Origin of the sequence: Clostridium acetobutylicum ATCC 824, from assembly GCF_000008765.1 — a bacterium.
Classification (GTDB): Bacteria; Bacillota; Clostridia; order Clostridiales; family Clostridiaceae; genus Clostridium_S; species Clostridium_S acetobutylicum.
Genome location: NC_003030.1, coordinates 2,303,332 through 2,361,002, shown reverse-complemented (window position 1 = coordinate 2,361,002; position 57,671 = coordinate 2,303,332). Strand labels below are relative to the sequence as shown.

Below are 57,671 nucleotides of genomic sequence, written 5' to 3'. Positions count from 1 at the left end.
TGTGCAGGGAATTGTAGATTTGTTTTTTAAGGAAAATGATGAAATAGTGCTTTTAGATTATAAAAATGACTATATAAATGATGAAAATTTAAATGAAACAGTTAAAAAATATACTTATCAAATTAATTATTATAAAAGAGCTCTTGAAATTGTAACAGGATTAAAGGTAAAAGAAAAATATCTTTATTTGTTTTATACAGGAGATACTATTAAAATAGAGTAAGGATGTTTTTTATATGGTTATATAGAAATGGAGGAATATTTTTGGAATTAAAGACTATTAGTGAATTGGAAGCAGGAAATAGAATAGATGGCTTCTTTATAATTAAATCAGCAGAAAAAAGAATTTCTTCTAACAATAAGAAGTATCTTGATTTTACTTTTGGTGATAAAACTGGAGACATAAATGGAAAACTTTGGGATGCATCAGATGAAGATGAGGATGCGTTTGTTGATAACATGCTTGTAAAGGTACGTGGAACAGTAATTGAGTGGCAAAATAACCTTCAATTAAAAATAGACAAAATACGAAAGACAGTAGATTCAGATAATGTTAAAGTAGCTGACTTCGTTCCGTCTGCTCCATATCTTCCAGATGATATGTATTCAACTATACTAGAGTATGTAGAGAAGATAAAAAATGCGGATATAAAAAATATTTTATATGATGTTTTGGAAAGCGCAGGAGAGGAAATAATGTATTGGCCTGCAGCTAAGAAAAATCATCATTCTGTTCGTTCAGGACTGTTATATCACACCTTTACTATGCTGAAGGTAGGAGAAAAAATAAGTGAGATATACACATTTTTAAATACAGATTTAATATATGCAGGGGTAATACTTCATGATATGGCAAAGCTAGAAGAAATGGTATCCTCAGAACTTGGAATAGTTACTGATTACAGTGTGGAGGGTCAGCTTTTAGGACATATAATATTGGGTGTTGAGAAGGTAAGAAATTCAGCTAAAAAGGTTGGGGCAGATAAAGAAATATCTATGATGCTTGAGCATATGGTATTATCACACCATTATGAAGCTGAATATGGCAGCCCTAAAAAACCAATGTTTCCAGAAGCAGAGGTATTGCATCATTTAGATGATATGGATGCAGCCATGTTTGATATGAAAAAGGCTCTTGAAACAACTGCTCCAGGAGAGATGTCTGATGCAATATGGTCTCTTGATAGAAGAAGAATATATAAATCAAAATTTGATAAAGATGTTATTGAATAAAAATAAGGAAGCTAAAGCTTCCTTATTTTTATTTTGACTTAACTTTCTCAATTGCATTAATAACTTCATTAACTATACATTTTGCATCATCTACTGAAAGAGATGAATATAGTGGAAGAGTTAGTTCGTTTGCATATTGATTATAGGCATTAGGATAATCTTTTATAGAATATCCAAGAGTCTTGTAATAAGTGAACATTGGTAGAGGAGTAAAGTGTACATTTGTAGGTATACCAATTTCTGCAAGTATATTTATTACTTCATTACGCTGCAATTCAGTAAAATCTTTTATTCTTAATGGATATAAGTGATAGGAGGTTTCTTTTTCAGTATCTTTAGTAAAAGGTATAATAGCCCAAGATTTATCCTTCAATGCAGCAGTGTAGATTTCTGTAAGGTATGCTCTTTTCTTTAACATATCCTCATAACGTGTAAGCTGAACTAGACCAATGGCTGCATGGATATCTGTCATATTACATTTTAGGCCATCAGTTAAAATATCATACTGCCAGCCACCAGCTTTTGATTTTGTGAGGGCATCTTTGGTTTGACCATTTAAAGCTGTGTATTTGAATTCTTTATATAAATCTTCTTTACCATTAAAGTGGTTATTGTTAAAGGTTATAGCTCCACCTTCAGCTGTAGTAAGATTTTTCACTGCGTGAAATGAAAACACATGAAAATCAGCCTGGCATCCAACTTTTCTTCCTTTGTAGGTAGCTCCGAAGGCATGTGAAGAATCGGATATAAGTATGATATCTTCTCTATGTATTTCTTTTAAAAGATTTCTAATAGCATCGTAATCTAGTGGTATTCCTGCAATATCAACAGTTACTATTGCTTTTGTTTTTTCGGTTATAGCATCCTTTATTTTATTTATATCTATTAAAAAAGAATCTTTTTCAAGATCTACAAATATTGGTTTTATTCCTCTATGACATATGGTGTTTGAAGTAGATGCGTAGGTATAAGTTGTTGTTATTATTTCATCAGGAGGAGCGAAATTTAAAACTTTCATTATTAAATCAAGCGCTGAGGTCGCACTTGAAACAGCAACTGCTTTTTCACATTCGCAATATTCTGCTACCTTTTTTTCAAATTCAAAAACCTTAGGTCCTGAGGTAATCCATCCAGATTTTAAAACTTCAATAACATTTTCAATTTCTTTTTCAGTAAGATCTGGTGGTGAGAAGGGTATGTTATATTTTTTCATTGTGATTACCGCCTTTCAAGTAATAAACTGTATAGTAATAAAGTCGTTATAAATTTGTGTTAATTTATAGAAATAAGGAAATTTACACTATAAATATTATTATAGAGCGTAAATTTTGTATTTACAACCTTTAGATAATGTAGTATATTATTAGATAGTAAATATTAATAGATAATTACTATCAAGGAGGGGAAGTTTATATATGGATATAAAAGAAACTATTTTAAAAATATTATCAGATTCAATTGAACCACTTAAAACTAAAGAAGTTGCAGAAAGAGCAGAAGTAGATTCTAAGGAAGTTGACAAGGCTATAAAAGCATTAAAGGCAGAAGGTAAGGTAGTATCACCTAAAAGATGCTATTATTCTGTGGAAAAATAGATTATCTATACATAAAAGTATACAGAAAAAATTTTTTTCTGGATACTTTATTGTTATTATTTTTCATATATAGTAGTTATCTAAATTTAAAAGGACATTTTATATACCGTGTAAACCTTTTAAATCTTGGTAAACATTTATTTACGTCGATTATAGTAGGTACAAAATTCCCAGATGAATTCTTAACAAATTGATTAACTTGTACATCTGTGCCGTTAGTCAATTGAACAAATTGAAATTTATACTCTTTTCCATCCGTGCCGGTTACGTAAATGTTTTTTGTATAACCATCTTTTTCTGTTGAATGTCTTTCTTTTATTAGATGGCACCAAGAACCATAGGTTGTATCCACATAGAGTTCAGCATTATGAGACCAACCGTGATAAGGTGCACATAAGAAGTCTTCTCCTCGTATATCTATATCTGAAATTTTGTAATTTTCACCGTCTAAAGTCAAATCTATGAAACCGTAGTAGTAAGCAAAGCTTGTATTTCCATTTACTGAAGGTTCTATTGTCTCTACTTCAAAAAAGTATCTATAGTTGCTAGAAGAGTTAGTGTTGTAAAGTTTATTAAGCTTTATAAGATTTATATGACCAATATCATTAAAATAGCGTATATAACTTTTATAATTAACTCTTTTTTTAAAATCCTCTGTAAGAAAGTTGTAGGATATGGGATATGGAGCTAGGCTGTTTCCTATGCTTCCACAGCCGCCTTTAGATATCATAGAAGCTTCTCTTAGAATACTAAAGTAATTTATTAAGGTATTCTCTGGAGAGGTAAAAAAAGAGCTTGGTAAATTTATTTTATTATAATCTTCGTTCCAATATTTATCAAAAAAAGTGTAATCAAAATCTTTTATATTTATGGCAGTTAATTTAGAAGGTCTAAAGTATTGTTCATTAAATTGAAAAATATCTAAATCATCCATTGACATAAACCTCATAATTATTACTTTATAGTAATATTATATTTAAAGTATTTCTAATTGTTAATATAAAAGATACAACTCTATAGTTATCTATATAATCTTACCATCCTTTAAGTTTACAATTTTATTTCCATAATGTGATGATTCAAGGGAATGAGTAACCTGCACTATTGTTTTTCTTAAGTCTTTATTTATGTCATTAAAAAGTTTCATTATTTGCATTCCTGATTTTGAATCTAAATTCCCTATAGGCTCGTCAGCAAGTATTATATCAGGATCAAATATAAGAGCTCTTGCAATAGAAACTCTTTGTTGTTGTCCACCAGAAAGTTCCCTTGGAGTGAATTTTCTTTTAGTTGTCATACCTATTATTTCAAGTAGTTCATCTAATTTTTTTTTGTATTTGTTTGGATTCTTCCCATCCAAAAGTAGAGGAAGAAGTATGTTATCCTCTACATTCAAATTTGGAATAAGATTATAAAATTGAAATACGAAGCCAAGTCGTTGTCTTCTTAGTGCACTCTTTTCTTTTTCTTTCATTTTAGAATATTCTCTTCCTAAGATAAATACACTCCCGGAAGTAGCACTGTCAAGCCCACCCAAAATATATAATAGGGTAGATTTTCCGCAGCCTGAAGGACCCATTACAGAAACAAAAGCTCCTTCTTCAATATTTAAATTTATATTTTTTAAAACATCTACTTTGTCATTACTTATATTAAAGGATTTATACATACTTTTAACTTCAATTAAATTTTTCATTACAGTCACCTCAAATTATTCATATTTTAATTCATGTACAAGATTCAATTTTTTACTTCTCAATAAAGTTTTAAGAGAAGCTATAAACATAATAATAGATACAGATAAAGCTGCCCAAGGCATAAAACTAAAAGGGTAGGTGATATTTATATTTAGTACTAGGTACTTGAATATATCGCTAAGTAAAGTTAGTGTCCATATTGAAGATAGGAAAGTTATAAAAAAAGCTATAAGGCCTTCTGTAAAGCTTTCAAATAATATCATGAGATTTTTACCAGTGGAACTAAGGCCTATTGATATTAAGGAGGCTATTTCCTTTTTCCTTTGCACAAAACTTATTGATATATTGCTTAGTATGCCTAATAAAGCAATTAACATAGAAGTAAATGAAAAGATATTAAAGAGACTTATAAATTCTTTTGAAGAAGCTGCATCTTTATTTACATTATCTTGTTTTGTGGAGACAGATACAGGAAAGCCCTTGAATTTTTTTATAAGATCTTTCTTTATACTACTTGTATTTGAACTTGTACTTATAAAAAATTCATTTGAATATCTTACATTAAAGTGCTTTAAGGCCGCTTTAAAGGATATCAAGTTTATGTTTCCCATGTTCATAAAACCAGCATTAACAACAGAAAGTATTTTGAAATCTTCTTTTTCACTATTAGAGGAATATAAGCTAATTGTATCTCCTTTTTTTAAGTTATATCTTCTTGAATTTTTCTCAGAAATGATAATACCATCTTCATTATTATTTAATTGATCAAGTTGTTTATTTTTATTAGTATAGACTAAATAATTGTCGTAGCTTTTAAAATTATTTGGATCTACGCATAGTAGATCTATTTTCTTAGAAAAATCGTTGTTTAAGTTTGTATTGATATATTTACGTCTTATTACATTGGTTTTCTTGTCATAATTGTTTATAATTTCGCTGCATTTTTTTAGTACATCCACATTTTGAGAATTTATATCTATAGAAACATCAAAGTTTAAATTTTTATAGACTTCTGTCAGGGTATCTTTTAAAGAATTAGTCATAGACATAACCATCATAATTGTCATAAGCGATATAGAGATAAGTCTTATATTATTTAAAAGTACCTTTGAAGTTCTTATATTATTTAATGCAAGCATAGGAAGTACATTTATATTTTTACTTAGTTTAATAAATGGGAATGTAACAAGAATGGTTATGCCTGGTATTATTAAAATTATACCTAAGAAGCACATAAAAAAAGCAGGAAGAGACATTATATAAGGGCGCAAGCTTCCTAAATTTTCTCCAGTAAAATGAGACGCTATAGATAGAAATATAAGAAAAGTTCCTACAATGAAACTCTTTTTATATGACACTTTAGTGCTTACAAAATTATTTAAGATAATTTCTTTTACCGGAAATTTTCTTATAGCAAGTATAGGAATTAATGATGAAATCACTGAAATTGTCACAGAAAAAATAAACCCGTACAGTAAATATATATAGTTTAAATTAAATTTAGCAGCAATACCTTGATTTTTTAGTGGATTACTTAAAGCTACAGTTAAATATAAAATAGCATATCCTAGAATATTTCCAATTAAACCTCCTAAAAATCCATATATAAAACTTTCTTTAAAGAAGGTAATTATTATGCTGAGTTTAGTTGCTCCTTGGCTTAAAAGAGTGCCTATAAGAGGTATTCTTTCCAGTACTATCAATTTAAATGAACTATATATTATAAGGGTACTCATAATTAAAACTATACACAGCATAAATAGAAGACAAGTTTTTATAGTATTTAATTGAGATTCAAGATTACTATCATCTAGTAATACTCTTGCGCTTAAATTTGGGTTAGTAGTATTAAATTTTTTAATCCATTTATTTATATTTGATTTATCAATAGAGGTATATAGATTTGTATATCCTACATTTTTACCATAAATAGAGCATGTGGTTTCGGTAGGAGTTACTAAAGTGAACTTTTCCTTTGAATCGCTTAAAAATAAGCTATTATTTGAAGCTATTGCTGAAATAATATATTCATTTTCCTTGCCAAGAGTGTTTAAGGTTATTTTGCTTCCTAATTTAAGATTTAGTTTATTACTTATGCTCTCAGATATAATTAGCTTATTCCCAGTAAAGGGTTCTAGATTTTTTGATTTTAGAAGTCTTATATTTTTAAATTTCTTAAAATCATTAAGGGAAGTACCAAGCATATTAAATTGCTCATTATCATTATTTTTCAAATAGCCACTTACCTCACAGGTTTTAAAGTTATTTTTTATATTTGAGCAATGAACATTAGAGAGAGTAAAAAATGGAGTTTGAGCCTTTTCATTTGAATTTATTACTATATTGAAATCTTCGTAAGACCCTTTTAAAAGATTCCTATAGTTAGTTGTTATGGAATCAGAGATGCCAAGAGAAGCAACTAAAAGAGTAGTACTTATAAGTATAGAAAATATAATGAGAAAAGCTCTTGATTTTTTTTCTAAAATAGATTTTGTAATAAATTTAGTTAATATATTCATAAAATCACCTCGAATTAAAACTTATATTTATAATGTATAATTTAATTAAAGTGATTTGAAGATGAGTTAAGTAACAAGTGATATAAAAAAATAGGTATATATATTACTTTAGTAACACATATACCTATTTTTATGGAATTAAGTTTCATCATTTATAAAAATGGCTAAAAGTTGTGTCCTTCTCTGAAGTTTTAGTTTCTTAAGTATTTTAGATATATAATTTTTTACAGTGCCTTCTGAAATAAATAGAGTTTCAGATATTTCTTTATTGCTTTTTCCTGATGTCACTAATTTAGTTATTTCCATTTCTCTTTCAGTAAGGACACTTAAAATTTCCTTATTAGTACTATTGATATTATTTGATAAATTTAATGCATTTACAAGCTTCGGTGTTACCACTGGATCAAACATCATTTTATTATTATAAGCTTCCTTGACACTTTTAAGTATATAATCTATTTCACTGTCTTTTAGAAGGTAACCGCTAATTCCACTTTTAATTCCATTAAATATATATTCATCTTCATCGAAGGTTGTAAGAATTATTATATTGATTTTGGGATATTGTTTTTTTACTAAGTTGGTTGTTTTTATTCCATCCATTTTTGGCATTCTAACATCCATAAGTATGATATCAACAATATGTTCCCTAAGCTTATTAATGACATCATAGCCATCTTCAGCTTCACAAATTACTTCTATTTCATCATCAAGACTTAATATTTTTTTTAAGCCTTCTCTAACAATCACTTGATCGTCGGCTATCATAACTCTAATCATTTAAAATCCTCCTGGTATTTCAGTTTCTATAGTGAAACCTTTTCTAGCCTTGCTTTCAAAAGCTACTTTTCCATTTAAAGCTTCAATTCTTTTTTTTATTCCATTAAGTCCAGCTGAAGGCTTTATGTTTTGGCAGCCTACTCCATTATCCTGTATAATTAATTTTATATATGAGTTTACTAAAGTTAAGGTGACATTAATTTCAGTTGGATTACCATGTTTTAAACTATTGGTTATACCTTCTTTTATTGTCTTTATAAGAGTATTCTTTATTGTGGTAGTTGATTTTTCTATATCACTAGCGCAGTCAAAATTTATTTTTACTATATCAAGTCTATTAAATTTCTTTATTATATCATAAACTTCCTTTTTTAAATCACAGCATTCATCTAGTTTTTTTAAATTATAAACTGTAGAACGTAGAGTTTGTACACTTTCCTTTATAACTTTGTCCATATTGTCTAATTCTTCGTTAATATTTGATCTGTTTTTAATACCCTTTAGATACTTGATATTCATTGAAAGTGCCATTAGAGAGTGACCTATAGAATCATGTAATTCTTGAGAAATTCTGTTCCTTTCTTCTGATAATAAAAATTCTCTCTCATTAAAAGAATATTCTATTAAATTAGAGTTTAGTATTTTAAGCTTGTCTCGTTCATCTTTAAACTTGTGGATAAAAATAAAGACAAATAGAATAGCCATATATATTATAATTGAATATGCTATTGAACTGAGTATTTCATGTAAATCATAATTTTTAAAAATTAAGTTTTTTAAAGTTACCATCATAAAAGCTGAGGAATGAATAGCTACAAGGAGCTTTTTCTTGAAGTCAGCTTTAATTTCAAATATGTCGTCTAAAATAATAAAATAATATATATTATCACAGTGACCAAATAACCAAATAAAAGCATAAACAATGGTTGATATAATTATAAAGAGAAAAGGATATTTCTGTTTTTTATTTAAAAATATAAAGCTGTATATGATTAAAATAACGTCGAGAAAGATCAATAAAACATAATTAATGAAACAGTTTTTAGAATTCATGTAAATGGTAAATATAGTATAAATTAAAAAAATGTATCTTATTTTAGATTTGAAAAAATCAAATAAAGAAAGAAAATTTTCCATAGTTAAGTTATCCCTTCTAAAGGTATTGGATTTATTATGTATAATTACCAAGTATATTTTACAATATGTTAAAAGCTTTTACAACGAATGCTTTCTGAAAAATTTTACATGATTTTTAGTGCTATTATATACATTTTAAATAAATCTATAAAATATTATCTTAGAAAAGCCGTTAGGTTAAGTTAAGATATGCATAAGAATATAGAAAGATAAGAAAATTGGAGATTTAACAATTTAATGAAATTGGTTGCATTAAAAACATATTAAATATGGAATTTGATACAATAAATATAAAAAAGGTGATTTACATTTATAGAAATTAAAGGTATAATTAAGGTAAAGTCAAGGTTACTTATAGAAAAGATGTAAAAAAATACATGAAAGTTTGACTTAAATTATACTAGGAGGTGAAAAAATTAAAAAAAATTCATACCTAAAAGAAAGACTAAAAAGTTTTATTCGACACATTCGTGAAATCGATTGCAAGAACTTTATAAAAATTATATATATATACTACCACATAGGTTTGAGAAGTTTAAAAGGGGGAAAATTAAATGTATAGTGGTAAGAAAAAAGTTTGGAAAAAGACCCTATATTATTTTGTTGCAGCAGCGTTAACATTAAATACTGTGCCTGAAATTATAAGACCTGTGAGTGCAAAAGCAGCGCCTAATATGAAAACGATATCTAAAATTAAAACAGTCAAAGAAAATGCTAGAGTATCAAATTTATCTGCAAAATTAAATGGTGATACTCTACAAATTGTAAACGGTTTAGATGAGACGGATATTAAAATATGTGAACCTCAAGTTTTAAAAGTTGATTATAAACCATCGGGTCAATCTAGTTCTGATACTTTGGTAGTTGATCCAAATAAAATTTGGAATACTGGAAATATAATATCTAGTGATTTAAATTCAGATCCAATGGTAATTACAACTCAAAAAATGACAATTAAAATAAGTAAGTCTGATTTAACAATGAGTGTATATGATTCTACTGGTAAACAAATAGTTAAGCAGCAATCTATTGCTAGTAAAAGCGTAAGTTTTACTCATAATTCAGGAGATAGATTTTATGGAATAAACGGATATAATTTCAAAGAAGATTCAAATAAAGGAATGCTTAGAAATGGTACAGAATCTGTTTATGCTGGATATCAAGGACACTGCGGTTCACCATTTGTATGGAGTAATGATGGTTATGGATTACTTGTGGATTCAGATGGAGGAAGTTTTACAATTGGAGATACATCACTTCAATATAGTGGTATTTCCAAAACAGATACAGACTATTATTTAATGCTTGGAAGTCCTAAGGAAGTTATTTCTGAGGAATCAGATGTATCAGGTAAAGCACCAATGTTTCCTAAATGGGCAACCGGTTTTACAAACACTCAATGGGGTTGGAATAATTCACTATCCGGAACAGGAAATGATGAAGATAAACTTAAAAGTGTGCTAAATACCTATCGTTCTAAGCAAATACCTATTGATAACTTCTGTCTTGATTTTGAATGGAAAAAATGGGGGCAAGATAACTATGGTGAATTTAAATGGAATACAGATAACTTTCCTGATGCCCAAAATGGTCAGTTAAAGGCTTATATGGATTCTAAAGGACTTAAGATGACAGGTATAATGAAACCAAGAATTCTTGCAGATTCAGAGCAGGCTAGATATGTAACATCAAAAGGCTGGTGGCTTCCAGGAGACAGTGCAGCTTCGGATTACTGCTCTGGTAAAATGATGGAAAACGTTAATTTTGCAATTTCAGATGTTAGAAAATGGTGGTGGAATAACATTCAAGATGCTTTTGATAAAGGTATTGTAGGTTTTTGGAATGATGAATGTGATGAAAATGTTAATTTTGGAAACTTTGGCAATATGAATATGGAAAGAGCTATATATGATGGACAAAGGGCTTATAAAAATCAAAGAGTGTGGTCACTTAATAGAAACTACTATGCTGGAGCACAAAGATATTGTTATGGAATGTGGTCTGGTGATATATCTACTGGTTTTGATAGTATGGCAAATCAACGTGAAAGAATGCTTTCAGCAGTTAATTTAGGAGAAGCTAAATGGGGAATGGATACAGGTGGCTTCAATGATGGAGATCCGACACCTGAAAATTATGCAAGATGGATGGAATTCAGTGCATTTACACCTATATTTAGAGTTCATGGACAAGATAATAGGGTGCGTTATCCATGGGCATTTGGTTCAACTGCAGAGGCCGCTGCAAAGAAAGCTATGCAGTTAAGATACACTTTAATACCATATATATATTCATATGATAGAAGTGCATCACAATCTGGATTAGGACTTGTAAGATCACTTATGATGGAATACCCTAATGATTCTAATGCAGCAAATGATAAGGAAGCTTGGATGTTTGGAGATTATATGCTTGTATCACCTGTAGTAAATCAAGGTCAAACTTCAAAAAGTATATACTTGCCAGAGGGAAATTGGATAGACTATACAACAGGAAGAGAATATACAGGTGGACAAACTATAAACTATGCTGTAGATTCAACTAATTGGAGTGATATACCTCTATTTATAAAGAGCGGAGCAATTATTCCTACACAAGATTTTGAAAACTATGTAGGTGAAAAGAAAATAACTGACGTTTATGTAGATGCTTTTCCAAGTGATAAAGCTACAACCTTTGACTACTATGATGATGATGGAACTAGTTATGATTATGAAAATGGCTCTTATTTTGATCAAAAGATGACCCTTCAAACTTCTACTGATTCAAAATCTGTACAATTTAACATAGATAAAAATACGGGAAGCTATACTCCTGATTTAAAAGACTATATAGTTAAAATGCATGTAAAGGGTAATGGAGCTGTTACTGCTAACGGACAGGCATTAACGCAATATTCAAGCTATGATGCATTAAAGAGTGCTTCAGGAGAAGGATATGCATCAGGAACTGACACCTATGGAAATGTTGTATATATAAAGGTTTCATCAGGAGATGCAAAAAATATAAATGTATCTTGTAATCCTTTACCTGTAACAATTACAGCAGCTGCAAATCCTAAAGGAGGAACTTATTATGGACCTCAAACAGTGTCACTTACAGCTTCAAAATCAGATGCAACAATATACTATACACTAGATGGTACAACACCAACTGTTAATAGTACAAAATATATAGCACCAATTACACTTAACCCAAGTTCAAGTAAGCAACAGCTTAATTTTTTAGCTGTAGATGCTTCTGGTAATCAATCTCAAATTTATACAGAAGTATATAATGTGCTTAAAGTAGGAGATGGAATAAAGGTTCACTTTAAAGATCCAAATGGTTGGTCAGCACCTAATATATATTACTATGACCCTGCAGGAAAGTTAACAGGACCAGGTTGGCCAGGAGTAAAAATGAATAGTGATGGTAATGGATGGTATTCATATACTATTCAGAACTGGACGAGTGCAAAGGTACTATTTGATGACGGAACTAATCAAATCCCAGGTGTAAATCAGCCAGGAATTGATGTTACAGGGGAAGAGTGGTATGAGAATGGTAAATTGTATCAAGCTAATCCAGATATCAGTGCAAGTGCTAGTGTTAAAGGTGGAACCTATAAGAATGCACAGACGGTAACTCTTACAGCATCAAATTCAGATGCAACAATATACTATACCTTAGATGGCACAACACCAACTGTTAATAGCGCAAAATATACAGCACCAATCACAATAAATTCAACTACTACACTTAAATTTATTGCAGTAGGATCACAAGGAAATCAATCTGATGTATATACAGAGGTATATAATATAAATACAGTTGGAAACATCATAACAGTACACTTCAAAAATCCAAGCGGTTGGGGAGCACCATATGTATACTACTATACTAGTTCTGGACAAACAGGACCAGGTTGGCCAGGAGTAAAAATGAATAGTGATGGCAATGGATGGTACTCATATACTATTAATGGGTTAAGTAGTGCAAAAGTACTATTTAATGATAAAATCAACCAAACCCCAGGAAGGAATCAACCAGGTTACGATGTTACAGGAGAAGAATGGTATGAAAATGGTACATGGTATAAAAGTAATCCTGATGTAGAATCAATAGCTAAAGCAGCTTTAAAGATTAATTCTAAAACTGTTAATTATAATGTTAATTCATTATGCGATGCTGCTACAATAAATTTACTTCCTCCTTGCCTTAGATAAAATTATAAATATAAAGTAACTTAGAATATTAAAATATCAAACATACACCCAAAATATGTTAATGTGAGAATCGGTCTTATGTAATGTAAGGCCGATTTTTTATATTGCAGTAATCACATAAGTTTCACATAAAATTTTGATATTTGTACAGTAAATTTAAGTTATAATCCTTACATAAAGTAACTAAGGCAATTATTATTTAAGAGTACAACTATAGAGGAGTGAGTATTAAATGAAGAAGGTTAAGATTACTAAAGAAGGAATAGCATTATGTATAATTGTACTAATATCTGCAGTACTAAATTTCTTTAATTTAAGCATAGAAGGGTATGGAAACGCATATTATGCATCTGCTGTAAAAAGCATGACTATGAGTTTGAAAAATTTCTTCTTTGTGTCTTTTGATCCAGCAGGATTCGTAACAATTGACAAACCACCAGTAGGTTTCTGGCTTCAAGCAATATCTGCCAAAATATTTGGATTTAGTGGAGTAAGCATATTATTACCTTCAGCAGCGGCAGGGGTAATTTCTGTAATATTAATATATAAAATTGTTAAAAGGCAATTTGGAAGTATATCAGCATTATTATCAGCATTGTTTCTCTCAATAACACCAATTTTTGTGGCAGTAAGCAGAAATAATACCATAGATAATATACTTATAATGTTTTTGTTATTAGCCTTGTGGGCACTTACAATTGCAGCTGAAAAAGGGAAAATTAAATATTTAATTATAAGTTTGGCGCTTGTTGGTGTTGGTTTTAATGTAAAAATGGTTGAGGCATATTTGGTTATCCCAGCTATATATATAACATATCTTCTTACAACAGCTGTGTCAATCAAGAAAAGATTGATACATTTAGTTTGTGGAACTCTTGTATTAGTAGTTGTTTCTTTGTCCTGGGCATTTATTGTTGATTTAGTTCCAGCTTCAAGCAGACCATATGTTGATAGTAGTACCAATAACACAGTAATGGAGCTGATACTTGGGCATAATGGTACAGAAAGGCTGTCATTTGGTTCTCAAGGTAGCAATGGTGGTCCAGGTGTGGGAAGACATATGTCAGGTACTAGCAGTAAGAATGGTAATATGCCAGGTGTCCCAAGTAGTAAGAATGGCAATAGGTCAGGAAATCCGCCAAGTGCTTCAAATACTGGTATGCATGGTGGTCCTATTAATCAAGGAGGACCAGGTGGCAATATGCAAGGTGGTTTTAATGGACAAAGCAGTAATTCTTCAAAATTTCAAACAGCAATGTTTGGTGGAACTGTTACTGCTGGATTAACAAGACTATTCTTAGGTAATACACTTGCAGATCAAGTAGTATGGTTTATACCTCTTGCTATATTTGGATTTATAGCATCTGTTTTAAAAGAAAAATTAAGGTTAAGTCTTGATAATAAGAAAAAACAAGCTATAGTAATGTGGTTTATGTGGTTTTTACCTGAGTTTATATATTTTAGCTTTAATACAGGTACATGGCACCCCTATTATTTGACAATGTTTGCGCCTCCAACAGCAGCTTTAGCGGGAATAGGAATTACTTCTTTATGGGAGATTTATAAGGAAGGTGGTTTTAAGGCATACCTATTACCGGCAGCATTACTTATAAGTGGAGCGTCTCAGATTATTATGCTTTCTTACTTCATGACTTCATTAGACATTGCAAAAGTATTAATGATCTTAGTGATTATATTAAATATTCTTCCAGCAGTAGCACTTGTTATATTTAATATAACGGGTAAGACAATAGGAGATTTAAAGAATATTAAGAGAAATGCAGTATCCTTAGCTCTAGTTGGAATAATAATAACACCACTTGTAGGGTCAGGAGCAGTACTTATAAATAAAGTTAATAATTCAATGCCAGTGGCAGGTTTAGAGCTTCTGTCAAGTAATAGCAAATCTAAAATTGGAGGAGGAATGGGCGTTATGCCTGATAAGGAAAATTCTTCTAATTTAAAACTTATTAATTTCTTAAAAGAGAATAAAACTACAAGTCAAAAGTATTTATTGGTAGTTGAAAATTCCAACTCTGCATCTGAGATAATAGTTAGCACAGGAGAGTCGGTAATGTCTCTGGGTGGATTCCTTGGAAGTGATAAAATCCTTACACTAGCTCAATTTAAGGGAATGGTTAAAAAGGGAGAAATAAGATATGTAATGACCGGTGGAATGGGAGGAAACTCCAGTAGTGAAATAATGAATTGGGTTAAGAGTGTAGGTAAGAAAGTTTCTACAAGAGAATATAGTAATCAAAGTACTAAATCTAGTACAGCTAATAAAACTTTAGATAACAATACGAGTAAGTCAGATTCTAAAAATAGGAGTTTTGGTATGGGAATGAATCAAGAACAATTATATGATTTAAAAGCTTATACAGATAGTTCTAAAGATAAGTAAAATTTTATTAAGAGGTGGTAATATATGAGCATAAGAAAAGCTGTGATTCCAGCAGCAGGTTTAGGAACAAGGTTCCTTCCAGCTACAAAAGCTCAGCCAAAGGAAATGTTACCTATAGTTGATAAACCTACAATACAGTATATAGTTGAAGAGGCAGCTTTATCAGGAATTGAAGAAATACTTATAATAATTGGAAGAAATAAAAAATCAATAGAAGATCATTTTGACAAATCGGCAGAGCTTGAAGAAGAACTAAAAAATAACCATAAGGAAGAACTTCTTCGGATGGTTAGGCAGGTAAGTAATATGGTTAACATATACTATGTGCGCCAAAAGGAGCCTATGGGATTAGGACATGCTATTAGTTTGGCAAAAAGTTTTGCAGGAAATGAAGCTTTTGCAGTTATGCTTGGGGACGATATAGTGGACAGTAAAGTCCCCTGTTTAAAGCAGCTTATGGACTGCTATGATAGATATAATACGTCTATATTAGGAGTTCAGGAAGTAAGAAAGAAGGATGTTTGTAAATATGGAATTGTGGATGGAATAAACATAGAAAATAAAATATGCAAGGTCAAAAATTTAGTTGAAAAGCCTAGTATAGAAATGGCACCTTCTAATATAGCTATTCTTGGAAGGTATATTATAACGCCAACTATATTTCCTATACTGGAAAATACAAAACCTGGAAAAGGTGGAGAAGTTCAGCTTACAGATGCATTAGAAGAATTGCTAAAGAGAGAAGCAATATATTCATATTGTTTTGATGGCAAAAGATATGATATTGGAGATAAACTTGGATTTATAGAGGCAAATATAGATTTTGCACTTAAAAATGATAAACTAAACAGTGAACTTAAGGAATATCTACTCAACATAAACAAATAGTATTTTAATAACCCCGTATATTATCATATATAAATATACGGGGACTATTTATATCATTTTTATTTTATATTCTTTAAGCCAAAAATTTACCTGAAGAAGATAGGCTATTAATTGAGGTCCCTTCATGAGTTGACCAAACCAAGGTGTTTTGTAAGAAGAGCCGCCAGTTTCAATGAGCTCATTTACAGTTTTTAAATCTATTATATCTAAAATAGGAGATGTCTTATCCTCTACCACTTTTTTTAACCATTTTTGAACCAAAGCTGTGTATCTAGGATCAAAAGTCTTTGGATAAGGACTCTTCTTTCTTTCTATAACGTCTTGAGGTAGAACGCCCTCAAAAGCTTTTCTTAGAATTCCCTTTTCTCTTCCGTTTAAAAATTTAATTTCTGGAGGTATATTAAAAGCGTATTCAACTAGCCTATAATCAGCAAAAGGAACTCTAACTTCAAGACTATTTGCCATGCTCATCCTATCTTTTCTAGTAAGAAGGGTTATCATAAACCACTTTATATTTAAATAGAAGAGTTCACGCATTCTTTTGGCATAAGGACTATCCTCATCAGAAACAGGAACATTATTTAAGTTTTCTTTATATCTTGCATCTACATATTCTTGAAGATTTATAGACTTTAAATCATCGGATAAAAGGCTTATTCTCTCATTTACAAATCTAGACCATGGAAAAGTGTTAGCATATATCATTTCTTTTCTCATGAACCAAGGATAACCTCCAAATATTTCATCTGCACATTCACCTGATAGCGCAAAGCTGGTGATAACAATCAAACTTACACGTAGTTACATAAGGATAGATATATTTATCTCAAAATTTCAAAAATACATAGTGCCAAGATAATACCGTGTAAATAAACAGGTATATTTCTGTAACAAAACATACTTTAGATTAATATAATATAATAAGCAATTATCTGGAGTTTTAGATGAGATTAAAAAAAGTAAAATATAGAAATAAAGAGGCCCTTATAATTTATTTAACTCAAGCTGAAGTTGAGGATAATATTATAAAGGAAAAAATAATAGAATATAAGGAAGGCTATTCAAGTGTTGCAGTGTTTGTAAGTGGACGCAAGAATATAGAAAAAGTTATAAAGGATATGGTTCAAGAAAGTCTGTGAGGCAAATCTCAAGTTTGTGTTTTAAGGTAGGGTAATATTATGAATGTAGTAGGTTATGTAAGGTTAAGTAGGGATGAAGATAAGGAAAACTATAGTTCAATAATTACTCAAAAAAACATTATTGAAGAGTACTCAAAAAATAAAAATTGGACGGTTAATAGGATATATGTGGATGATAATTGTTCAGGATATACTTTTGAAAGACCTGAATTTTTGAAAATGATGTATGAAATAAAGGAAAGAAAAATTGATGTAATTGTAGCTAAAGATTTATCACGTATTGGAAGAAACAATGGCAAGGTTCTAGTATTTATAGATAAACTAAAAGAAAAAGGCATTAGGCTCATATTAGTAGAAGAAGCAACAGGAGGATTAGATTTACTAGAGGACAATTACGATATACTTGGGATAAAAACTTGGTACAATGAGATGTATGTTAAGGATATTTCTAGAAAAATAAGAGCAAGTATGCATTTAAAACAAAAGAAGGGTAAGTTAATAATTGGGAATATATATGGTTATAAGAAGATTAAAGTCGAAGATGAAGTTACCCTTATAGTAGATGAAGAAATAAGACCTATAATACAGCTTATTTTTAAATATTACATAAAGGGATTTGGGTATAAAAAAATATGTGATTTGTTAAATGGAAATGGATATTCAACTCCAAGTGAATGTATGCAAAAAAAGCATGCAAACAATGGGAGAGTATTTAAAAATAATGTGGCTCATAGATGGCAAGCGTATATGATAAATAGGATAATTAAAAACGATATTTATATAGGAATACTTAGGACAAAGAAAAGGCAAGTTAAAATGATTAAAGGAAAGGAGGAGAAGGTACCTAAGGAAGAACAATATGTTTTTGAAAATCATCATGAAGCAATAATAACAAAAGAGGAATTCGCATTAGCTCAGGAAATAAATCTAAGAAGGAATAGAATAAAGTTTAGCGGGAAAGCAAAATACAACTATATATTTAGGGGATTTATGCAGTGCGGAGAATGTGGATATGCTGTTGTTGGATGTAATTTAAAAGCATATCCTAAAATTGAAAGAGGTTATAATTGCAGAATGTATAGGAGATATGGAAATAAAATATGCAGCAATCATTCTGTAAGTGAACATGAAGTTTTATTCTTTTTTAAAGAGTTTTTAAGAGATATTAGAAGAAAATACAAGGAGTATATCCTGAAGATTAATATTGATAAAAAGGAAGACTTTATGAGGAGTAGTTTATCAAAAATGCAAAAGCAGCTTTATATTGAGAAAGAAGAACTTAGATTTATTTTATGTAAAAAAATAAAGGATATATCAAGGGAGGATAATAAACAATATAAAAAAATAATAGAAGAAGCTTATGTCAGGATGGAAAAAGAAAAAAAGAAAAATATTCTAAAATTAACACAGGAAATTGAAAAATTCAATGTAGAAAATAATTTGAAGTGTGATAATAGTTTAAAGAACGCTCTACAGGTTTTTGATAATATAATTGAGTCTGAAAATCTAAAACGTGAGGACGTTGAAAGAGTACTTGATAAAATTATAGTATATAAAAATAAGCACTTGGAATTTAGACTTAAGGTAAACATTGACAGCATTATAAAGTGATTTCACTTAGGTGTTTCTTAATAGTTTACAATATTTCTGCATTGCAAGAACAGTTATAATAATTTATAATTTTATTTTAGTATTATATAGAGTGAAATAAGTAGAAATTTCACAAATAGCAATAGATTAAACAATACGTAAGGTGTAACTTCTATTGCAAAATTATTTGTATTGAGGAGTTTTATATGAGGAAGTTAAGTAAGAAGGTTTTTTTGATTTTTGCTGTAACAACAATTTTTATTCTTGGAAATTCAGCTTGGGATAGGACCATAGCATCTGAAGAGGATAATTCTATGATTGATGGAAAACCTAAAGAGTATTATATAAGTGAAAAAAACTATAAAAGAGAAATAAAGCAAGTTGAAAATTATCTTAGTGCTAGGCGAGAATCAGGGCATTTTATTGGAAAGGAAAATATAGATATTTACTACGAAAAATATGTTATACCAAATTCAAAGAATTCAATTGTAATATCCCATGGGTTTAGGGAGAGTATGGTAAAGTATAATGAAACAATATATTATTTTTTGAAAAATGGATATTCCGTATATGGATTGGAACATAGAGGCCATGCAAGATCAGGTAGATTAGGAAAAGATTCAACACAAACAAGTGTAGATAATTTTGATTATTATGTAGATGATTTTAAAAAATATGTTGATACTATAGTAGAACCGGATAATAGAGGGAAAAATTTATTCTTATATGCACATTCTATGGGAGGAGCAATTGGAGGCTTATTTCTAGAAAGGTATCCTAAATATTTCAAAGCCGCAGTTTTAAGTTCTCCAATGTTTGAGGTAGATACGGGAAGATACCCTGAATTTTTGTCAAGAGCTGTTGCAAGTGTATTTAACTTTGTGAATTTAGGAGATACATATGCTCCTGGTCACCATGAGTATTCTTGTGAATCGGATTTTGAAAATTCCTGCACAACAAGTAATATTAGATATGATTATTATTTAGATAAAACTAACAAGAGTAGAAAAATTGAAAATGGTGGAGCTTCGTTTAAGTGGGTAAAGGAATCTTTAAAGGCAACAGATGAGGTTACAGACGGAAAAAATGCATCAAAAGTAACTATTCCAGTGTTGTTATTTCAAGCCGAAAATGATGATATAGTAAGGCCAGGAGGACAAGATAAGTTTGCAAAAGAAGCTAAGAAGTGTAAACTAATAGTGATTAAGAATTCAAAGCATGAAATATATAGAGAAAAGGATAGTATAATGGTTCCATATTTCAATAAGGTATTTACTTTTCTTAATAACAATAAGTAGGAGAGGATTTTTATGATTATTTCTGAAAGTGAAAAAGAAAATTACTATACAAAAATTTTTAGTAGTAATGCAGTTATTTTTTCAGATGTTACAAAAGAAAAAGGAGGAAATGGGGAAAGTTTTGGTCCCCACGATTTACTATGTGCTTCTCTTGCTTCATGTCTTAATATAACTATAAGAATGATATTGGAACATAAGAACATAAAGTATGATAATGTTATCGTTAAGGTTGATTTAGATAAAAGTGATGATACTAAAGTTAAATTCTTATATAATGTAGATATCTTAGGTGATATTTCTTATGAAATTAAACACAGAGTTATTGATATTGCAAAAAAGTGTCCCGTAAGAAGGACTTTGTCAAAGGAAATAGAATTTGAAATTAAAGAAAATCTATAATTAGGTTTTATATTAATTAAATATTTTACTAATGAAGAGTAGAGGAGATATATTAGATGAATAAAAAGATGATTTTTTTTGATATTGATGGAACTATAGTGGATGAAAAAACACATGTAATTCCAGAAGGAACAATAGCTGCCATAAAAAAGGCTAGAAGCAATGGTCACCTTGTATTTATAAATACAGGAAGAACTTTTTTTAATGTTCCGGATAGTATTAGGCAAATTGGTTTTGATGGTTATGTTTGCGGGTGCGGAACTTATATACATATTAATGGACAAACTCTTTTGGAAAAGTCTATTTCTCATAAAAGATGCGTAGAAATAGTTGAAAAGCTTCGTGAGTGTAAGCTTGATGCACTTTTAGAAGGGCAAAAGGATTTTTTCTTTGATCAAAGAGAACCTGTTTCAGAAAAAACTCTTGAGCTAAAAAGTAAATTTGGAAAACGTGGTTATGATGTTAGTAAGTCTTGGGATGATTCTGATATTGTATTTGATAAGTTCGTTATATGGACAAGAAAAGAAAGCAATTTGGAAGCTTTTAAATCTCATATTTCTAATGATTTTGATTACATTGATAGAGAAGATGAAGAAGGAGAGTTTGGAGAAATAGTTCTTAAAGGATATTCAAAAGCAACAGGAATTAAGTTTTTACAGGACTATTTTAATATACCTATTGAAGATTGTTATGCTCTAGGAGATAGCTTGAATGATCTTCCAATGCTTCAGTATGTCCCTAATAGTATAGCTATGGGAAATAGTAGTAAAGGTTTATTTGATTTGGTAGCCTTTGTTACTAAAGATATAATGGAAGACGGAATTGAGTATGCTCTAAAGCATTATAATATTATTTAGAAAAACTATTTTTATTAGGGGAGTTATAACGTTCTTATAACTCCCCTATATTTATAAATTGTTTAACTAGATTAGTTATCATCTGTATTGCACGTTCACCTGATAGTGAAACTACATTTTTTTCAGCAACACCTTTACAGAATAAAAAGAGAGAAGAGTCTATGTCGGCCATACCGGGAATGTCATTTGCCTTTACAGCATCATATAATGCAGATGCTAAATCTAAATTATTATTTATTATTTTGTGATGATTACTGCCTATAAATTTACGCATTTTTTCAGCCCAGACACTATCAGGAGTTATTACAAAGTTATCGTTTTTAAAGTATAGGTTATTATCTTTATAATCAATAGAATAAGTATTTAAAGTTTTTCCATGTTTTTTGAATTCACTTGCAGCTACAGCTGAAATTATGCTGGAGTCAAGTCCTCCTGAAAGAAAAGTACATACGGGTACGTCTGCATATAGTTGACGTTTTATTGCATCTGTAAGAAGAAACTTTATATGCTCTGCTGTTTCACTTGCATTTTCAGTATGAGGCTTACAGCTTAAGCGCCAATATTCATGAAGCTTGAATTTGTGCTCCGTAAACTCTATAAAGTTTGCAGGTGGAATTTCATGAATATCTTTTAAAACTCCACTGCCGAGATTTCTAGCAGGACCTAGTGCAAAAATTTCTGTTAAACCCTCTTTTGTTAAAATTGGTTCAACAAGAGGATTTGCAAGAAGAGTTTTTATTTCAGATCCAAATATTAAGTTGTTATTTTTTATTGTATAAAATAAAGGTTTTACTCCTAATGGATCCCTTGCAAGAAAAATTTTTTTATCAGTTTCAGAGTATATCGCAAAAGCAAAAATTCCATTTATATGATTTACGCAATCTTCTTTCCAATGAATGTAGGAAGTTAAAAGAACTTCTGTATCAGAGTATGATGAAAATTCATAACCTGCTTCTAAAAGCTCCTTTCGTATGTCCTCAGTATTATATAACTCGCCATTATAAACTATAATATACTTTTTTCCATTGTGTATTTTTATCATTGGTTGACTACCACCTTTAGGGTCTACAACGATAAGACGTCTGTGGCCCAAAAGAGCATTTTTTGATATATAGTAGCCTTTTTCATTTGGCCCCCTCTTTATAAGAGTATTAGTCATATCTTCTATAATACTTTTTTTGTCAATCAAGTTTTTTTTGAAATTAACAAATCCAGCTATTCCACACATAATATCACCATTCTTCTTTATACTTTTAAAAAACTCTATAAAATTATAGTATGCTTATTTAAATTTAATTGCTACATATTAGAAGTGTATATATAATTCTACAGTGTGTAATCGATGTGTTTTTGGGTTGTTTGGAACAATATGAAAATATAAAGTTATAGACTATAAGAGAAAACTGATTAAGGTTCTTTTTTTATTCAATGGAAATTTTACGCAACATATTGAATTATTGCGAATATAATGTTAATATATTCATATGAACATATATTCATATGAATTTTAAGAGGAGATGATTTCCATGTCTCAAAATCAAAATAATAGTGATCTGTGTGAAGCAAATGTAATACATGTAGATACAGTAGAAAAAGTTAGAAAACAAATGCCTGAGGATGAAGAATTGTACGAGCTTTCTGATTTATTTAAGGTGTTTGGAGATAGTACAAGAATAAAAATAATTTGTGCTCTTTTTAAGGAAGAAATGTGTGTATGTGATATAGCTTATTTACTTCAGATGAAGCAGTCTGCAATATCTCATCAGCTAAAAATATTAAGACAGTCAAAATTGGTTAAGTACAGGAGAGAGGGAAAGGTTGTTTATTATTCTCTTGATGATGAGCATATAAAGGAAATATTTAATATGGGACTTATGCACATAAATGAAAAGTGAGTAGGAGTTGATTTTATGGAAAGTAGTGGTATAAAAAAACAATATTATGTAGAAGGAATAGACTGCGCAAACTGTGCTGCTAAGATTGAGGAGAGAGTTAGAGGATTAAATGAAATTGAGGAAGCGAACTTAGATTTCGTTTTTAAAAAGCTTACCTTTCAAATTAAAGATGGAAGTGAAGAAAAAAAGGTCTTTAATAAAGTTAGGGAGATAGTAAAGGCTGTAGAGCCAGATGTGGATTTAAAGGAAGTAGAAAGCGAACAAGAGGATGAAGGTTTAAAGAAAAAGGACATAATAAGGCTATCTATGGGAATTGTTATTTTTGCTTTAGCATATATCCTAAAAGAACAGAAATTTGGTATTGTTTTATTTTTAATTAGTTATGTTTTAATTGGTGGAGAAGTTATTTTAAAATCCATAAGGAATATAAGAAGAGGAGAAATATTTGATGAAAATTTTCTTATGACAGTAGCTACGGTTGGTGCCTTTGCTATAAAAGAGTTTCCGGAAGCAGTTTCTGTAATGTTATTTTATGAAATAGGAGAATTTTTTCAAGATAAAGCTGTTGAAAGATCAAGGAAATCAATAAAGAGTCTTCTTAATATAAAAGCAGAGTTTGCAAATGTTAAAAATGGATCAGAGCTTAAAAAGGTTAATCCTGAAGAAGTTAGAATAGATGATTTTATTGTGGTAAAGCCTGGAGAAAAAGTACCACTAGATGGTGTTATTACAGAGGGTGTATCCTTTTTTGACACATCAGCTATAACAGGAGAACCAGTTCCTAAATCTATAAAGCCAGGCGAAGAAGTATTTTCTGGTTATATTAATAAGGAAGGATTAATTACTGTAAAGGTTAAAAGAACCTTTGAAAATTCTGCGGTATCAAAAATTTTAAATTTAGTTGAAAATGCTTCGAGTAGGAAAGCTGATACAGAAAAGTTTATAACTAAGTTTGCTAAGTATTATACTCCGATAGTTGTTTTTTCAGCACTTTTTATAGCTGTATTACCACCGCTTTTTATTAAGAATGCATCTTTTTCTAGCTGGATCTACAAGGCACTTGTATTTCTTGTAGTTTCGTGTCCGTGTGCACTTGTAATATCAATTCCATTAAGTTTTTTTGGAGGAATAGGAGCTGCATCCAAAAAGGGAATTTTGGTTAAGGGTGGAAACTATTTAGAAATATTGAATGATGTTAGTACTATGGTTTTTGATAAAACAGGAACTTTAACTAAAGGAACCTTTAGCGTAGATAAGATACAAGCTTACAATGGATTTGATGAAAAGGATGTTTTAAAGCTGGCGGCAAGTGTTGAGGCTTTTTCTAATCATCCTATAGCCGTTTCAATAGTAGAGGCTTATGGTCAGAAAAATGATGAAGCTGAAATTAAAGAATATAAGGAAATTGCAGGACATGGTATACAGGCTTACGTTAATGGAAAATTAGTATTTGTTGGTAATGAAAAGTTAATGCTGAAGGAAAATATAGATGTTAAAGAAGAAGCTTTTAGAAATGATATTGGAACAGTAATTTATGTTTCATGTGAAGGAAGTTTTGTAGGAAGTATTCTAATATCAGATAAATTAAAAGAAGATACAATAAAAGCTATTGAGGCATTAAAAAGAATAAATATAAAGCCTATAATGTTTACTGGTGATAATAAAAAAGCAGCGCTTAAGGTTTCGCAGAAAATAGGGATAGATGATGTTAAGTACGAGCTCTTACCTCAAGATAAAGTATATAATATGGAAAAGATATTTGAGGGTAACATGTCAGGAAGGGTTGCATTTGTTGGGGATGGAATAAATGATGCACCGGTGCTTGCTAGAGCTGACGTTGGAATTTCCATGGGGAGTTTTGGATCAGATGCTGCAGTAGAGGCCTCTGATGTGGTTATAATGACAGATGAACCATATAAAATATATGAAGCCGTGTTAATAGCAAAAAGTACTAGAAGTATAGTATGGCAGAATATAGTATTGGCTTTAGGTGTAAAAGCTATTGTATTGCTGCTAACAATACTTGGTATTTCAAATATGTGGGAAGCTGTTTTTGCAGATGTTGGTGTTGCACTGCTAGCAGTATTAAATTCACTTAGAATTCTTAAAAAATAATATAAAGGCAGGAAATTAACTTTCACAATATGTTAATTTCCTGCCTTTATATATAGTAAGTAAAGGGAAAACTTAAGCCCAATCACATTCATATACTTTAGTGTTTTCAGTGACAATTAAAATTCTATTACCCGAATTCTCCCAAACTGCAGAATTTTTATCTTCTCCTTCTTTTAATAGTAAAAATTTGAATTCAACTTCTGTGTTTATCGGAAGTTTAATTTGAGTTTTCCAGGTTGGATATATTGATTCGTCTGTACTAAGTTTAATTGCATTATCTATAGTCCAATTGCCTAATTCTTTTATATTTCCAGAAATAAATATATTTTCACCTATAGAAGTTGAAGTTTTGTTTAAAATAAATGTAACGTCAACAAAATCTACTGATTTAACAACTTTAGTCTTTTTAGGCTTTTTATCATTAGATATGGTTTGATTTTTAGCAGTAGCTCTAGATTTTGCAACCCTTTTAGTAGGCGCACTTGATTTTTTTTTAGAAGCTTCAGTAATAGAAGCAGAAGTTTTTACAGTTTTAGATGAGCTTTTTGTGTTAGTCTGAGTTTTTTTGGATGTTGTTTTTGCCATAATGTAAAATCCTCCCTAATTAAAAAATTATAATTAAAGTACTGACATGTACAAATTTCTGTAAATTTCTGCTGATTTACTCCAACTGTTATCATCATTCATTGCAGTTTGTACAAGCTTATTCCAATTGTATTTTTCGTTGTAATAGAAATATTCTGCATTTCTTATAACATGCAGCATATCATGTGCATTATAATTGGTAAAAGAGAAACCATTTCCTTCACCTGTTATTGGATTAAAAGGTCTTACAGTGTCTTTAAGACCTCCTGTCTCACGTACTATAGGGAGACTACCGTATCTAAGAGCTATTAATTGTCCTATACCACAAGGTTCGAATTTTGAAGGCATTAAGAACATATCGGATGCACCATATATTTTTTGAGCTAAGCTGTTATTGAATTGAATATTTGCAGATAGTTTATTTGGGTACTTCCATGCGAAATATTTAAACATATTTTCATATTTAGCATCACCAGTACCAAGTACTACAAGTTGTATTCCATCTTGAAGTAAGTCTTCTAAAACGCAGGAAATTAAATCTAAACCTTTTTGACTTACAAGTCTAGAGACTATACCTATCATTGGTATATTTTCTGACACAGGTAAATTCAGCATTTTTTGAAGCTCTATTTTATTTTTTGTTTTATTATACAAGGTTGAAGAATCAAAATTAAAAAACAAGTCTTTGTCTGTTTCAGGATTTAATATATCGTAATCAATTCCATTTACAATACCCCATAAGTCATAAGAACGACTTCTAAGTAAGCCATCAAGATGTTCTCCATAATAAGGGTCTTTAATTTCTTCAGCATAAGTTCTGCTTACAGTTGAAAGTTTATCTGAAAATAAAATACCGCCTTTCATAAAGGAAATACCATCGTAAAACTTTAATGCATTTTCGTTATAATAGCCTTCATTTAAACACAAAAGCTCTCCAAGTACTGATTTTCCAAAAACACCTTGATATTTTAGATTGTGTATTGTAAATATAGTTTTTATATGATTATAGTTTCTGTAATTTCGATAATGATCTTTAAGAAGAACAGGTATTATCGCTGTTTGCCAATCGTTGCATTGAATAATATCTGGATTAAAGTCCTGCATATAAGTTATGGCTTGAAGTACTCCTCTTGAAAAATAGGCGAAGCGTTCTCCATCATCATAGTATCCATAAAGTCCAGATCTTTTGAAATAGTAGTCGTTATCTATGAAGTAAAAAGGAACTCCATCGTATTCATAGTATTCAAGGCCTCCATACTGACTCCTCCAGCCAACTGGAACACCAAAACTTGCAATATGGTGAGTATTATATCTAAAGTATTCAGGTATATCTGAATATTTTGGAATTATTACTCTTGCATCAATTCCTATTTTTCTTAAAGCTTTAGGAAGGGCATAGGATACATCACCAAGCCCACCTGTTTTTATAAAAGGATAACTTTCAGAAGAAGCAAATAAAATTTTCAAATTGGTTTCCCCCTTTATTATTTATAGAAAAAAGTAAATAAGCTTCTATTATTTTTGAAATCAGAAAATTAAACTTCAGAGTAAATGGATTTTTTTTCTATAACAAGAGGGAATTCTTTTCCTCCTTTTAGAACTGTGTTTTCATCGATTATTACATTTTTATCTACTATAACGTTAGTTAAATCCACATTTTCTTTTATTGTGCAATTTTGCATTATAACGCAATTTTTAATTCTAGCTCCCTTAGAAATAGTAACTCTTCTTCCGATTATACTATTTTCAATTTGTCCGTGTATTAAAGAACCGTTTGCTATAAGGGAGTTACATACCTCAGAGTCATTAAAGTATTTTGTTGGAGCCTCATCTTTTACTTTAGTGTATATAAGACCATTTTTAAAGAAAACCTCTCTGTTAATGTCAAGGTTTAGCATATCCATATTGACTTTATAGTAAGATTTTACTGAATCTATATACTCTGCATAGCCATTAAATTCATAAGCATTTACGGTGAAATTATTCATATGCTTACGGATACATTGTTTTAAGCTAAGTGAAAATCCGGTTCTTATACAATTATTTAATATGTTTATCAATAACTTTTTATTCATGATAAACATGCCAAGAGATATATTCTGTACATCATCTAAACCGGTATTTTTGCCAATACTTATAACATTATTGTTTTTATCCATATTTAATACACTGCAGTTTAAAAATTTTCGTTTACCATTATTGGTTCTTTTGTATATAAGGGTTATGTCTTTACCAGACTTTTCATGAAATTCTGCAGCTCTTTGAAAATCTATGTTGCATATAACTGCAGATGAGGAGAGGATTACTTTCTCCTGTGTGCTTCTATATAAATACTCCATATTACTTTTTAACATTTCTATATCGCTTAGAGTAGAAGTTATACCACTAAAATTAAATATAAATAAGCCATTTAATTTTCGATCTAAATCCCAAGGTTTACCTGATCCAAGATGGTCGAGTAGAGATCTTGATTTACACTGAGTTAATATACCAATATTTTTAACTCCTGAATTTACAAGATTGGAAAGTATAAAATCTATAATTCTGTATCTTCCTGCAATTGGGATGGAGGCTAGAGGCCTTGCTTTTGTAAGACTTTTTATATCATTATCATTTTCATTTAAGCTTAGAATTGACATATAGTTATTTAGCATTTTAATTCCCTCCAAATGTATTTATTGTATAATGCTTTCCTTTACTTTACTTCCTGCACCTACCACAGAGATATTGTCATTAGTACCTACAATTACGTTATCATCTACTCTTGCATTACTACCTATTATAGATTTTTTAATAATTACATTATTACCTACGATTACATTTGGCATGATTACGGAATTTGTTATAATTGTATCCCTTCCAATATAAACACCAGGAAATAACACAGAATTGTATACTTTCCCTAATACTATACATCCTTCAACCACCAAAGATCTTTTCACATCGGAATTGCAGGCTATGTATTGAGGAGGCATAGTAGGGTTTACAGAATAAATTTTCCATTTAGGATCATATATATTTAAACTATTGTTATCATCTAATAAATCCATATTGGCTTCCCATAAGCTTTGAATTGTACCAACATCTTTCCAATAGCCATTAAATCTATAGGCATAGAGTTTTCTTTTTTTATTAAGCATATTAGGAATTATATTTTTGCCGAAATCATTGTTTGAGGATTCATCTCTTGCATCTTCTTCTAAAAATCTTTTAAGGAATCTCCAGTTGAAAATATATATGCCCATAGAAGCTAGATTGTTTTTTGGTTTTTTTGGCTTTTCTTCAAATTCATTTATTCTATCGTCTTCGTCAGTGTTCATAATGCCGAATCTGCTGGCTTCATTTAAAGGAACTTCGAATACAGCAATTGTTGCATCAGCATTTTTTTTCTTATGGAAATCAAGCATTTCTAAATAGTTCATCTTATATATGTGATCTCCCGATAATATGACCACGTATTCAGGATCATAATTCTCTATAAAATGTCTGTTTTGATAAATAGCATTGGCAGTTCCTTTGTACCAATTTCCCCCAGTCTCCTTCATGTATGGAGGAAGAACGCTCACTCCACCGCTGGTTCTATCTAAATCCCATGGACTTCCGATACCTATATGAGAATTTAGTGCTAATGGCTTGTATTGAGTTAAAACTCCTACAGTATCTATTCCGGAGTTAGAACAATTACTTAGTGTAAAATCAATAATTCTATATTTACCACCAAATGGTACTGCAGGTTTTGCTGTTCTTCTAGTAAGTATACCGAGTCTGCTTCCTTGACCACCTGCAAGAATCATAGCTATAATTTCTTTCTTTGACAAAATAAACCCTCCCCGAATCAAGTATAATAAAAAGATAAATTCCAATTATTTTAATTAATTCAATAAAATAACAAAGCGACAATTCTATTTTACAATAATTCCATTCAAAAAAGAATGATTTATACATAAATAATAATATTAAATTTTGGAAATTATTATTATAAAAAATCTTAAAAATCTTAAAAATTTAAAAAGAAAATTCTACTTGACAAGTAAAATTTTTAGTCGTAATATTAAAACATAGTAATTCAATAAAAAAACTATAAATAGGTGAAATGCATATGAAAATATCAACTAAAGGACGTTATGGATTAAAGGCTATGATTGATTTGGCTGTAAATTCAGTGAATGATATTGTTACATTAAAAAGTATATCTCAGAGAGAGAAAATATCAGAAGGATATCTTGAACAAATTTTTTCTGCCCTTAGAAAGAAAGGTTTAGTTAAGGGAAGGAAAGGTTCTCAAGGTGGATATGTACTTGGAAAAAGTATGAAAGAAATAACAGTAGCGGACATATTAAATGCCTTAGAAGGCGATCTTTCAGTAGTTGAAAGAGATGAAAACGAGATATTAAAGGAAGATAAGCTTGATAATTTTATAAGGGGTAATGTCTGGACTAAGATTAATATGGCTATCGAAGAAGTTGTTGTTTCTATTACATTAGAGGATTTAGTTATGGATTATAATAATGTGCTAAATTCAAGTTACATGTATTATATTTAGCGTTGATAAAGTTATCTATATGAAGGTATAGGTGACTTTTAGAATACATATTCCTAGTAAACAAATGTGTTTAATAAAAATATGAGGTGATTTATTATGGGTAAAATCTATAAGAACTTAATTGAAACTATTGGAAGAACTCCATTAGTAGAACTTTCAAATTACAAAGAAAAAAATAAAATTGAGGGAAATATTCTAGGAAAGGTAGAGTACTTTAATCCATCAGGAAGCATAAAAGATAGAATTGCATATTCAATGATAAAAAATGCAGAAGAACAGGGGTTAATAAATAAGGATACAGTTATAATAGAACCAACAAGCGGAAATACTGGAGTTGGTCTTGCATTTATAGCAGCAGCAAAGGGATATAAGCTTATATTAACAATGCCTGAAACTATGAGTGTTGAAAGAAGAAAGCTTTTGACAGCATATGGAGCTGAAATAGTTCTTACTTCAGGAGTTGAAGGAATGACGGGAGCTATTAAAAAGGCAAATGAGCTTGCAAGTGAAAATCCTAATTCTTTTATACCACAGCAGTTCAAAAATCCATCAAATCCAGCTATACATGAAGTTACAACTGGAATAGAAATATGGGAGGATACTGATGGAAAAGTTGATGCAGTAGTTGCAGGAGTAGGAACAGGTGGTACTATAACAGGTATTGCTAAAACTCTTAGAGAAAAAAATAAAGATATAAAAATTATAGCAGTAGAACCAGCAACTTCACCAGTACTTTCTGGAGGAAAAGCAGGTCCTCACAAGATTCAGGGAATAGGAGCCGGATTTGTTCCTGATGTATATGAAGCAGAATTAATAGATGAGATAATTCAAGTTAAAAATGAAGATGCATTTGCTTCTGCCAAAGAGCTTGCTAGAGAAGAGGGAATACTTGCAGGAATATCATCAGGTGCAGCACTATTTGCGGCTAAAGAGGTTGCATCAAGACCAGAATTCAAGGGTAAGAATGTTGTTGTGATTCTTCCTGATAGCGGTCAAAGATATTTATCAATGTCTGTATTTGATTAATTCGTTATAGTATAATATAATAAAATAAAAATATGAGGGCTGTTTCAAATTTTATTTTGAAACAGCTCTATATGTTTATAGAGTAAAGGATGATAAATATAATGAAAAAGACAATTTATATGGATTATTCTGCTACAACACCAGTACTTAAAGAAGTAGTAGAGGAAATGATGCCGTATTTTACAGAATTTTATGGCAATCCAGCTTCTATATATTCACTATCAAATGAAAGTAAGATGGCAATTGATGAAGCTAAGATAACTGTTTCTAAAATTATTAATTGCAAGCCCTATGAAATTTTTTTTACAAGCGGGGGAAGTGAAGGTGATAGCTGGGCTATAATAGGATCAGCTTTTGCAAATAGGGATAAAGGAAAACATATAATAACCACAGCAATAGAACACCATGCGGTACTTAACTCTTGTAAGTTTTTAGAAGGAGAAGGCTTTGAGGTGACATATCTTAATGTTGACTCAAATGGACTTGTTTCTATAGAAGAATTAAAGAAAAATATAAGAAAAGATACTATTTTGGTATCTATAATGATGGCAAATAATGAGATTGGAACTATTGAGCCTGTGAAGGAAATAGGAGATTACCTAAAGGGAAAAAATATAATTTTTCATACAGATGCAGTTCAAGCAGCAGGTCATGTTAAAATAGATGTAGATCAAATAAATGCTGATCTTTTGAGTTTAGCAGCACATAAGTTCTATGGTCCTAAGGGAATTGGAATACTTTATATAAGAAAAGGAACAAAGGTAAGTAATATTATATACGGCGGGGGACAACAAAGAGGAAGACGTGGAGGAACTGAAAATGTTCCAGCAATAGTCGGAGCAGCTAAGGCACTAAAAATTGTTTCGGATGACATTGAGAAGGAAAATACAAGGCAGGAAAATTTAAGGAACTTATTTGTTGAAAAGGCTTTAGAATTGCCTTACGTAAAGTTAAATGGAATTTTAAATGAAAAAAGACTTTCAAATAATATAAATTTATGTTTTAATGGAAAAGACGGTGAAGGAATTTTATTTAATTTAGATATGAATGGTATATGTGCGTCAGCAGGTAGTGCTTGCCAAGCTGGTGCAATGGAAGCTTCACATGTTCTTACAGCAATTGGTCTCTCTAAGGAAGAGGCAAGAAGTTCAATAAGATTTACCATAGGAAGATTCACCACAGAAGAAGAGATTTTATATGTAGTGGATAAACTAAAGGAATTGACTAGCTAAAGGAATGGTGATATAAATGAATAAAAAGGTAGTTATAGGTATGAGCGGTGGAGTTGATAGTTCTGTTGCTGCTTACCTTTTAAAGGAACAGGGATATGATGTTATAGGTGTAACTATGAAGCTTACACCAGATGATGCCTTCTACACAGAACAAGAGGGAGGTTGTTGTTCTCTTTCAGCAGTAGAGGATGCTAGAAGAGTTGCATATAGAATAGGAATACCTTTTTATGTTGTCAACTTTACAGATATATTTAAGGAAAAAGTTATAGACTATTTTACAGAGGAATATTTAAATGGAAAAACTCCAAATCCATGTATTGCTTGTAATAAATATATAAAATTTGATGCTCTTTTAAAAAAAGCAGAAAGTTTAGGCGCTGATTACATTGCTACAGGTCATTACTGCAGAATAGTAGAGGAGAATGGAAGGTATGTAATAAGAAAATCAGAGGATGAAAAAAAAGATCAGACATATGTTATGTACAATATGACTCAAGATCAGCTTAAACATACCTTAATGCCTTGTGGAGATTATAAGAAAGACCGTATTCGTGAAATTGCAAGGGAAATTGGTCTGAATGTTTTTGACAAGAAGGATAGCGAAGAAATATGTTTTATACCTGATAATGATCATGGCGGCTTTATAAAAAGAGAATGTCCAAAGGCAGTTAAGACAGGAAATTTTGTAGATAAAGAAGGAAAAGTTTTAGGAAAACATAAAGGAATAATTTACTATACTATTGGACAGAGAAAAGGACTTGGTATTGCAACGGGAAAAAGAGTATTTGTAACTAATATAGATGCTATGAAGAATCAGGTTGTTATTGGAGAGGAAGAGGAAATATTTGAAAATGAGTTAATTTCATTTAAAAATAACTTTATACCTTTTGATAAGCTTACAGAGCCTATGGAAGTTGATGCTAAAATAAGATACAATGCTAAAGCTTCAAAGGCTACTATATATCCAGTTGATGATGAAAATGTAAAAGTGAAATTTGAGAAACCGCAGCGAGCAATAACAAAAGGGCAGTCTGTTGTGTTTTATGATGGTGATCTTTTAGTTGGCGGTGGCATTATTAAATAGCCGCCGCTTTTAATTTTGTGTGCAAAAGGAAAAGGAAGTGGATAACTAGTTGGAAAAATGGTTTATGAAAAATATAAAAGCGGATTATAAAGCTATTGCTAAAGCATTTGGAATAAGTGAGGTTATAGGTAAACTCCTTATTAATAGAGGAATTAAGGATGTAAAATTAATTGACAGTTTTCTTAACCCAAGATTTGAAAAAATGCATAATCCCAAAGATATGAAGGACTTAAAAAGAGCTTCTGAAATACTGAAAAGCAAGATAGATTCAGGTAAAAGAATAAGAATTATAGGAGATTATGATGTAGATGGCGTTATAAGTACTTATTTGCTATTTACAGCATTAAAGAGATGTGGGGCAGATGTAGATTATGATATACCAGACAGAGTTAAAGATGGATATGGAATAAACATACATATTATAGAAAAATGTATAGAGGATTCTGTAGATACTATAATAACCTGTGATAACGGAATTGCAGCAATAGAACCAATTAATTACGCTAAGGAGTGTAAATTAACAGTTATAGTAACGGATCATCATGATATACCTTTTATAGAAGAGGAAAATGGACAAAGAAGTTTTATTAGTTCAAATGCAGATGCAATAATAAATCCTAAGCAAAAGGAGTGTAAATACCCATTTAAAGGTTTATGTGGAGCTGGAGTTGTATTTAAGCTTATAGAAGTGCTTTATGATGAATTTAAAATACATAAGAAAGAATTCTATGGTTTGTCTCAATTTGTTGCTATTGCAACAGTATGTGACGTTGTTGATTTAGTAGATGAAAATAGAATTCTTGTTAAGAATGGACTTAAACTTCTTAACGAAACTAGGAATGTTGGTTTAAGGTCACTAATAAGACAGACAAATATCGAAGATAAGAAAATTTCTACATATCATCTTGGGTTTGTAATAGGACCATGTATAAATGCTACTGGAAGACTGGACTCTGCTAAAAGAGGAATTGAACTTTTAATAAGTGAAAATGAAGATGAAGCTAGTAGGCTTTCTAAAGAACTTTTTGATTTTAATAATGAAAGAAAAGAAATGACTCAAAAGGGTGTAGATACTGCAATAGATTTAATTGAGAATACTGAAATGAAAAATCATAGAGTATTTGTAATATATGTTCCTGAGATTCATGAAAGTATAGTTGGAATAGTTGCTGGTAGAATAAGAGAAAAATATAATGTTCCAACTATAGTACTTACAAAGACGGAAAACGGTGCTAAGGGTTCAGGAAGATCTATTGAAGGATATAATATGTTTGAGGAATTAATTAAATGTAAAGATATACTTTTGAAATTTGGAGGACATCCTATGGCAGCAGGATTGTCTTTAGAGATAGAAAATATTGATTGCTTAAGGGAAAGATTAAACGAAAATACTACATTAAGCGCCGAGGATTTAATACCTAAGATAACACTTGATATGGGGATGCCCCTTGAATATATAAATTATGATTTTGTGAAAGAGTTAAATATGCTAGAGCCTTTTGGAAAGTCTAATCCAAAACCTATGTTTGGAGAAAAAAAAGCAAAGGTAGTTAGTGCAAGGATTATAGGAAAAAATCATAATGTTTTAAAATTAAAATTTCTTTCTAAGAATAGAAGATATATAGATGGAATATATTTTGGAGATATAGAAGAGTTTGAGAAAATAGTAATAAATAATTACGGTAGTGAACAAATGAATAAAATGTATAGTGGCATCGAAAATAACATTTATTTAGATATAGCATTTTATCCCGATATAAATGAATATAATGGAAAAGTAAATATTCAAATAATAGTACAACATTTTAGGTAGATATGAAACTATTTCTAATAAAAAGTTAGTATAAAATTATTATCTGTTATATACCAGATAATAATTTCGAATTTACATAGAAACATTTTAAAAAGGAGTATGGTTATGAAAAAACTGAAAATAGTAATGACGGGTGGAGGTTCTGCTGGACATGTTACCCCTAATTTAGCACTTGTGCCAAAACTAAAGGAGCTAGGATACGAAATAGAGTATATAGGAACAAAGGATGGGATAGAAAGAAGTATAATTGAAAAAGAAAATATAAAGTATAATTGTATATCCAGTGGAAAATTAAGAAGATATATTGATATTAAAAATTTTTCAGATCCTTTTAAGGTTATTTTAGGGATATTTCAATCTGTTAGTATATTAAGGAAGAAAAAGCCTAACATAGTCTTTTCTAAAGGAGGTTTTGTGTCAGTTCCTGTGGTTATAGCAGCACATTTTTGCAGAATACCGGTAATAGCTCATGAATCAGATATAACACCTGGACTTGCAAATAGGATAGCAGTTCCTTACTGCACAAAAGTTTGTGCTACATTTCCAGAATCTCTTAACAATATAAAAGGGAATAAGGGAATATTAACAGGTACTCCTATACGAGATGAGTTATTTAAGGGAAGTAAAATTAAGGGACTTGAAATATGTGGATTTACAGGTGAGAAGCCAGTACTTATGATTATAGGTGGAAGTTTAGGATCAAAGATTATAAATGATACAGTTCGTGAAGCTTTAAATAAGCTTATAAAAAAATATGATATAGTTCATATTTGTGGAAAGGGAAATATAGATGAAGCTTTAAGTAAACTTAAGGGGTATAAGCAATTTGACTATATATCAACTGAACTTCCTCATGTAATGAATGCTGCAGATTTAGTTATTTCAAGAGCAGGGGCTAATGCTATTTTTGAGCTTTTAGCATTAAAAAAGCCTAATTTATTGATCCCATTATCTAAAAAATCAAGCAGGGGAGATCAGATTTTAAATGCTATGTCATTTGAAAAAAATGGTTACAGTATGGTGGTTCAGGAAGATGACTTAACACCAACGTTGCTTGTAGAGAAGGTCATTAAACTTGAAAGCGATAAGGAAAAATACAAGAAAGCTATGAATTCAAGTCCTGTAAAAAATGGTGTGGAAAATATAATTAAAGTTATTGATAAATATAAAAAATGTAAAATATAGGAAATAGGAGTAAAGAAGTTAATATTACACTTGGATTTTTTATGTTTATGAATGTTATTTTTTAAACAATTGTTATATAACAATTTATATGAATATTATTTCGTAAAATTCTAAAAATAATAAAAAATTATTTTTAGGAGGATTGAATCTATGAAAAAAATTTATTCTATTTGTGTAGCTGTTTTTATACTTACATCAACCTTTGGTGGAAGTGTAGAAGCGCAGAAAGTATTTGGAGAGTTTAACAATAAACAGTGCAGGGAAAGTAGTGCACAGCTGGAAACAAGTAATTTGGCAGCAGAGGAAAGTCAAGTTATAAAACTTGTAAATAGTCAGAGGGCTAAATATGGGCTTGCGCCATTAAAAGCAAATACACAGCTTATTAATATCGCAAGAGTAAAATCAAGAGATATGATGATGAAAAATTATTTTTCTCATACATCGCCTACTTTTGGATCAACTTTTTCGCTTTTAACAAGGTATGGCTTGTCTTATGCTGCTGCAGGAGAGAATATAGCATATGGATATAATAATGCAGCAAGTGTCATGAATGGATGGATGAATTCACCGGGACATAGAGCGAATATTCTTGGAAGGCAGTATAGAGAAATAGGAGTAGGAGCCGCAAGATCTAGAAGCGGGAAAATATACTGGACGCAAGTTTTTATAAAAAGATAATTTTTATTGAAAATATTAAAATCCATATATATAATATAATGAGCGCTTGAAATACTAAAAAATTCAATTTAATAAATAAAATGAAAAGCTGTACACAAAAAAATTAAATAAGCAAAAAAGAGCAATTAAATGAAAAATTGTAATTTATGAAGAAATGTCAAGTATTTCTCATTTAATCACAGGATAATTAGAAAAAAAGAAGTTTTGCTTTGAAAAAAATTTTATAGTATAGTTAAAATCGTAACAAGCTCTTAAGCTTTTATAGGCAAATTTCAAATTTTTGCCTATAATTCCTAATAAAAAATTTGTAGGAAGGGGTATACAACATGAAAAAAATGAAAACTATGGATGGAAATACAGCTGCTGCTCATATTTCTTATGCGTTTACAGACGTTGCAGCTATCTATCCTATTACTCCATCATCACCAATGGCAGAACACGTAGATGAGTGGGCAACACAAGGAAGAAAAAATCTTTTCGGACAAAAAGTTAAGATTATGGAAATGCAATCGGAGGCAGGTGCTGCTGGTGCAGTTCACGGATCATTACAAGCAGGAGCTTTAACTACTACATATACAGCTTCTCAAGGATTGCTTCTTATGATTCCAAATATGTACAAGATAGCAGGAGAACTTTTACCTGGAGTATTCCATGTAAGTGCTAGAGCTTTAGCTACTCACTCATTGAATATATATGGAGATCATCAAGACGTAATGGCTGCTAGACAAACTGGATGCGCACTTCTTGCAGAAGGAAGCGTTCAAGAGGTTATGGATTTATCTGCAGTAGCTCATTTAGTTGCTATAAAGGGAAGAGTTCCTTTCATAAACTTCTTTGATGGATTCAGAACTTCACATGAAATTCAAAAAGTTGAAGTAATGGATTATGAAGATTTAAGAGGACTTCTTGATGTAGATGCTGTTAATGAATTCAGAAGAAGAGCATTAAATCCGGATCATCCAGTTCAAAGAGGAAGTAACGAAGGTTCAGATATCTACTTCCAAGGAAAAGAAGCTCAAAATAAATTCTATGATGCACTTCCAGAAATGGTAGAGCACTACATGGGAGAAATAAGCAAAATAACAGGAAGAGAATATCACCTATTCAATTACTATGGTGCTGAAGATGCAGATAGAGTTATCATAGCAATGGGATCAATATGTGATACAATCGAAGAAACAATAGATTATTTAAGAGCTAAAGGAGAAAAAGTCGGAGTATTAAAAGTACATCTTTATAGACCTTTCTCAGTTGAGCACTTCTTGAAATATATACCAAAGACTGCTAAGAAAATAGCTGTCCTTGATAGAACAAAAGAAGCTGGTTCTCAAGCTGAACCATTATATCTTGATGTTGTTAAAGCATTCTACAACTCAGATGTAAGACCAGTTATAGTTGGTGGAAGATTCGGTCTTGGATTAAAAGATACATTACCAGTTCATATCTATTCAGTATATGAAAACTTAAAATTAGATGCACCAAAAGATGGATTTACTATAGGAATAAATGATGATGTTACTCATACATCACTTCCAGTTCCAGAAATAGAAATAGATACAACACCAGAAGGAACTAAAACATGTAAGTTCTGGGGTCTTGGATCAGATGGTACTGTTGGAGCAAACAAGAGTGCTATAAAAATTATCGGAGATCATACTTCAATGTATGCTCAAGGATATTTTGCATATGATTCAAAAAAATCAGGTGGTATAACTGTATCACATTTAAGATTTGGTAAGAAAGAAATTAAATCACCATACTTAATAGATAAAGCAGATTTCATAGCTTGTCATAACCAAAGTTATGTTTACAAATATGATGTTCTTGCAGGACTTAAAAAAGGTGGAAACTTCTTACTTAACACAATCTGGAGTCCAGAAGAAATAGAAGAAAAGCTTCCTGCTGCTATGAAGAGATATATAGCTAAAAATGATATAAACTTCTATACATTAAACGCTGTTAAAATAGCTCAAGGAATAGGACTTGGCGGAAGAGTAAACATGATTTGTCAGGCTGCTTTCTTTAAAATAGCAAACATTATCCCAGTAGAGGATGCTGTTAAATACTTAAAAGATGCAGTTGTAACAAATTATGGTAAAAAAGGACAAAAAGTTGTTGATATGAACAACGCTGCAATAGATCAAGGTGTTGGAGCTATTGTTAAAATAGATGTTCCAGCAGCATGGGCTGATGCAAAAGATGAAGTTAAAGAAGAAAAAGCAAAACCTAAATTCATAACTGATCTTCTTGAGCCAATAAACAGACAAGAGGGAGATAAACTTCCTGTAAGTGCTTTTGAAGGCAAAGAAGATGGAACATATCCTCTTGGAACAGCTGCTTATGAAAAGAGAGGAATTGCAATAAATGTTCCTGAATGGAATGTAGACAAATGTATTCAATGTAATCAATGTTCATTTGTTTGTCCTCATGCAGTAATAAGACCAGCTTTAATGACTGCAGAAGAAGCTAAAAATGCTCCAGAAGGAATGCAATACAAGAAGGCTATGGGAGTTAAATCTGATGAAGAATTAAACTTCTCAATAGTTATAAGTCCTCTTGATTGTACAGGCTGTGGAAACTGTGCTGAGGTTTGTCCAGCTAAGGAGAAAGCTTTGGTTATGAAACCAGCTGAAAGCCAATATGATGCTGGAAAATACTTTGATTATGCAATGACTCTTCCAGAAAGAAAAGAAGTTGCTAACAAGTATACAGTAAAAGGAAGTCAGTTCTCTAAACCACTTCTTGAGTTCAATGGTGCTTGCGCAGGTTGCGGAGAAGCTTCATACGCTAAGCTTATAACTCAATTATTTGGAGATAGAATGATGGTTTCTAACGCAACTGGTTGTACATCAATTTGGGGATGTAGTGCTCCTTCAATGCCATATACAACTAACGAAAAAGGACAAGGTCCTGCATGGGCTAACTCATTATTCGAAGATAATGCTGAATATGGAATGGGTATGCTTCTTGGAACTTCACAGTTAAGAGAAAGATTAACTGACCTTGCTAAAGAGGCAATTAATACTGAAGTAAGTGAAGGTCTTAAAGCAGCACTTCAAAATTGGCTTGATAATGTAGATAATGGTGAAACTTCAAGAGCAGCTGTAGACAAGTTATTACCATTACTTGAGAAAGAAAGAAATGCAAATCCAGTTGTTGCTGAAATGTACACTAATAAAGATTACTTAGCTAAGAGATCTCAGTGGATATTCGGTGGAGATGGATGGGCTTACGATATCGGATACGGCGGTGTAGACCACGTACTTGCAAGTGGAGAAGATATAAACGTATTTGTATTTGATACAGAAGTTTACTCAAATACAGGTGGACAATCATCAAAATCAACTCCAGCTTCAGCTATAGCTCAATTTGCAGCTTCAGGTAAGACAACTAAGAAGAAAGATCTTGGAATGATGGCAATGAGTTATGGTTATGTATATGTTGCTCAAATAGCTATGGGTGCTGATAAGAATCAGACATTAAAAGCTATAAAAGAGGCTGAAAACTATCATGGTCCATCACTTATCATAGCTTACTCACCATGTATAAACCATGGATTAAAAGCTGGTATGGGATGTAGCCAATTAGAGCAGAAGAAAGCTGTTGATTGCGGATATTGGGCACTTTACAGATTCAATCCACTTCTTAAAGAAGAAGGAAAGAACCCATTTGTATTGGATTCAAAAGAGCCAACAGGTGATTTCAAAGAATTCTTACTTGGTGAAGTTAGATATGCTTCATTAAAGAAAGTATTCCCAGATAAAGCTGAAGAATTATATGCTAAAACTCAAAAAGATGCAATGGAAAGACTTGAATCTTATAAAAGATTAGCTAATCAATAAAAATGAAGGACCTTATGGTCCTTTATTTTTGTATGAAAGCTTTTTACATAAAATGAGTTTTGTATCAGTAAATCCATATAATATACTTAACTGAAGAATATTTTTTTATAAATTTGTAAAAAAGTCTTTTAAAATTACTCAATTAAGGGTAGAATGATAACATGATGTAAAAAAAGGAGTGAAGTTTTAATGAAAGAAGATGAAATAAAGAATTCTTGTGAAGGTAACTGCGGATGCGGTGATGAAGGACATAATCATGATCATGATCATAGTTGTGATTGCGGTTGCGATAGCTGTGGTTCAGAAGAAGCTATGGTAGTTGATTTGGAAGATGAAAATGGTAATGTAGTATCATGCCAAGTAGTAGATGGTTTTGCTTTCAATGATAATGAATATGCTTTAGTTCAAAATCCTGAAAATGATTCTGTATATCTCTTTAAAGTTATCGGAGAAGGAGAAAATGGAGAATTAGTAATACCTGATGATGAAGAATTTGAAGCTGCTACAAAATACTATGAAAATGCTATGAATCAAAATAGCTAAGTAATAGTAATTAGTTTAGACATAAATGTATACTAAAGAAGGAGTTTGTCCTCTTTGGTTTCATTTATATAAAATTAAATATATAAGGAATAGAAGTCTATATAGGATTTTTGTCGTTAACATAGAATTTCGGTATTTGAAAATGTGACTTATTTATGTAATGACTTAATTATAAATCTTAATGTTTTAATTTTTAGCCTTTAATTATGTAACTACATAGTTAGCTGAAAGTTTTATAATAATTATGTTATAAAAAATTGACATTATGTGAAATGTGATAGATTTTTCTCTATATGTTAAAAAAAGGTCTATGCATTTTGCATAGACCTTTTCAATATGGAAAACAGGTATTTGTAATAGAAGGAGCAAAATTAATGAAGAAATTAGCTATATTTGATGTTGACTATACTTTAACTAAAAAAGAAACTTTATTTGAATTTTATAAGTTTATGATAAGCAAAAATCCTAAAATCATAGCAAAGCTGCCTAAAATATTGGTTGCTGGTATTTTATTTTTTGCAAAAATACTTGATGCTGGAAAAGCAAAAGAAATGTTTATTTCCTTTATCGATGGAATAAAAGAGGAGGATATGAAGGAGTATGTCAAAGAATTCTATGATCTGAAGCTAAGTAAGATATTATATGTTGACGCAATTAATACTATGAAAAAGCTTAAGAGTGAAGGATATGATATATTTTTAATTTCTGCTTCTGCGGAGTTCTATTTAAATGAACTTTATAACATAAAGGAAGTTGATAGGGTTATTGGAACAAGATTCACAAATGAAAACGGTATATTTAGAAGAAAAATAATTGGAGAAAATTGCAAGGGAGAAGAAAAAGTAAAAAGGTTAAAGGAGGTATTAGAGGAAGAAAAGATAGAAGTGGATTTTAAGGAATCGTATATGTTTTCTGATTCCCTATCTGATATGCCGCTTTTTAAGCTGGTAGGACATCCTTATCTTGTAAATCCAAAGAAAAGAGATAATAATATTGAAGTTCTAAAGTGGAAATAGAATAGATAGTGCATATGGCATGATGTTTTTTACGCTAGTACTTTGCTAGTATTTATGTAAATTATATGCATGCCTTATAATTTAAATTGCATTGGAAAGAAGTGTATTGTATGGAAAAGTGTGTTGAAAATTACTTTGTTTTAAATGAAGAAATAAAAGATAAAAAAACTTTTGATGGGAATTTCGTAGAAAATGGAAAATCATTATATGAAGTTATAAGGATTATTGACGGAATTCCTCTTTTTCTAGGTAATCACATTAAGAGACTTGAAAATTCATTTAAGATCGAAAAGCTAAGTTTTCCAGTTTCATTAGATAATATTAAACAAAATATATTCAAGCTTATTGAGGCTAATAAGTGTGAAGTTGGAAATGTAAAACTGGTTTTTAATTATTTTGAAAATAAATGTGATTTTTATGGATATTTTGTGCAACATAAATATCCAGATGAATATGATTATATAAATGGAGTTAAAACTATTTTGTATCACGGAGAAAGAAGTAATCCAAATGCAAAAGTTATAAACTTGAATTTCAGGAAAAATGTTGACAAAAAAATAAAAGAAAAGGGGGTATTTGAGGCTATACTTGTAGATAGAAATGGTAATATAACAGAAGGTAGTAAATCGAATATATTCATGGTTAAAAGCAATACAGTGTATACAGCACCTGTGGAGGATGTACTTCCTGGAATAACAAGAGAGATTATAGTTGAAATTTGTAAACAATGTGGCTATACAGTTGTGGATGAAAAAATAAATTATAAAAAAATAGATCAGTTTGAAGGATTGTTTATTTCGGGTACATCACCTAAAGTATTACCTATATGTCAAGTTGATGATATAAAGTTTAACTCTCAGGGAACTGAGATGATAAGGAATATAAGGAAAGCTTATGACGATTATATAAGTAATTATATAAAAAATTTTGATAGTAGAAGTTAAAAAAATGATATACAATGTTAGTATAAATGATACTGGATTAAAGTAATTAATAAAATTAATTAAAGACTTATAATTATAAAGGTTTGATGAAAGCTTACGATAAATTAAGTAAAAAATATGATGAGCTTGGTATTATACTTTTACTTAATAAAATAATTATTTTGTATGGGGAGATTATTTATATGGAGAGAGAAGTATTTAATGGCTCCACAATTGATGAATGCATCGAGAAGGCTTGTAATAAATACAACGTATTGAAAGAAGATATTAAGTATGAAGTTATAGAAGTGAAAAACGGAATATTTAAGAAGAAAGCGTCGATAGCAGTTGAGATTGTGGATAAAAGTGAAAACAAAGAATCAGAGAATAAGAAAGATGGTACCATTCAGATTTTAGATGGTAAGATAGTTGTTAAAGATCCTGTAGAGGGAGGAAAAAGTGCGACTATCGTAGTGCCTAAGAATATAGGCGTCAAGGTTAATGATAAAGATGTTAAAGATTCTAGTGAGGTATGTAGTTCTAGTAATATAGAGGTGGTTTTTCAGGAAATAGAAAAACCGGAAAGAAGAATAAATATAAGCACTTCACCAGATAAAATGAATGCTTACATAAGCATAAGCTACATTAACAAAAAAGTGTACAAACTAAAGGATGCAGAGTCTTCAAATAAAGTAGTTTTAGAAAGTGAAGTTTTAAGAGTAGAAAAACCCCCTGTATATACACAAGCTGAAATATTAGATGCATTAAAGGCAAGTGGTGTAACTTATGGAATATTGGAAGAAAATTTATCAAAGTGTAACTCTGATAAAGAAATAGTAGATATGCTTATTGCACAGGGAATGAAGGTTGAAAACGATGAAGATGATGAAGTTGAGTTTAAATTTGATGTCAGAGGAAATAATAAGTTTCAAGAAAATGAAAATGGTAAAATAGATTTTAAAAGTATAGGTTTTGTAAATGCTGTAGATGAGGGGTCTGTGCTCGCTATTAGGCATATTGGAAAAGAAGGACATAATGGTAAGGATATATTTGGAAATGAAATAAAAAAGAAAAATGGTAAAGAAATAAAGATTAATATAGGTGAAGGCTGTGAATTTAAAGATGAAAACACAGTTGTCTCAACACGAAAGGGCGAACCTATATACTCTGGGAATAAAATATCAGTTATAGCAATACATGAAGTGAATTCAGATGTTGACTTGAAAACAGGAAACATAAAATTTGTTGGAGATGTTTTTATTCATGGAAGTGTAAGCGAGAGTATGAAGGTTGAATCCGAACACAATGTAAAAATAGATCAAAACGTTCAAAATGCAATAGTGTCAGCTAGTGGAAATATCTTTATAGAAAAGAATGCTATTTTCTCTAACGTATATGGTGGAGGAGAAGATGTATTTGTACTAAAGCAGCTGGAATTTCTTAATACAATAGATGTAAACATAAAGAATCTCTTAGAGGCAGTAGAGCAAGTAAAACATTATAATATGCATGGAAAAGCATCTACAGATGGACAGATTTTAAAGGTTTTGTTAGAAGGGAAATTTAGATTAGTACCCAGATTATGTGAGAAGTTTATAGATATATGTGATAGAGAGGAAAATTCTGATATTATAAGTCTATTTAAAGCTAGACTAATTGGTATGGGGCCTCTTAGCATAGAAAGTTTGGACGAGCTTACACAGGTAACATCGCTTTGCGAAGATAGGGTTTCTAATTTGAAATCCATGCTTTCTGTACCTGTAGATGTAAGTGTTGGGTATTGCCAAAATTCAAAAATAGAAAGCTCAGGTAATATATTTATAACTGGTAAAGGAGAATATATTTCTGATTTGACTGCTAAAAATAATGTTATCTTTACTAATGATAATTCTATAGCAAGAGGTGGAGTTATAAAGGCAGGTAATGAAGTTAAATGTGGTGTAGTTGGAAGCATAGGTGGAGTATCCACAAAAGTACAAGTTGAAAAACATGGCAACATATATGCAGAAATCGCCTATCAAAATACCATATTTGCTATTGGCAATAAAGAATATGTAGTGGAAAACCCTTGCAAAGGTATCCATGTATATGTAAATAAGGATGATGAACTTATTGTTGATAAATTATTATTATAGGAGGTAGCATATGATGGACAGTGTAAAGGTGCTTATATTTGTTGTCGATAAAGAATACTACGCAGCAGATATTATTCAAGTTGAAAGAATTTTAGGTCATGAAATGTCAACAAAATTACCGGATGTTCCTAGTTTTGTTGATGGTGTAATAAACTATGAAGGTAAGATACTTCCGGTAATTTCACTATCAAAAAGATTTAATCTTCCAGAAAGTGACATAACTGATGAAACAAAGGTTATAGTGTCTAAGATTCATAATGGTAAAATTGGAATAATTGTTGATTTAGTATCAGAAGTTAGAGATATAGGTCCTGAAGATATTGAGCAGCCGCCAAATGTTATATCAGGTATGTCAAAACGTTATATCAAAGGTCTCATAAAAATAGATAACAAAATAGTTATTTTTCTTGATATATCCAAAATATTAACAGATGAGGAAAAGGAACTGCTGTAGGTAGTTCGGGTATTGTTATGGAAGAAAGAGAGAACATAAAAGAGATAAGGGTAGGAATAGCAGATCTTAATACTGCATTTTCTCCGAATAGGATAATAACTGTTGGGTTAGGTTCATGTATTGGCATAGCTATTTATGATAGTAAAAATAAATTAGGAGGACTTTCGCATATAATGCTTCCTGATAGCACACAATTTAGTAAGGTAACAAATCCTTATAAGTTTGCTGATTTAGCAATTCCTATACTTATAAAGAAAATGGAGGGAATGGGTGCTAATATTAGAAATATGAAAGCTAAAATAGCAGGTGGAGCATCAATGTTTAATTTTTCGGATAAAAATATGAACATGGATATAGGCAATAGAAATGGTATATCAGTTAAGAAAGTACTTAAAGAATTAAATGTACCATTGTTAAGTCAAGATATTGGAGGAAATAAAGGCAGAACAATGATTTTTAATACTCTTGATGGAAGTGTCGATATTAGAACAGTTGGTATGGGTATTAGAAAAATTTAGATGGAGTGATAACATTGGAAAAAATAAAAGTTATTGTGGTAGATGATTCAGTGCTTATGAGAAGATTAATATGTGACATGTTAGAAAGTAATGATAATATTGAAGTTATTGGTACTGCAATAAATGGACAGGATTTGTTAAATAAGTTAAAGGTTATGAAACCAGATGTTATAACTTTAGATATAGAAATGCCGGTTATGAATGGTATTGAAACTCTTAAAGCTGTTAAATCATTAAAAATTGACATACCGATAATAGTGTTTAGTAGTATTTCTCAAAAAGGGATGAAGTACACTATGGAATGTCTTTATTTAGGGGCCTTTGATTTTATTCCAAAGCCTGAAAAGCCATTTGAACTTTCTAAGATGAAGGATGATCTCATAAAAAGAATAAGGGTAGCATATAGCCAAAATACAAATAAGAATCCTGCACCAATTAATCCTGTTATAAGGAGGGAAACAAATCGTATAAGTAGTGATAGCATAGAAGCAGTAGTTATAGGAGCATCTACAGGTGGACCTAAAGCATTGTATAAAGTTATTACAAAGTTTCCTAAAGATATGAATGTTCCAGTATTTGTTGTTCAACATATGCCTGTTGGTTTTACGAAAGCTTTTGCAGATAGACTTAATGATAATAGTGCAATAGAAGTAAAAGAGGCAACAGATGGAGAGACTTATAGAAAGGGAGTTGTTTATGTAGCTCCTGGAGGATATCATATGGAAGTAGATTCAAATTCAAGAATAAAGCTTACCAAAGAACCGCCTATATGGGGAGTAAGACCGGCAGTGGATAAACTATTTATTTCTGCTTCTAAAATTTTTAAATCCCATATAGTTAGTGCTGTGTTAACGGGAATGGGTAAGGATGGATCTAATGGAACAGGAATTATTAAAGATAACGGTGGTGTAACTATTTCAGAATCTGAAACAACATGTGTTATATATGGAATGCCTAAAGCAGCATTTGAAACTGGAAAGGTGGATCTTGTTGTTCCAATAGATAATGTAGCTGATGAGATAATAAAAATAGTAAGAGGTCTTAGGAGGTAGACTATGGATATAGGGGAATTTAAGAATTGGGTACTAAAGGATTTTGGTTTAGATTTATTTGCTTATAAGGAAAATCAGCTCCATAGGAGAATACTTAGCTTAATATCAAGAGTAGGTGCTTCTTCTATAGATGAATATGTTTCTATGTTAAAAAAGGATCCAGAGCAGAGGCAAAGATTTTTAGATTTTATAACTATAAATGTCACTGAATTTTTTAGAAATCCTGAAATATTTAGGGAAGCAGAAAAAGAGATAAAAAATATGTTATACTCTAGTAAAGAACCGCTTAAAATATGGAGTGCTGCATGCTCAATAGGAGCTGAGCCGTATTCAATAGCCATTATACTAGATAAATTGGATTCTCTAAGAAAAAATAATATAATAGCAACAGACATTGATTCTACTATATTAAATAAAGCGAAACTTGGAGAGTATACAGAAAATGAAATAAAAAATGTAGAAAAACAAGATTTAGATAAATATTTTAGAATTGTAGGCGATAAATATATTATAGTTGATAAAATAAAAAAAATGATAACATTTAAGAAGCATGATTTGATATTAGATTCTTATGATAACAATTTTGACCTTGTAATATGTAGGAATGTTGTTATATATTTCAATCAAGATGTCAAGGAAAAAATATACAAGAAATTCAGTCAATCATTAAAAAAAGGTGGATTGCTTTTTGTGGGAGCTACTGAAAGCATATATAACTATAAAGAATATGGTTTTGAAAAAGCTTCGACCTTTATTTATAGGAAGCTGTAAGGAGGGGAATTTATGGATACATCTCAATATTTGTCGATATTTTTAGAAGAATCTATGGATAATTTACAAACTTTAAATGAAGCACTCCTTCAATTAGAGCAGGAGCCAGAGAATGTAGATAAACTAAATGAAATATTTAGAGTTGCGCATACTATAAAAGGTATGGCGGCTACTATGGGCTACAATACGATGGCAGCATTGACTCATAAGATGGAGGATGTTCTTTCTGAGTTTAGAGATGGTGAGCTTAAAGTTACTCAAGAGGTTGTAACTATTTTGTTCAAATGTTTAGATACACTTGAGCAGATGGTTGATAACATTCAAAATGGAGAAGAGGAAGAGATACCCGTAGATGATATAATAACAAAACTTGAATCTATAGCTGGTATGGTTAATTCTAATAAAAATGAAGAAAAGGCTCAAAATTTAGAAGATAGTAACGATAAAAATAGTGAAGAAAATGATAATGATGGTAGTAGTGATGCTAAAATAGCTCTTAATGAGTATGATTTAAATGTTATGAAGCAAGCTATTGAAAAAGGATATAATGCCTTTTATATAGATATTAATTTAAGTAAAGCAACTTTACTTAAATCAGCTAGAGCCTTTTTAATATTTAAGAGTCTTGAGGAATGGGGCGAAATAACAAAGTCTGTTCCTGGAACTGAAGATTTGGAAGCAGAAAATTTTGAATTTGAAATACAACTTGTATATCTAACTAGCAAGGATGAGAAAGACGTAACTGAGATATTAAAGGAAATTTCAGAGGTGGAAAGCATAAATGTAGAGCAATTAACATTAGATAAGCTTAAAGCTAGATATAAAGTTGGTGAAGAAAAAGCATCTGATGATAAGAAGGATAAGGTTGAGGAATCTAATAAAAGCAAACCTGAACCTGTTTCAAAAGCAAAGCCTAGTGCTAAGCCAGCAGCCAAAAAGAATAGTCAGACTCAATCACATAAAAAAGTTCATCAATCTGTTAGAGTTGATTTAGAAAAACTTGATAGATTTTTAAATATGGTATCAGAGTTGGTTATAAATAGAACAAGGCTTGAACAAATAAGTCAAAGCTATAAGCTTGTTGAACTTAATGAAACTTTAGAGCAGGTTGCTAGGACTACAAATGACCTTCAAGATTTGGTCATGAAAATAAGAATGCTTCCATTAGATACTGTATTTAATAGGTTCCCAAGAATGATAAGAGATTTATCAGTAGAACTTGACAAAGAAATGGAACTTATTATAGAAGGTCAGGATACCGAACTTGATAGAACGGTTATAGATGAAATAGGAGAACCACTAATACATCTTATTAGAAATGCAGCTGACCACGGTATAGAATCAAAAGAGGATAGACTTAAAGCTGGTAAGGATCCCGTAGGAAAAGTAAGGCTTATAGCATATCAAGAAGGAACTAAGGCAGTAATAAAAGTTCAAGATGATGGTTATGGAATTGATGTAGAAAAAGTAAGAGAAAAGGCTGAAGAAAGAGGAATTAGTACAGAAAATCTGACAGAAGAACAAATAACAAATTTGATATTCGATCAAGGATTTAGTACAAATGATAAAGTAACAGATATATCCGGAAGAGGGGTTGGTATGGATGTTGTAAAAACAAAAATACAGTCTCTTGGCGGAACAGTTGATATGACTACGGAGAAAGGTAAAGGTAGTACATTTACTATAAAATTACCATTAACTCTTCAAATTATCACTGCATTATTAGTAAAAGTAGGAGAAGAAAATCTTGCTATTTCTTTAAATGCTATTGACAGTGTAATTGATTATAAGGAGGCAGAAATAAAGAAAACTAATAATAAAGAGGTTATAATATACAGAGGTAAGGTTCTCCCAATAGTTAGAATTAATGAAAAGTTAGGGCTTGAAAAGGCAAATAGTGATAAGGTATATATAGTAATAGTAAAAGTAGGAGATAAGATGGCAGGATTACTAGTAGATTCACTTATTGGACAGCAGGATATTGTAATAAAACCACTTGGAAAGACCTTGAAAGGTTTAAAAGAATACATTGGTGCAACCATATTGGGAGATGGTCTCGTAACTTTGATACTCGATGTTGCGTCTCTAGTTTAAAGGAGGACAATTATGAACTATTCACAATTAACGCCTATGCAACTAGATGCAATAAAAGAGGTTGTAAACATTGGTTCTGGCAATGCTGCAACAGCTTTGTCACAACTATTAAATAAAAAAATAGATATGACAGTACCAGATATTAATATAGTTCCATTTGATACTCTTTTTTCAGAAATTGGTGAAGAAAAAGTAGCAGTTGGAGTTGTGGTTAGGGTACTTGGAGATACTCCTGGAAATATTTTGTTCGTATTTGAAAAGGAAACGGCTGTTGAAATAGTCGAAACATTAACAGGTATTAAGGATGATGATTTAACAGATTTGAGCTCTTCAGTGCTATGTGAAATAGGAAATATAATATCTAGTTCATATATGAATGCTATATCTAAGTTTACAAATTTGGTTATAACACCATCAGTTCCAGCTTTTAGTTATGATATGTTAGGTGCAATTCTTACAACTAGTTTTATAGAAGCTGGTCAATGTGATGATAATGTTCTTGATTTGGAAACAGTTTTTCTTCAAGACAAAACTAAAAATATAAGCGGGCATTTTTATTACATACCAATGCCTGGTTCACTAGAAAAGATACTAAATATTTTAGGAGTAAATTAATATGGAGGTTGAAAAAAATGGCTAAAGTTTTAATTGTTGACGATGCTGCTTTTATGAGAATGATGATTAAGGATATATTGGAGAAGAATGGTTTTGAAATAGTGGGTGAAGCAAGTAACGGTCTAAAGGCTGTTGAAATTTATAAAAAGGAAAAACCAGATGTAGTTACAATGGATATAACTATGCCAGATATGGATGGTATAGAAGCTGTCAAAGCTATAAAAGCTTTTGATCCAGCAGCAAGAGTTATAATGTGTTCTGCAATGGGACAACAAACAATGGTTATGGATGCCATAAGAGCAGGTGCAAGAGACTTTATAGTAAAGCCTTTCCAACAGGATAGAGTTCTTGAGGCTATTAAAAAGGCTTTAGGATAAATAGAGTATTTATTTAACGCTTCATAGGGTTCACTTGAAGCTATTATAAGAGTAAATAGGGGTGAGATAATGCAGGTTGTTGTTTTTAAGTTAAATGATGAGCAGTTTGCAGTTGAAACATCAAGGGTTCAGACTATTGTTGAGAGCATGACTGTAACAAAAGTACCCAAGGCACCTGATTATGTTAAGGGCCTCATAAATATAAGAGGTAACGTACAATCATTGTTAGATATAAATCTTCTTCTTGATATAGACGAATCTGAATGTGAAGATGAGAGTATAATAATACTAAGATTAGAAGAGGAACCAGTTGGAATATCCGTTAATCAAGTAGATGAAGTATTAGATATAGATGAAAATTTGATAGAAAAAGTAGATGACGACAAGAAGGATTATGTAAAAGGCGTTATTAATTTTAAGGATAGAATAGTCACTCTTATTGACATTGATAAGTTAATAAAGAATTGATAATGAATTGATAATGAAGAAATGAAAAGAAATGAGGGAAAATTATGGCAGACGTTTTATCACAAAGTGAAATAGATGCCCTATTATCTGCCTTATCCTCCGGTGAACTTCAGCCTGATGAACTTCCAAAAGAAGAGGAAAAGCAAAAAGTAAAAGTATATGATTTTACGAGTCCGCAGAAGTTTGCTAAGGAGCATATAAGAACCCTTGAGCTTATTCATGATAATTATTCAAGAATAATGTCCAATTATTTAACAGCACAACTTAGGGATAATGTAAAGGTAAAAATAGAAACAGTTGAACAGATAACCTATGAGGAGTTTATTCATTCAGTTCCAAATCCAACAATTTTAACAATATTTAGAATGCCGCCTCTTAAAGGATCTATTTTGTATGAAACAAATCCTCAGTTTATATATCAGGCTATAGACATTCTTCTTGGTGGTAATGGTGCAGGAAAATATAAGCCAAGAGAGATAACTGATATAGATAAGAATATTATTATGAAGATAAATCAAGGTTTAATTGATAATCTAAAATTAGCATGGGGGGAAGTAATTAATGTTGAGCCAGAGATAGAATCTCTTGAAACAAATCCAGCGCTTAATCAAACTTTAGCTCCTCATGAGCCAGTTGCACTTATAACTTTTTCCGTAGATGTTGGAAATAGTCACACTTATATAAATATTTGTATACCTTATCTAAGTATAGAAAAGATACTTGATAAACTCGTTGTACAATATTGGTATCAGGAAAATGATGAAGAAATAGTTAAAGAATCAAGAGTAGAACTTAGAAAGAGGTTAGACGTAGTAGAAGTTCCTGTAATAGCTAAGTTAGGGCAAACTGAAATAACTGTGGAAGATTTTTTAAGATTATCTATTGGAGATGTAATAACTTTAAATAGTAAGTGCAGCGATCCGGTTCCCGTATATATATATGACAATTTACATTATTTGGCTGCGCCTGGAATCTTGGGCAAGAATATGGGAATCAAGATATTAGATAAAATTGATAAGGATGTGGGAAAATATGAGTGATGGATTTCTTTCACAGGAGGAGATAGATTCTCTTTTAAATGGAGGAGACAGTAGTTCTGATTCACCTGAAGAACAAAAAGAAAATACAGCCAGTGATAATGATTTAAATGATATAGAGAAAGATTTGTTAGGTGAGATAGGAAATATTTCTATGGGCTCAGCATCTACAGCACTTTCAACCATAATTGGGCAAAAAGTAAATATAACTACTCCTATTGTGAGTGTTACAACACTTGAAACTTTAAAGAAAAATTTTGAAGTTCCAAATGTTGCATTAGATGTAAAGTATGTAAGCGGAATATCAGGAGAGAATTTACTTGTAATGAAGGTTACAGATGCTGCTGTTATTGCCAATTTAATGATGGGTGGAGATGGTAAGGTTGAAAGTAAAACCTTGTCAGAAATTGAACTAAGTGCAGTTTCAGAAGCTATGAACCAAATGATTGGGTCTGCGGCTACTTCAATGGCTACTATGTTACTGCGTGAGGTGAATATATCACCACCAGTATCTAAAATTTGGGATTCTAAAACTGATGTATTAACAGATAATATTAAGGAAGATGAGAATATTGTTCAAGTTGCATTTAAACTAACGATTGGTGATTTAGTTGATAGTCAAATAATGCAGATACTTCCTATAGATACATCAAGAAAAATGATAGATATAATGATGGGAGGAAGCAGTAATAAGGAAGAACCAGAGGTTCAACAAAGTGCAGCACCTTCACCTGAGCCAACTGTAAGTGCTGCACCGGTGAATCAAACACCTTCGGTTAATGAGCCAGCTATTGAGAGACCTATGCAGCAGTCACAACAGCAAACAATGCAGCCAATGGGGGGGCAGCCTCAAGCAGCATATCAGGCACCTCAGCAACAAATGATGCCTCAAGGACATGTGTATGGTCAGCCTCAGGTTGAAGTTAATAGAGCTTCTTTTCAACCACTTGAAGCTTCGGATGTATATGGAGCACCTAAAAATATAGATCTTATTTTGGATGTTCCTCTTGAGATTTCAGTTGTACTAGGTAGAGCCAAGAAAAACATTAAAGATATACTTAATCTTGGTACAGGGTCTCTTATAGAGCTTGATAAACTTGCAGAAGAGCCAGTTGAAATACTTGTAAATGGCAAAAAGGTTGCTTATGGAGAAGTTGTAGTTGTTGATGAGAATTTTGGTGTTAGAATTACAAGTATTGTTAATAGTGAAGAAAGAATAAAGAGCTTAAAAAAATAGACTATTTTAAATAACCGGTTTATCGTACCCGGTTATTTTTATATGTGCGCTTGTAAGAAATTTTACAATCATCAATATAAACTTTAAAATGGTAATTACGATAATAAACTATAGATAATAACATAGCTTTAAAACTTTAAATTAAGTTACTAGCTTTTAAGGAGTGTAAAATTATGAAAATAAATAATATAGGTGCAGGAAACAAGATTGAGCTATATAAATTCAATAGCAGCGTCAATGACAGAAAAAATAGTGCTCCTAAAGATAAAGACGTTATTGAAATATCTGATACAGGCAGATACCTCAGTACTTTTTCCGAAAATGAATCTATAAAAAAAGCTGGTACAAAAAGGGTAGAAGAGATAAAAAAAGAAATTACAGAAGGAAACTATAAGGTAGATGCCAATTCACTTGCAAAAAAAATATTAGATTATATTAAAGGGAGAGAAGTTTAGTTATGAAAGAAGAATTAAAGAAAGTTATGAGTGATGAGTTTCATTCTCTTGAAAAATTACTTGATTCACTTTTGATTCAACAGCAGCTTCTCATTAAAAAGGATGTTTTTGGACTTGACAAAATGGTTACGGAAATAGAAAAGATAAATAAAGAAGTAGCTACAAGTGAAATGAGCAGACTAAAATTGGTAGAAAATAAGACAATGAAAGAACTGCTTAAGGAACAAAATGATCAATCCTTAAATAAGTTATATTTAGATATGAGAGGTTTACTTGAGAGAATAAAGTTTCAAAAGGATTCTAATGAGCTATTAATTAAGCAGGGACTTATTTTTACAACAAAAGTATTAAATGCCATTAATCCTAATGGCGCAGCCAAAACATATAATTGTTATGGTAAAACTAAGTAAAATGAGGTGGAATTATGCCAGGATTATTCGGAACTTTGAATATAGGCGTTAGTGGACTTACAGTAAATCAACAAGCGATAGATGTTACAGGACATAATATTTCTAATGCATCAACAGATGGATACTCAAGACAGAGGGTTGACATACAAACAAGATCACCATATGGGATGCCAAGCCTTAACAGTGCGGCAGGACCAGGGCTATTTGGTACTGGAGCAGAAGTGTATTCAGTTCAAAGAGTAAGGGATAGTTTTTTAGATTATCAAATAAGAGATTTGACAACTAGAAATGGAACATTTAAGACTACAAATAATTATTTGAGTGAGGTAGAAAGTATGTTTGATGAATCCTCAAGTGCGGGGATTTCTGCATCTATAACAACTTTCTTTTCAGCAATTCAAAACTATACCAATGCTAGTTCGGCTACTCCAACTAGTATAAAGAGTATTATAAGTAATGCACAGACTATGACTAACCAGTTAAATAACATATATACTCAACTTACTAAGTTAAAGGGAGATGTTCAACTAGGTATAAATGATGATATCATCTCCGTAAATAGTATGCTAGATAAAATAGATTCCTTAAATCAGCAAATAATAACAGTAAAACAAGCTGGTAAAGAACCAAATGATTTAGAAGATAGCAGAGACTTATTATTAGATCAACTTAGTGAGAAGTTTGGCATAAATGTAGACAGCAGTCCGGATTTTGATGGAGAGGATGTTTCTGTTCTTGATAAGGTGGGAAATGTAAATCCTACACTTGTTAAATCTGTTGGAAATGACAATGTTAATAGATTTTCTTATATAGATGCTGTGGTAAAGGGAACAGATACAGGAAGTAAAAACGGAGCAGGAGAAGAAATATACAGTTATGAAGTAGATTATTATAAACTTGGCAATAAGGCTTCCAGCGATAATAGAATTAAGCTGAATATTAATATGACAGAATCTCAAGCTAAAGAGATTGAACAAGCTAGAGTACTTATGACTGATAAGAATGGAATTGCCCTATCAAGTGCAGATGGTAAGACAAAATTGGATGGTACTGCTTCTTCATATAATTTTAGTGACTTAAGTTTATTTAAGCCTGTTGGTGGAGATATAAATGGTGAACAAACAGTTCAGGACAAGATAAATGGATATATAGATCAAATGAATAGAGTTGCTAAAACAATTGCACTTGCCATAAATACTGTAAGTAGTGGTATGGTTAATCCTACTCAATCTCAACTAGCTTCAGATGGGGTACATTCAACTCCAAGTTTAGATGAGCTGCCTATATTTGTGAACTCAGACTTTACTAAAGATGCTTCAAATACTACTTTTAAACCAAGTAAGTATTTCAATGATACAACAAATTCAGGTAAGAACTGGGAGGATTATATAACGGCGGGAAATATATCTATAAATCCTGATCTTTTAGGAACTAATCCTTCATTGAAGGTAAGAGCAAATGATGATCAATATGGACTTCCAAGTGAAAATGCAGTAAATGGTAGCACGGATCAGGATAGAGCCATTGCACTTGCAAAGCTTCAAAAGGTTGCTTTTAAAATTCAAGATGTAAATCCTGATAACTATACTAGAAGTGATTTCGCAAAGACTCTTGTTAAGGATACAGATACTGGGGTTAATACAATTAAAAGTGACCCAGATGGTGTTACAGTTGACGATTACTTAAAAAGCTTTGTAAATACTCTTGGAATAGATAATCAGAGTGCAAGCGAAGGTGTTAAAGGTTCTAATAATGTATTAAGTCAAATAAAACAAACAAGAGAAGCTACATCTGGTGTTTCACTGGATGAAGAAATGACAAACT

Annotated in this window: 48 protein-coding genes and 2 pseudogenes (2 of these 50 only partly in view); 38 read left to right on the top strand and 12 right to left on the bottom strand. The window is 30.9% G+C overall.

Annotation, left to right across the window (positions count from 1 at the left end):
• Both addA and CA_RS11610 read left to right on the top strand, forming a co-directional pair.
• Window positions 1-223 carry the end of a helicase-exonuclease AddAB subunit AddA gene (gene addA / locus CA_RS11615; protein ID WP_010965560.1) on the top strand. 3,536 nt of this gene lie to the left of the window's left edge, so the window shows 223 of its 3,759 coding nt (coding positions 3,537-3,759); the start codon falls outside the window, past its left edge; the stop codon is at window positions 221-223.
• Between the two features lie 41 nt (window positions 224-264).
• Window positions 265-1,233 carry a 3'-5' exoribonuclease YhaM family protein gene (locus tag CA_RS11610; RefSeq protein WP_010965559.1) on the top strand — a complete coding sequence of 323 codons (969 nt, stop codon included), beginning with the start codon at window positions 265-267 and terminating at the stop codon, window positions 1,231-1,233.
• A gap of 28 nt (window positions 1,234-1,261) precedes the next feature.
• Here CA_RS11610 and CA_RS11605 read toward each other — a convergent pair whose 3' ends face one another.
• Window positions 1,262-2,446, bottom strand: a complete 1,185-nt coding sequence (locus tag CA_RS11605) for a DegT/DnrJ/EryC1/StrS family aminotransferase (RefSeq protein ID WP_010965558.1) — start codon at window positions 2,444-2,446, stop codon at window positions 1,262-1,264.
• Window positions 2,447-2,648: 202 nt separating this feature from the next.
• Here CA_RS11605 and CA_RS11600 point away from each other — a divergent pair, with 202 nt between their 5' ends.
• Window positions 2,649-2,828, top strand: coding sequence for an HTH domain-containing protein (locus tag CA_RS11600; protein ID WP_010965557.1), 180 nt, complete (start codon window positions 2,649-2,651; stop codon window positions 2,826-2,828).
• 76 nt (window positions 2,829-2,904) lie between these two features.
• On the opposite strand, the gene CA_RS11595 is transcribed toward CA_RS11600, so the two are convergent.
• The 5 genes from CA_RS11595 to CA_RS11575 all read right to left on the bottom strand — a co-directional run bounded on the left by CA_RS11595 (window position 2,905) and on the right by CA_RS11575 (window position 8,961).
• Complete coding sequence (locus tag CA_RS11595; protein ID WP_010965555.1) at window positions 2,905-3,762, bottom strand: hypothetical protein; 858 nt, start codon at window positions 3,760-3,762, stop codon at window positions 2,905-2,907.
• 90 nt (window positions 3,763-3,852) lie between these two features.
• A complete protein-coding gene (locus CA_RS11590; RefSeq protein ID WP_010965554.1) occupies window positions 3,853-4,524 on the bottom strand; it encodes an ABC transporter ATP-binding protein in 672 nt (223 codons plus the stop codon).
• 15 nt (window positions 4,525-4,539) lie between these two features.
• Entirely contained in the window at window positions 4,540-7,044 is a 2,505-nt protein-coding gene (locus CA_RS11585) for an ABC transporter permease (protein WP_010965553.1), read from the bottom strand.
• A gap of 138 nt (window positions 7,045-7,182) precedes the next feature.
• Complete coding sequence (locus CA_RS11580; RefSeq protein ID WP_010965552.1) at window positions 7,183-7,824, bottom strand: response regulator transcription factor; 642 nt, start codon at window positions 7,822-7,824, stop codon at window positions 7,183-7,185.
• Window positions 7,825-8,961, bottom strand: a complete 1,137-nt coding sequence (locus CA_RS11575) for a sensor histidine kinase (protein WP_010965551.1) — start codon at window positions 8,959-8,961, stop codon at window positions 7,825-7,827. It lies immediately after the preceding gene.
• 554 nt (window positions 8,962-9,515) lie between these two features.
• On the opposite strand from CA_RS11575, the gene CA_RS11570 reads away from it, so the two are divergent.
• The 3 genes from CA_RS11570 to galU all read left to right on the top strand — a co-directional run bounded on the left by CA_RS11570 (window position 9,516) and on the right by galU (window position 16,461).
• On the top strand, window positions 9,516-13,169 hold the full coding sequence (locus CA_RS11570) for a TIM-barrel domain-containing protein (protein WP_010965550.1): 3,654 nt from the start codon (window positions 9,516-9,518) through the stop codon (window positions 13,167-13,169).
• Between the two features lie 232 nt (window positions 13,170-13,401).
• On the top strand, window positions 13,402-15,573 hold the full coding sequence (locus CA_RS11565; protein WP_010965549.1) for a glycosyltransferase family 39 protein: 2,172 nt from the start codon (window positions 13,402-13,404) through the stop codon (window positions 15,571-15,573).
• Window positions 15,574-15,597: 24 nt separating this feature from the next.
• Window positions 15,598-16,461 carry a UTP--glucose-1-phosphate uridylyltransferase GalU gene (gene galU, locus CA_RS11560; protein WP_010965548.1) on the top strand — a complete coding sequence of 288 codons (864 nt, stop codon included), beginning with the start codon at window positions 15,598-15,600 and terminating at the stop codon, window positions 16,459-16,461.
• Between the two features lie 48 nt (window positions 16,462-16,509).
• On the opposite strand, the pseudogene CA_RS11555 reads toward galU, so the two are convergent.
• Window positions 16,510-17,226 (bottom strand): annotated as a pseudogene (locus CA_RS11555) (asparagine synthase-related protein); the annotation flags it as partial.
• Window positions 17,227-17,405: 179 nt separating this feature from the next.
• Here CA_RS11555 and CA_RS11550 point away from each other — a divergent pair.
• The 5 genes from CA_RS11550 (at window position 17,406) to CA_RS11530 (ending at window position 21,744) form a co-directional block, all read left to right on the top strand.
• Window positions 17,406-17,600, top strand: a complete 195-nt coding sequence (locus CA_RS11550; protein WP_010965546.1) for a hypothetical protein — start codon at window positions 17,406-17,408, stop codon at window positions 17,598-17,600.
• Between the two features lie 39 nt (window positions 17,601-17,639).
• Complete coding sequence (locus tag CA_RS11545; protein ID WP_010965545.1) at window positions 17,640-19,211, top strand: recombinase family protein; 1,572 nt, start codon at window positions 17,640-17,642, stop codon at window positions 19,209-19,211.
• A gap of 185 nt (window positions 19,212-19,396) precedes the next feature.
• The gene (locus CA_RS11540; RefSeq protein WP_010965544.1) at window positions 19,397-20,488 is read left to right on the top strand and encodes an alpha/beta fold hydrolase; all 1,092 of its coding nucleotides are present in this window, start codon (window positions 19,397-19,399) and stop codon (window positions 20,486-20,488) included.
• Between the two features lie 12 nt (window positions 20,489-20,500).
• On the top strand, window positions 20,501-20,887 hold the full coding sequence (locus CA_RS11535; RefSeq protein ID WP_010965543.1) for an OsmC family protein: 387 nt from the start codon (window positions 20,501-20,503) through the stop codon (window positions 20,885-20,887).
• A 56-nt stretch (window positions 20,888-20,943) separates the two neighbouring features.
• Window positions 20,944-21,744, top strand: coding sequence for an HAD family hydrolase (locus CA_RS11530; protein ID WP_010965542.1), 801 nt, complete (start codon window positions 20,944-20,946; stop codon window positions 21,742-21,744).
• 88 nt (window positions 21,745-21,832) lie between these two features.
• Here the strand turns inward: CA_RS11530 and asnB are convergent.
• Window positions 21,833-22,972, bottom strand: a pseudogene (gene asnB, locus CA_RS11525) (asparagine synthase (glutamine-hydrolyzing)); the annotation flags it as partial.
• Between the two features lie 298 nt (window positions 22,973-23,270).
• On the opposite strand from asnB, the gene CA_RS11520 reads away from it, so the two are divergent.
• Both CA_RS11520 and CA_RS11515 read left to right on the top strand, forming a co-directional pair.
• A complete protein-coding gene (locus CA_RS11520) occupies window positions 23,271-23,639 on the top strand; it encodes an ArsR/SmtB family transcription factor (protein ID WP_010965540.1) in 369 nt (122 codons plus the stop codon).
• A gap of 15 nt (window positions 23,640-23,654) precedes the next feature.
• Window positions 23,655-25,754 carry a heavy metal translocating P-type ATPase gene (locus CA_RS11515; protein ID WP_010965539.1) on the top strand — a complete coding sequence of 700 codons (2,100 nt, stop codon included), beginning with the start codon at window positions 23,655-23,657 and terminating at the stop codon, window positions 25,752-25,754.
• Window positions 25,755-25,826: 72 nt separating this feature from the next.
• Here CA_RS11515 and CA_RS11510 read toward each other — a convergent pair whose 3' ends face one another.
• The 4 genes from CA_RS11510 to CA_RS11495 form a co-directional block, all read right to left on the bottom strand.
• Complete coding sequence (locus CA_RS11510) at window positions 25,827-26,339, bottom strand: CBM20 domain-containing protein (RefSeq protein ID WP_010965538.1); 513 nt, start codon at window positions 26,337-26,339, stop codon at window positions 25,827-25,829.
• 33 nt (window positions 26,340-26,372) lie between these two features.
• Window positions 26,373-27,806, bottom strand: coding sequence for a glycogen synthase GlgA (glgA, locus tag CA_RS11505; RefSeq protein WP_010965537.1), 1,434 nt, complete (start codon window positions 27,804-27,806; stop codon window positions 26,373-26,375).
• Window positions 27,807-27,874: 68 nt separating this feature from the next.
• Window positions 27,875-28,993, bottom strand: a complete 1,119-nt coding sequence (gene glgD, locus CA_RS11500) for a glucose-1-phosphate adenylyltransferase subunit GlgD (RefSeq protein WP_010965536.1) — start codon at window positions 28,991-28,993, stop codon at window positions 27,875-27,877.
• A 21-nt stretch (window positions 28,994-29,014) separates the two neighbouring features.
• Window positions 29,015-30,157, bottom strand: coding sequence for a glucose-1-phosphate adenylyltransferase (locus CA_RS11495; protein ID WP_010965535.1), 1,143 nt, complete (start codon window positions 30,155-30,157; stop codon window positions 29,015-29,017).
• A 281-nt stretch (window positions 30,158-30,438) separates the two neighbouring features.
• Between CA_RS11495 and CA_RS11490 the strand changes: the two genes are divergently transcribed.
• From CA_RS11490 to flgK, 25 genes are all read left to right on the top strand, one after another.
• A complete protein-coding gene (locus tag CA_RS11490; protein WP_010965534.1) occupies window positions 30,439-30,882 on the top strand; it encodes an RrF2 family transcriptional regulator in 444 nt (147 codons plus the stop codon).
• 96 nt (window positions 30,883-30,978) lie between these two features.
• Window positions 30,979-31,908: a cysteine synthase A gene (gene cysK, locus CA_RS11485; RefSeq protein ID WP_010965533.1), complete on the top strand. Its 930-nt coding sequence runs from the start codon at window positions 30,979-30,981 to the stop codon at window positions 31,906-31,908.
• Between the two features lie 101 nt (window positions 31,909-32,009).
• Complete coding sequence (locus CA_RS11480; protein ID WP_010965532.1) at window positions 32,010-33,140, top strand: cysteine desulfurase family protein; 1,131 nt, start codon at window positions 32,010-32,012, stop codon at window positions 33,138-33,140.
• 16 nt (window positions 33,141-33,156) lie between these two features.
• A complete protein-coding gene (gene mnmA, locus CA_RS11475) occupies window positions 33,157-34,224 on the top strand; it encodes a tRNA 2-thiouridine(34) synthase MnmA (protein ID WP_010965531.1) in 1,068 nt (355 codons plus the stop codon).
• 64 nt (window positions 34,225-34,288) lie between these two features.
• Window positions 34,289-36,037 (top strand): single-stranded-DNA-specific exonuclease RecJ, encoded by a 1,749-nt coding sequence (recJ, locus tag CA_RS11470; RefSeq protein WP_043943623.1) that lies wholly within the window; start codon window positions 34,289-34,291, stop codon window positions 36,035-36,037.
• A gap of 105 nt (window positions 36,038-36,142) precedes the next feature.
• Window positions 36,143-37,222 (top strand): undecaprenyldiphospho-muramoylpentapeptide beta-N-acetylglucosaminyltransferase, encoded by a 1,080-nt coding sequence (locus CA_RS11465; protein WP_010965529.1) that lies wholly within the window; start codon window positions 36,143-36,145, stop codon window positions 37,220-37,222.
• A gap of 150 nt (window positions 37,223-37,372) precedes the next feature.
• Window positions 37,373-37,900 carry a CAP domain-containing protein gene (locus tag CA_RS11460; protein WP_010965528.1) on the top strand — a complete coding sequence of 176 codons (528 nt, stop codon included), beginning with the start codon at window positions 37,373-37,375 and terminating at the stop codon, window positions 37,898-37,900.
• A gap of 326 nt (window positions 37,901-38,226) precedes the next feature.
• Window positions 38,227-41,742: a pyruvate:ferredoxin (flavodoxin) oxidoreductase gene (gene nifJ, locus CA_RS11455; RefSeq protein WP_010965527.1), complete on the top strand. Its 3,516-nt coding sequence runs from the start codon at window positions 38,227-38,229 to the stop codon at window positions 41,740-41,742.
• 189 nt (window positions 41,743-41,931) lie between these two features.
• Window positions 41,932-42,285, top strand: a complete 354-nt coding sequence (locus CA_RS11450; RefSeq protein WP_010965526.1) for a DUF1292 domain-containing protein — start codon at window positions 41,932-41,934, stop codon at window positions 42,283-42,285.
• Between the two features lie 374 nt (window positions 42,286-42,659).
• Window positions 42,660-43,301: an HAD-IB family hydrolase gene (locus tag CA_RS11445; protein WP_010965525.1), complete on the top strand. Its 642-nt coding sequence runs from the start codon at window positions 42,660-42,662 to the stop codon at window positions 43,299-43,301.
• Window positions 43,302-43,411: 110 nt separating this feature from the next.
• Entirely contained in the window at window positions 43,412-44,245 is an 834-nt protein-coding gene (locus tag CA_RS11440) for an aminotransferase class IV (protein WP_014518967.1), read from the top strand.
• Between the two features lie 182 nt (window positions 44,246-44,427).
• On the top strand, window positions 44,428-46,359 hold the full coding sequence (locus CA_RS11435; protein WP_010965523.1) for a flagellar assembly protein A: 1,932 nt from the start codon (window positions 44,428-44,430) through the stop codon (window positions 46,357-46,359).
• A 10-nt stretch (window positions 46,360-46,369) separates the two neighbouring features.
• Window positions 46,370-46,813 (top strand): chemotaxis protein CheW, encoded by a 444-nt coding sequence (locus CA_RS11430; RefSeq protein WP_010965522.1) that lies wholly within the window; start codon window positions 46,370-46,372, stop codon window positions 46,811-46,813.
• Window positions 46,814-46,830: 17 nt separating this feature from the next.
• Window positions 46,831-47,331, top strand: a complete 501-nt coding sequence (locus tag CA_RS11425) for a chemoreceptor glutamine deamidase CheD (RefSeq protein WP_010965521.1) — start codon at window positions 46,831-46,833, stop codon at window positions 47,329-47,331.
• Window positions 47,332-47,345: 14 nt separating this feature from the next.
• On the top strand, window positions 47,346-48,383 hold the full coding sequence (locus CA_RS11420) for a protein-glutamate methylesterase/protein-glutamine glutaminase (protein WP_010965520.1): 1,038 nt from the start codon (window positions 47,346-47,348) through the stop codon (window positions 48,381-48,383).
• 3 nt (window positions 48,384-48,386) lie between these two features.
• Window positions 48,387-49,154, top strand: a complete 768-nt coding sequence (locus CA_RS11415; RefSeq protein ID WP_010965519.1) for a CheR family methyltransferase — start codon at window positions 48,387-48,389, stop codon at window positions 49,152-49,154.
• 12 nt (window positions 49,155-49,166) lie between these two features.
• Window positions 49,167-51,248 carry a chemotaxis protein CheA gene (locus CA_RS11410; RefSeq protein ID WP_010965518.1) on the top strand — a complete coding sequence of 694 codons (2,082 nt, stop codon included), beginning with the start codon at window positions 49,167-49,169 and terminating at the stop codon, window positions 51,246-51,248.
• 12 nt (window positions 51,249-51,260) lie between these two features.
• The gene (locus tag CA_RS11405) at window positions 51,261-51,863 is read left to right on the top strand and encodes a chemotaxis protein CheC (RefSeq protein WP_010965517.1); all 603 of its coding nucleotides are present in this window, start codon (window positions 51,261-51,263) and stop codon (window positions 51,861-51,863) included.
• A gap of 17 nt (window positions 51,864-51,880) precedes the next feature.
• Entirely contained in the window at window positions 51,881-52,240 is a 360-nt protein-coding gene (locus CA_RS11400) for a response regulator (RefSeq protein ID WP_010965516.1), read from the top strand.
• Between the two features lie 69 nt (window positions 52,241-52,309).
• The gene (locus tag CA_RS11395; protein WP_010965515.1) at window positions 52,310-52,708 is read left to right on the top strand and encodes a chemotaxis protein CheW; all 399 of its coding nucleotides are present in this window, start codon (window positions 52,310-52,312) and stop codon (window positions 52,706-52,708) included.
• Between the two features lie 44 nt (window positions 52,709-52,752).
• Complete coding sequence (gene fliM / locus CA_RS11390; protein WP_010965514.1) at window positions 52,753-53,748, top strand: flagellar motor switch protein FliM; 996 nt, start codon at window positions 52,753-52,755, stop codon at window positions 53,746-53,748.
• Window positions 53,741-54,982, top strand: coding sequence for a flagellar motor switch phosphatase FliY (gene fliY, locus CA_RS11385; protein ID WP_010965513.1), 1,242 nt, complete (start codon window positions 53,741-53,743; stop codon window positions 54,980-54,982). Before fliM ends, fliY begins: the two co-directional genes overlap by 8 nt.
• 173 nt (window positions 54,983-55,155) lie before the next feature.
• Complete coding sequence (flgM, locus tag CA_RS11380) at window positions 55,156-55,437, top strand: flagellar biosynthesis anti-sigma factor FlgM (RefSeq protein ID WP_010965512.1); 282 nt, start codon at window positions 55,156-55,158, stop codon at window positions 55,435-55,437.
• 2 nt (window positions 55,438-55,439) lie between these two features.
• Window positions 55,440-55,847, top strand: coding sequence for a flagellar protein FlgN (locus tag CA_RS11375; protein ID WP_010965511.1), 408 nt, complete (start codon window positions 55,440-55,442; stop codon window positions 55,845-55,847).
• 14 nt (window positions 55,848-55,861) lie between these two features.
• On the top strand, window positions 55,862-57,671 hold the 5' portion of the coding sequence (flgK, locus tag CA_RS11370; RefSeq protein WP_010965510.1) for a flagellar hook-associated protein FlgK. Its footprint extends 95 nt past the window's final position; 1,810 of the gene's 1,905 nt are visible here — the first part of the coding sequence; it begins with the start codon at window positions 55,862-55,864; the stop codon falls past the right edge of the window.

What these genes read in the sequence shown, in the direction of transcription:
- CA_RS11605 (WP_010965558.1), bottom strand. Translation starts at nt 2,446, where the DNA reads ATGAAAAAATATAACATACCCTTCTCACCACCAGATCTTACTGAAAAA.
- CA_RS11600 (WP_010965557.1), top strand. Translation starts at nt 2,649, where the DNA reads ATGGATATAAAAGAAACTATTTTAAAAATATTATCAGATTCAATTGAA.
- CA_RS11595 (WP_010965555.1), bottom strand. Translation starts at nt 3,762, where the DNA reads ATGGATGATTTAGATATTTTTCAATTTAATGAACAATACTTTAGACCT.
- CA_RS11590 (WP_010965554.1), bottom strand. Translation starts at nt 4,524, where the DNA reads ATGAAAAATTTAATTGAAGTTAAAAGTATGTATAAATCCTTTAATATA.
- CA_RS11585 (WP_010965553.1), bottom strand. Translation starts at nt 7,044, where the DNA reads ATGAATATATTAACTAAATTTATTACAAAATCTATTTTAGAAAAAAAA.
- CA_RS11580 (WP_010965552.1), bottom strand. Translation starts at nt 7,824, where the DNA reads ATGATTAGAGTTATGATAGCCGACGATCAAGTGATTGTTAGAGAAGGC.
- CA_RS11575 (WP_010965551.1), bottom strand. Translation starts at nt 8,961, where the DNA reads ATGGAAAATTTTCTTTCTTTATTTGATTTTTTCAAATCTAAAATAAGA.
- CA_RS11570 (WP_010965550.1), top strand. Translation starts at nt 9,516, where the DNA reads ATGTATAGTGGTAAGAAAAAAGTTTGGAAAAAGACCCTATATTATTTT.
- CA_RS11565 (WP_010965549.1), top strand. Translation starts at nt 13,402, where the DNA reads ATGAAGAAGGTTAAGATTACTAAAGAAGGAATAGCATTATGTATAATT.
- galU (WP_010965548.1), top strand. Translation starts at nt 15,598, where the DNA reads ATGAGCATAAGAAAAGCTGTGATTCCAGCAGCAGGTTTAGGAACAAGG.
- CA_RS11550 (WP_010965546.1), top strand. Translation starts at nt 17,406, where the DNA reads ATGAGATTAAAAAAAGTAAAATATAGAAATAAAGAGGCCCTTATAATT.
- CA_RS11545 (WP_010965545.1), top strand. Translation starts at nt 17,640, where the DNA reads ATGAATGTAGTAGGTTATGTAAGGTTAAGTAGGGATGAAGATAAGGAA.
- CA_RS11540 (WP_010965544.1), top strand. Translation starts at nt 19,397, where the DNA reads ATGAGGAAGTTAAGTAAGAAGGTTTTTTTGATTTTTGCTGTAACAACA.
- CA_RS11535 (WP_010965543.1), top strand. Translation starts at nt 20,501, where the DNA reads ATGATTATTTCTGAAAGTGAAAAAGAAAATTACTATACAAAAATTTTT.
- CA_RS11530 (WP_010965542.1), top strand. Translation starts at nt 20,944, where the DNA reads ATGAATAAAAAGATGATTTTTTTTGATATTGATGGAACTATAGTGGAT.
- CA_RS11520 (WP_010965540.1), top strand. Translation starts at nt 23,271, where the DNA reads ATGTCTCAAAATCAAAATAATAGTGATCTGTGTGAAGCAAATGTAATA.
- CA_RS11515 (WP_010965539.1), top strand. Translation starts at nt 23,655, where the DNA reads ATGGAAAGTAGTGGTATAAAAAAACAATATTATGTAGAAGGAATAGAC.
- CA_RS11510 (WP_010965538.1), bottom strand. Translation starts at nt 26,339, where the DNA reads ATGGCAAAAACAACATCCAAAAAAACTCAGACTAACACAAAAAGCTCA.
- glgD (WP_010965536.1), bottom strand. Translation starts at nt 28,993, where the DNA reads ATGCTAAATAACTATATGTCAATTCTAAGCTTAAATGAAAATGATAAT.
- CA_RS11490 (WP_010965534.1), top strand. Translation starts at nt 30,439, where the DNA reads ATGAAAATATCAACTAAAGGACGTTATGGATTAAAGGCTATGATTGAT.
- cysK (WP_010965533.1), top strand. Translation starts at nt 30,979, where the DNA reads ATGGGTAAAATCTATAAGAACTTAATTGAAACTATTGGAAGAACTCCA.
- CA_RS11480 (WP_010965532.1), top strand. Translation starts at nt 32,010, where the DNA reads ATGAAAAAGACAATTTATATGGATTATTCTGCTACAACACCAGTACTT.
- mnmA (WP_010965531.1), top strand. Translation starts at nt 33,157, where the DNA reads ATGAATAAAAAGGTAGTTATAGGTATGAGCGGTGGAGTTGATAGTTCT.
- recJ (WP_043943623.1), top strand. Translation starts at nt 34,289, where the DNA reads ATGAAAAATATAAAAGCGGATTATAAAGCTATTGCTAAAGCATTTGGA.
- CA_RS11465 (WP_010965529.1), top strand. Translation starts at nt 36,143, where the DNA reads ATGAAAAAACTGAAAATAGTAATGACGGGTGGAGGTTCTGCTGGACAT.
- CA_RS11460 (WP_010965528.1), top strand. Translation starts at nt 37,373, where the DNA reads ATGAAAAAAATTTATTCTATTTGTGTAGCTGTTTTTATACTTACATCA.
- nifJ (WP_010965527.1), top strand. Translation starts at nt 38,227, where the DNA reads ATGAAAAAAATGAAAACTATGGATGGAAATACAGCTGCTGCTCATATT.
- CA_RS11450 (WP_010965526.1), top strand. Translation starts at nt 41,932, where the DNA reads ATGAAAGAAGATGAAATAAAGAATTCTTGTGAAGGTAACTGCGGATGC.
- CA_RS11445 (WP_010965525.1), top strand. Translation starts at nt 42,660, where the DNA reads ATGAAGAAATTAGCTATATTTGATGTTGACTATACTTTAACTAAAAAA.
- CA_RS11440 (WP_014518967.1), top strand. Translation starts at nt 43,412, where the DNA reads ATGGAAAAGTGTGTTGAAAATTACTTTGTTTTAAATGAAGAAATAAAA.
- CA_RS11435 (WP_010965523.1), top strand. Translation starts at nt 44,428, where the DNA reads ATGGAGAGAGAAGTATTTAATGGCTCCACAATTGATGAATGCATCGAG.
- CA_RS11430 (WP_010965522.1), top strand. Translation starts at nt 46,370, where the DNA reads ATGATGGACAGTGTAAAGGTGCTTATATTTGTTGTCGATAAAGAATAC.
- CA_RS11425 (WP_010965521.1), top strand. Translation starts at nt 46,831, where the DNA reads ATGGAAGAAAGAGAGAACATAAAAGAGATAAGGGTAGGAATAGCAGAT.
- CA_RS11415 (WP_010965519.1), top strand. Translation starts at nt 48,387, where the DNA reads ATGGATATAGGGGAATTTAAGAATTGGGTACTAAAGGATTTTGGTTTA.
- CA_RS11410 (WP_010965518.1), top strand. Translation starts at nt 49,167, where the DNA reads ATGGATACATCTCAATATTTGTCGATATTTTTAGAAGAATCTATGGAT.
- CA_RS11405 (WP_010965517.1), top strand. Translation starts at nt 51,261, where the DNA reads ATGAACTATTCACAATTAACGCCTATGCAACTAGATGCAATAAAAGAG.
- CA_RS11400 (WP_010965516.1), top strand. Translation starts at nt 51,881, where the DNA reads ATGGCTAAAGTTTTAATTGTTGACGATGCTGCTTTTATGAGAATGATG.
- CA_RS11395 (WP_010965515.1), top strand. Translation starts at nt 52,310, where the DNA reads ATGCAGGTTGTTGTTTTTAAGTTAAATGATGAGCAGTTTGCAGTTGAA.
- fliM (WP_010965514.1), top strand. Translation starts at nt 52,753, where the DNA reads ATGGCAGACGTTTTATCACAAAGTGAAATAGATGCCCTATTATCTGCC.
- fliY (WP_010965513.1), top strand. Translation starts at nt 53,741, where the DNA reads ATGAGTGATGGATTTCTTTCACAGGAGGAGATAGATTCTCTTTTAAAT.
- flgM (WP_010965512.1), top strand. Translation starts at nt 55,156, where the DNA reads ATGAAAATAAATAATATAGGTGCAGGAAACAAGATTGAGCTATATAAA.
- CA_RS11375 (WP_010965511.1), top strand. Translation starts at nt 55,440, where the DNA reads ATGAAAGAAGAATTAAAGAAAGTTATGAGTGATGAGTTTCATTCTCTT.